Source organism: Halothiobacillus sp. (genome assembly GCF_028710545.1).
Classification (GTDB): Bacteria; Pseudomonadota; Gammaproteobacteria; order Halothiobacillales; family Halothiobacillaceae; genus Halothiobacillus.
Genome location: NZ_JAQTTX010000022.1, coordinates 1 through 44,834, shown reverse-complemented (window position 1 = coordinate 44,834; position 44,834 = coordinate 1). Strand labels below are relative to the sequence as shown.

43 protein-coding genes are annotated in these 44,834 nt (G+C 56.0%); 16 read left to right on the top strand and 27 right to left on the bottom strand.

Going from position 1 to position 44,834, the window contains the following annotated elements; translation table 11 throughout:
- Nucleotides 1-357 precede the first annotated feature (357 nt).
- Entirely contained in the window at nucleotides 358-1,164 is an 807-nt protein-coding gene (gene dapB, locus PHD44_RS06255; protein WP_300189311.1) for a 4-hydroxy-tetrahydrodipicolinate reductase, read from the bottom strand.
- Between the two features lie 181 nt (nucleotides 1,165-1,345).
- On the opposite strand from dapB, the gene PHD44_RS06250 reads away from it, so the two are divergent.
- Nucleotides 1,346-2,158, top strand: a complete 813-nt coding sequence (locus tag PHD44_RS06250) for a sulfurtransferase (protein ID WP_300189303.1) — start codon at nucleotides 1,346-1,348, stop codon at nucleotides 2,156-2,158.
- Nucleotides 2,159-2,254: 96 nt separating this feature from the next.
- Here PHD44_RS06250 and PHD44_RS06245 read toward each other — a convergent pair whose 3' ends face one another.
- From PHD44_RS06245 to orn, 8 genes are all read right to left on the bottom strand, one after another.
- Nucleotides 2,255-2,770: an NADH-quinone oxidoreductase subunit NuoB gene (locus tag PHD44_RS06245; protein WP_300189300.1), complete on the bottom strand. Its 516-nt coding sequence runs from the start codon at nucleotides 2,768-2,770 to the stop codon at nucleotides 2,255-2,257.
- Nucleotides 2,771-2,780: 10 nt separating this feature from the next.
- Nucleotides 2,781-4,367, bottom strand: coding sequence for an NADH-quinone oxidoreductase subunit C (locus PHD44_RS06240; RefSeq protein ID WP_300189297.1), 1,587 nt, complete (start codon nucleotides 4,365-4,367; stop codon nucleotides 2,781-2,783).
- Nucleotides 4,364-5,836, bottom strand: a complete 1,473-nt coding sequence (locus tag PHD44_RS06235) for a hydrogenase 4 subunit F (protein WP_300189293.1) — start codon at nucleotides 5,834-5,836, stop codon at nucleotides 4,364-4,366. Before PHD44_RS06235 ends, PHD44_RS06240 begins: the two co-directional genes overlap by 4 nt.
- A complete protein-coding gene (locus PHD44_RS06230) occupies nucleotides 5,833-6,519 on the bottom strand; it encodes a formate hydrogenlyase (protein WP_300189290.1) in 687 nt (228 codons plus the stop codon). The genes PHD44_RS06235 and PHD44_RS06230 overlap by 4 nt, the downstream gene beginning before the upstream one ends.
- Nucleotides 6,516-7,463, bottom strand: coding sequence for an NADH-quinone oxidoreductase subunit H (locus PHD44_RS06225; protein ID WP_300189287.1), 948 nt, complete (start codon nucleotides 7,461-7,463; stop codon nucleotides 6,516-6,518). The genes PHD44_RS06230 and PHD44_RS06225 overlap by 4 nt, the downstream gene beginning before the upstream one ends.
- Nucleotides 7,464-7,465: 2 nt before the next feature.
- Complete coding sequence (hyfB, locus tag PHD44_RS06220; RefSeq protein ID WP_300189284.1) at nucleotides 7,466-9,466, bottom strand: hydrogenase 4 subunit B; 2,001 nt, start codon at nucleotides 9,464-9,466, stop codon at nucleotides 7,466-7,468.
- Nucleotides 9,463-9,726, bottom strand: a complete 264-nt coding sequence (locus PHD44_RS06215; protein ID WP_300189282.1) for a helix-turn-helix transcriptional regulator — start codon at nucleotides 9,724-9,726, stop codon at nucleotides 9,463-9,465. The genes hyfB and PHD44_RS06215 overlap by 4 nt, the downstream gene beginning before the upstream one ends.
- A gap of 124 nt (nucleotides 9,727-9,850) precedes the next feature.
- Nucleotides 9,851-10,402 (bottom strand): oligoribonuclease, encoded by a 552-nt coding sequence (gene orn / locus PHD44_RS06210; protein WP_300189280.1) that lies wholly within the window; start codon nucleotides 10,400-10,402, stop codon nucleotides 9,851-9,853.
- A 189-nt stretch (nucleotides 10,403-10,591) separates the two neighbouring features.
- Here orn and mgtE point away from each other — a divergent pair, with 189 nt between their 5' ends.
- Nucleotides 10,592-12,037, top strand: coding sequence for a magnesium transporter (gene mgtE / locus PHD44_RS06205; protein WP_300189277.1), 1,446 nt, complete (start codon nucleotides 10,592-10,594; stop codon nucleotides 12,035-12,037).
- On the top strand, nucleotides 12,034-12,999 hold the full coding sequence (rsgA, locus tag PHD44_RS06200) for a ribosome small subunit-dependent GTPase A (RefSeq protein ID WP_300189275.1): 966 nt from the start codon (nucleotides 12,034-12,036) through the stop codon (nucleotides 12,997-12,999). Before mgtE ends, rsgA begins: the two co-directional genes overlap by 4 nt.
- A gap of 11 nt (nucleotides 13,000-13,010) precedes the next feature.
- Here the strand turns inward: rsgA and PHD44_RS06195 are convergent, their stop codons facing one another.
- Nucleotides 13,011-13,355, bottom strand: a complete 345-nt coding sequence (locus tag PHD44_RS06195) for a histidine triad nucleotide-binding protein (protein WP_300189273.1) — start codon at nucleotides 13,353-13,355, stop codon at nucleotides 13,011-13,013.
- 339 nt (nucleotides 13,356-13,694) lie between these two features.
- Here PHD44_RS06195 and PHD44_RS06190 point away from each other — a divergent pair, with 339 nt between their 5' ends.
- The gene (locus PHD44_RS06190) at nucleotides 13,695-14,117 is read left to right on the top strand and encodes a hypothetical protein (protein ID WP_300189271.1); all 423 of its coding nucleotides are present in this window, start codon (nucleotides 13,695-13,697) and stop codon (nucleotides 14,115-14,117) included.
- A gap of 109 nt (nucleotides 14,118-14,226) precedes the next feature.
- Here the strand turns inward: PHD44_RS06190 and PHD44_RS06185 are convergent, their stop codons facing one another.
- The 6 genes from PHD44_RS06185 to PHD44_RS06160 all read right to left on the bottom strand — a co-directional run bounded on the left by PHD44_RS06185 (nucleotide 14,227) and on the right by PHD44_RS06160 (nucleotide 20,138).
- Nucleotides 14,227-15,846 carry a LysM peptidoglycan-binding domain-containing protein gene (locus PHD44_RS06185; RefSeq protein ID WP_300189270.1) on the bottom strand — a complete coding sequence of 540 codons (1,620 nt, stop codon included), beginning with the start codon at nucleotides 15,844-15,846 and terminating at the stop codon, nucleotides 14,227-14,229.
- A gap of 3 nt (nucleotides 15,847-15,849) precedes the next feature.
- Nucleotides 15,850-16,650 (bottom strand): hydroxyacylglutathione hydrolase, encoded by an 801-nt coding sequence (gene gloB, locus PHD44_RS06180; protein ID WP_300189268.1) that lies wholly within the window; start codon nucleotides 16,648-16,650, stop codon nucleotides 15,850-15,852.
- 179 nt (nucleotides 16,651-16,829) lie between these two features.
- On the bottom strand, nucleotides 16,830-17,504 hold the full coding sequence (locus PHD44_RS06175; RefSeq protein WP_300189267.1) for a hypothetical protein: 675 nt from the start codon (nucleotides 17,502-17,504) through the stop codon (nucleotides 16,830-16,832).
- Between the two features lie 112 nt (nucleotides 17,505-17,616).
- Nucleotides 17,617-18,111 (bottom strand): ribosomal protein S18-alanine N-acetyltransferase, encoded by a 495-nt coding sequence (rimI, locus tag PHD44_RS06170; protein WP_300189266.1) that lies wholly within the window; start codon nucleotides 18,109-18,111, stop codon nucleotides 17,617-17,619.
- Nucleotides 18,108-18,533: a hypothetical protein gene (locus tag PHD44_RS06165; RefSeq protein WP_300189264.1), complete on the bottom strand. Its 426-nt coding sequence runs from the start codon at nucleotides 18,531-18,533 to the stop codon at nucleotides 18,108-18,110. The genes rimI and PHD44_RS06165 overlap by 4 nt, the downstream gene beginning before the upstream one ends.
- A gap of 24 nt (nucleotides 18,534-18,557) precedes the next feature.
- Nucleotides 18,558-20,138, bottom strand: a complete 1,581-nt coding sequence (locus tag PHD44_RS06160; RefSeq protein WP_300189262.1) for a 2-isopropylmalate synthase — start codon at nucleotides 20,136-20,138, stop codon at nucleotides 18,558-18,560.
- Between the two features lie 772 nt (nucleotides 20,139-20,910).
- On the opposite strand from PHD44_RS06160, the gene PHD44_RS06155 reads away from it, so the two are divergent.
- The 6 genes from PHD44_RS06155 to coaE are packed head-to-tail and all read left to right on the top strand — an operon-like array spanning nucleotide 20,911 to nucleotide 26,919.
- Nucleotides 20,911-21,810: a MerR family transcriptional regulator gene (locus PHD44_RS06155; RefSeq protein ID WP_367182009.1), complete on the top strand. Its 900-nt coding sequence runs from the start codon at nucleotides 20,911-20,913 to the stop codon at nucleotides 21,808-21,810.
- 59 nt (nucleotides 21,811-21,869) lie between these two features.
- Nucleotides 21,870-22,325 (top strand): PAS domain-containing protein, encoded by a 456-nt coding sequence (locus PHD44_RS06150; RefSeq protein WP_300189258.1) that lies wholly within the window; start codon nucleotides 21,870-21,872, stop codon nucleotides 22,323-22,325.
- A gap of 57 nt (nucleotides 22,326-22,382) precedes the next feature.
- Complete coding sequence (gene pilB, locus PHD44_RS06145) at nucleotides 22,383-24,080, top strand: type IV-A pilus assembly ATPase PilB (RefSeq protein WP_300189256.1); 1,698 nt, start codon at nucleotides 22,383-22,385, stop codon at nucleotides 24,078-24,080.
- Nucleotides 24,081-24,091: 11 nt separating this feature from the next.
- Entirely contained in the window at nucleotides 24,092-25,330 is a 1,239-nt protein-coding gene (locus tag PHD44_RS06140) for a type II secretion system F family protein (protein ID WP_300189255.1), read from the top strand.
- A 33-nt stretch (nucleotides 25,331-25,363) separates the two neighbouring features.
- Nucleotides 25,364-26,248, top strand: a complete 885-nt coding sequence (locus tag PHD44_RS06135) for an A24 family peptidase (protein WP_300189254.1) — start codon at nucleotides 25,364-25,366, stop codon at nucleotides 26,246-26,248.
- A gap of 41 nt (nucleotides 26,249-26,289) precedes the next feature.
- A complete protein-coding gene (gene coaE, locus PHD44_RS06130; protein WP_300189253.1) occupies nucleotides 26,290-26,919 on the top strand; it encodes a dephospho-CoA kinase in 630 nt (209 codons plus the stop codon).
- A 2-nt stretch (nucleotides 26,920-26,921) separates the two neighbouring features.
- Here coaE and PHD44_RS06125 read toward each other — a convergent pair whose 3' ends face one another.
- The 6 genes from PHD44_RS06125 to PHD44_RS06100 all read right to left on the bottom strand — a co-directional run bounded on the left by PHD44_RS06125 (nucleotide 26,922) and on the right by PHD44_RS06100 (nucleotide 32,752).
- Nucleotides 26,922-27,362 (bottom strand): hypothetical protein, encoded by a 441-nt coding sequence (locus PHD44_RS06125; protein ID WP_300189252.1) that lies wholly within the window; start codon nucleotides 27,360-27,362, stop codon nucleotides 26,922-26,924.
- Between the two features lie 22 nt (nucleotides 27,363-27,384).
- Nucleotides 27,385-27,681 (bottom strand): hypothetical protein, encoded by a 297-nt coding sequence (locus PHD44_RS06120; RefSeq protein WP_300189251.1) that lies wholly within the window; start codon nucleotides 27,679-27,681, stop codon nucleotides 27,385-27,387.
- Between the two features lie 102 nt (nucleotides 27,682-27,783).
- The gene (locus tag PHD44_RS06115; protein WP_300189250.1) at nucleotides 27,784-29,898 is read right to left on the bottom strand and encodes a bifunctional DedA family/phosphatase PAP2 family protein; all 2,115 of its coding nucleotides are present in this window, start codon (nucleotides 29,896-29,898) and stop codon (nucleotides 27,784-27,786) included.
- A 186-nt stretch (nucleotides 29,899-30,084) separates the two neighbouring features.
- Nucleotides 30,085-30,399: a PepSY domain-containing protein gene (locus PHD44_RS06110; protein ID WP_300189249.1), complete on the bottom strand. Its 315-nt coding sequence runs from the start codon at nucleotides 30,397-30,399 to the stop codon at nucleotides 30,085-30,087.
- Nucleotides 30,400-30,633: 234 nt separating this feature from the next.
- Nucleotides 30,634-32,085 carry a HAMP domain-containing sensor histidine kinase gene (locus PHD44_RS06105; protein WP_300189248.1) on the bottom strand — a complete coding sequence of 484 codons (1,452 nt, stop codon included), beginning with the start codon at nucleotides 32,083-32,085 and terminating at the stop codon, nucleotides 30,634-30,636.
- Nucleotides 32,072-32,752, bottom strand: coding sequence for a response regulator transcription factor (locus tag PHD44_RS06100; protein WP_298219815.1), 681 nt, complete (start codon nucleotides 32,750-32,752; stop codon nucleotides 32,072-32,074). Before PHD44_RS06100 ends, PHD44_RS06105 begins: the two co-directional genes overlap by 14 nt.
- 135 nt (nucleotides 32,753-32,887) lie before the next feature.
- Here PHD44_RS06100 and PHD44_RS06095 point away from each other — a divergent pair, with 135 nt between their 5' ends.
- From PHD44_RS06095 to PHD44_RS06070, 6 genes are all read left to right on the top strand, one after another.
- Nucleotides 32,888-34,246 (top strand): TolC family protein, encoded by a 1,359-nt coding sequence (locus PHD44_RS06095; RefSeq protein ID WP_300189247.1) that lies wholly within the window; start codon nucleotides 32,888-32,890, stop codon nucleotides 34,244-34,246.
- A 3-nt stretch (nucleotides 34,247-34,249) separates the two neighbouring features.
- The gene (locus tag PHD44_RS06090) at nucleotides 34,250-35,356 is read left to right on the top strand and encodes an efflux RND transporter periplasmic adaptor subunit (protein ID WP_300189246.1); all 1,107 of its coding nucleotides are present in this window, start codon (nucleotides 34,250-34,252) and stop codon (nucleotides 35,354-35,356) included.
- Nucleotides 35,353-38,400 (top strand): efflux RND transporter permease subunit, encoded by a 3,048-nt coding sequence (locus tag PHD44_RS06085; RefSeq protein ID WP_300189244.1) that lies wholly within the window; start codon nucleotides 35,353-35,355, stop codon nucleotides 38,398-38,400. Before PHD44_RS06090 ends, PHD44_RS06085 begins: the two co-directional genes overlap by 4 nt.
- A gap of 281 nt (nucleotides 38,401-38,681) precedes the next feature.
- Entirely contained in the window at nucleotides 38,682-39,038 is a 357-nt protein-coding gene (locus PHD44_RS06080; protein ID WP_300189242.1) for a PepSY domain-containing protein, read from the top strand.
- 246 nt (nucleotides 39,039-39,284) lie between these two features.
- Nucleotides 39,285-39,986 carry a cupin domain-containing protein gene (locus PHD44_RS06075; RefSeq protein WP_300189308.1) on the top strand — a complete coding sequence of 234 codons (702 nt, stop codon included), beginning with the start codon at nucleotides 39,285-39,287 and terminating at the stop codon, nucleotides 39,984-39,986.
- Between the two features lie 12 nt (nucleotides 39,987-39,998).
- The gene (locus PHD44_RS06070; protein WP_300189239.1) at nucleotides 39,999-40,607 is read left to right on the top strand and encodes a nitroreductase family protein; all 609 of its coding nucleotides are present in this window, start codon (nucleotides 39,999-40,001) and stop codon (nucleotides 40,605-40,607) included.
- Nucleotides 40,608-40,750: 143 nt separating this feature from the next.
- Here the strand turns inward: PHD44_RS06070 and rnhA are convergent, their stop codons facing one another.
- The 5 genes from rnhA to PHD44_RS06045 form a co-directional block, all read right to left on the bottom strand.
- On the bottom strand, nucleotides 40,751-41,224 hold the full coding sequence (rnhA, locus tag PHD44_RS06065; RefSeq protein WP_300189305.1) for a ribonuclease HI: 474 nt from the start codon (nucleotides 41,222-41,224) through the stop codon (nucleotides 40,751-40,753).
- 19 nt (nucleotides 41,225-41,243) lie between these two features.
- Nucleotides 41,244-42,077 (bottom strand): class I SAM-dependent methyltransferase, encoded by an 834-nt coding sequence (locus PHD44_RS06060; protein WP_300189238.1) that lies wholly within the window; start codon nucleotides 42,075-42,077, stop codon nucleotides 41,244-41,246.
- A 68-nt stretch (nucleotides 42,078-42,145) separates the two neighbouring features.
- Nucleotides 42,146-43,348 (bottom strand): MFS transporter, encoded by a 1,203-nt coding sequence (locus tag PHD44_RS06055; protein ID WP_300189235.1) that lies wholly within the window; start codon nucleotides 43,346-43,348, stop codon nucleotides 42,146-42,148.
- On the bottom strand, nucleotides 43,345-44,259 hold the full coding sequence (locus PHD44_RS06050) for a restriction endonuclease (protein ID WP_300189233.1): 915 nt from the start codon (nucleotides 44,257-44,259) through the stop codon (nucleotides 43,345-43,347). The genes PHD44_RS06055 and PHD44_RS06050 overlap by 4 nt, the downstream gene beginning before the upstream one ends.
- An 8-nt stretch (nucleotides 44,260-44,267) precedes the next feature.
- The coding region (locus PHD44_RS06045; protein ID WP_300189230.1) for a chorismate synthase at nucleotides 44,268-44,834 on the bottom strand (567 nt) is incomplete at its 5' end.

Here is a 44,834-nt window from a genome sequence, read left to right as displayed (position 1 = left end):
AACGTCAGCCGCCCAGTATTTTCGATTCAATCAGAGGTTCCCTAAGTAAATGCTGATTTATTCCATCCTTGGAATAAATCAGCGCGCTCATCGCGGTACACGCCCGCGATGGCGCTCACGAATCAAAAGACTTACGTCTTTGCTCGTGTTGGGGCATCCTGCCCCAAGCGGGAAGCACTGAATAAATCAGCGCTTCCCTAAGTAAATGCTGATTTAATCCATCCTTGGAATAAATCAGCTCGCTCATCGCGGTACACGCCCGCGATGGCTCTCACGAATCAAAGACTGACGTCTTTGTTCGTGTTGGGGCATCCTGCCCCAAGCGGGAAGCACTGAATAAATCAGCGCTTCCCTAACTTATTTCAGGCCCAGCACATCCTGCATGTCGTACAGCCCCGGCGGCTGATTCTTCAACCAGATCGCTGCACGTACGGCGCCCTGGGCAAAGGTCATCCGGCTGGATGCCTTGTGCGTCAGTTCGATTCGCTCGCCGATCCCGGCAAACAGCACCGTATGGTCGCCCACCACATCGCCCCCGCGTACCGTCGCGAACCCGATGGTTTGCGGATCCCGAGCACCCGTGTGTCCTTCACGACCGTAAACGGCCACTTGAGCCAGATCACGACCGTAGGCTTCGGCCACCGCCTCGCCCAGACGCAGAGCCGTACCGGAGGGTGCATCGACCTTGTGCCGATGATGCGCCTCGATGATTTCCACATCGTAGCTTTCACCGAGCAGACGGGCGGTTTGCGCCACCACTCCGAGCAGGACATTGACACCAATACTCATGTTTGGCGCGAAAACGAGCGGAATGTCCTTCCCGGCTTCCGCCAGCATGGCCTTTTGTTCGGCACTAAAGCCGGTCGTACCGATGACCATGGCCCGACGCTCTGCACGGCAAACCGCCAGATTGGCCAGCGTCGCCTCAATCGAAGTGAAGTCGATCAAAACATCAAAATAGGACGAAACACGGGAAAGATCATCGTCAATCGCACAGTTCAGAATGCCGATGCCCGCCAAGAGCCCGGCATCCTGCCCGATCAGCGGGCTACCCTGTCGAACCAGGGCCGCTCCCAGCGTCGCTTCCGGACTTTGCACCGTCGCTTCCACCAGGACGCGGCCCATCCGCCCGTTCACTCCCGCCACTGCAATTCTGCACGCCATACTTTCCACTCCTGAAATTCGATTCTCGATAATGACGGCAATCATACCGTGAATGCCTGCCGCCATGACGGCGACGAAATAACCCATCAGCAACTTCGTGATGCAATCGGGTGGCGAATGGATTATTGTTTAAGGCGATATAGATGCAAAACCATAACGATTATTAATCTACTGATAAAAAATGAAATTCATCGCCGCCAACGAGCTGAAACCCCGTTTTCAAAATGCCCCCAATCCTATCCTGATCGACATGAGCCAACCCGGTCAGCCACCTCTGGCCGAGGCACAGTGGGTCGACTTCAATCAGATCGTCCGCAATGAGGGCGATCGAGCCGGCCTGCTGCCAGATAACGACAATTTCAACCAGGCACTGATGCACACCGGCATAACGCCGGATTCGACGGTCTTTATCTTCGACGACTGCCAGGGCCTCGCCGCTTCCCGTCTGGCCTGGTCACTGGCGCTGTGCGGTCTTGAGGAAATTTACCTCATTGACGGTGGCCGTGAAGCCTTGCTGGCCGAGGGCTGGCCACTGGCAACCGCAACTGCCGCACACAAACCCGCAAGTGAACTGGCCTACGATTTCTCGGAACACCATTGCGACGCTCAAACCATCGCCGAACAACTGGGCAAACCGGACGGGTGGATCATCGTCGATGCGCGCAGTGAAGAAGAGTATCGCGGCACGGACAGACGATCCCGCAACGCCGGACACATTCCCGGCGCCATCCATTTTGACTGGCAATGGTTTTTCGATCCGGAAAAACCAGGGTTTTTACTACCCGATGACACCATTCGAGCGCGGCTGCAAGAAAAAGGCATTCCTGCTCTTCCCGAAGAAAAAGCAAAAACCCTTGTCGTCTATTGCCAGAGCCACCGCCGATCGAGCCTGATGTTCTGCGTGTTCAAGCACTTAGGCTTTGAGGATGTGCGCGGCTACCCCGGCGCTTGGTCCGATTGGGGCAACCGGGATGAGCTTCCCATTGAAATATAGTTTGGGAAGTATAGTTGGGGAAAAATAGCGGGCTTCAAAGACCGCCGCACATGATCGCGACTCCACGGTCCTGATCGTATGGCCCCGGCCATACGATTACTGGGGTTGTTCCTTGCGCATCAGGGTCAGAATGCCGCGCATGAGATCATTTGGTGTGGGCGGGCAACCGGGCAGATGCAGATCCACCGGAATGACCCGGCTGACGCCACCACAGGTCGCGTAATTGCTGCCGAATTCCCCACCGTTGCAGGCGCAGTCGCCGCTGGCGATTACGAAGCGCGGATTGGCCATGGCACGCCAGGTTCGCCGGAGCGCGGTTTCCATGTGCCGCGACACCGGGCCGGTGACCAGTAAGAGATCGGCATGCCGTGGCGAGGCGACGAAGTGAATGCCGAAACGCGCGATGTCGTAATAAGGATTGCCGAGTGCGTGTATTTCCAGTTCGCAGGCGTTGCAGGAACCGGTATCCACTTGACGAATCGCCAGGCTGCCACCCAATCGCTGATCGATGATTCGCTTGACCTCTTTGCCGAGTGCCTCGATCTCATCGGCCGCCGGTGGGGCTTCGGTGAGGGTGCCGGTCTGCCAGATTTTCCTGAGGATTTTTTGCATGTTTCTTGTCCTACAAATCCTGTCCGGAATAGCTGATGTTGACGGATTTATTGCAGACCGGGAAGTCCGGCACGATATTGCCCAAAACCAGATGTTCCAGCGCCGGCAAGCTGAACCAGCTCGGATCGCGCGGGAAAAAGCGCGCCACGCGGCCATCCTCGTCAAAACGCACAAAGCTTGTGATTTCGCCGCGCCAGCCTTCCACCACAGCCAACCCCTCACTCGAACGCACCGACTGCGGCCAGTCCACCGCGATTGGACCTGCCGGAAGCGACTGTATCAGCCGGTTTATCAGATTCAGCGAATCGCGGATCTCGTCCGCCCGAATCTGCAGCCTGGCTGCGACATCCCCTTGTGTCCTGCAGGGTGAATGCACCTCAAGCCCATCATAGGGCGCATAGCCATGATCGCGCCGGACATCAAAATCCTGACCACTGGCCTTGCCCACATACCCGGTCACACCCAGCATCTGCGCCAGTTCGGCGGTCAGAAACCCTGTGTCAACCAGTCGATCCTCCAGTGAGGAATGGTCGTCGATAATGGCCAGCAGATCGTCCAGCGCACGCGAGAGTGTGGAAAGTTGCGGTTTGATGATGCTTTCCCATTGCTCGGGGAGATCCCGGCAGACGCCACCGGGCACGATGACATCCATCAGCAGACGATGGCCGAAGATGGCCAGGTTGCCGCGCAGCCATTGTTCGCGCAGACGGCCAAATTGCTGATGCGCGAACGCAAAACCCACATCGTTGCAGATGCCACCGATATCGCCCAGATGATTGGCGATGCGCTCGCACTCGGCAAGCAGCGCGCGCAGATGCAAGGCTCTTGGCGGTACATCCACGCCGGCCGCGCGCTCCATGGCCATGCAGGCCGCCCAGGCGTGCGCCACGGTAGAGTCGCCGGACACGCGTCCCGCCAGTCGGGCCAGCCCGGAGGCATCACGACCCACGGCAATCTTTTCAATGCCCTTGTGCGTGTAACCCAGCCGCGCTTCCAGACGCAGTACCTGTTCGCCGACGGCCTGAAAACGAAAGTGCCCCGGCTCAATGATACCGGCATGAACCGGCCCGACGGGTATTTCGTAGACGCCGTTGCCCAAAATTCGCTCGAAAGGATAATCCACATCGGCGGGTGCCCGTTTGGGCGAATCTCCGCCAACGGGAAAATCCGAGCGAAGCGGATAAACATCTTCCGGCCAGGCGCAATGCCGGGTCCAGCGGCGCGCATCGGGATGATCCTGAAAATCGACGCCCAACAGGTCATGCAGATGGCGTTCCAGCCGGTCGGCTGCCGGGAAATACGGCGTGTGCGAAGCCAATACGGGGGCTTGCAATGGCACCTCGGTCATCAGCACCAGATAATCACCCTCATGGGCGAGCACGGCGTAAATTCTCACCTGTTCATCGACTGGATCGCCCCATAGACCAGCCCAGCGATAACCGGATGCGGACGCGACCCGTGCGGCCCGGCCCCAGTCTTCGGCATCGAGATGCAAACAATGCGCCGGCGCCAGCAGGATCGGATCACTGTGCAGGATGGCTACCCGCTCCTCTGCCAGAAGCGTGATAAATCCGGGCAACCAGTCAAAACGGTTCATAACAGGTGCGCCCCCGAGATCAGTTGCGTGGCCCGATCAAGCCATTGCGCCAAAAAAACGGGAATGGACAAACCGAGCCACAATACCAGCCCAAGATGCACGATGACGGGCAACATGTTGGCGTCCACCGGCTGCTGTCCTTCGGGCGCAGGCCCGTACACCATGGGATGAAGATGGCGGAACAAGCCGGCAAACGCAATCGCCAATCCTGTCACCAGAATCACCGTAAACCATGGCTGACTTTGCATCGTGGCGGTCAGCAACAGAAATTCACTGGTGAACACACCGAACGGCGGAAAACCGGCGATGGCCGCGACACCGATCAGCAAGCCCCAACCCACCGCTGGCTGGGTGCGAATCAGGCCACGAATATGATTGATGGACTGGGTTCCGGCAATGTGCGCAGCGTGGCCGACGGTGATGAAGATGGCTGATTTGGTTAGCGAATGCACCAACATGTGCAACAAGGCGCCGAAAGTGGCCAGTGGCCCGCCGAGGCCGAAGGCAAAGGTCATCAGGCCCATGTGCTCGATCGAGGAATAACTGAACATGCGCTTGATGTCACGCTGGCGGTGCAGGAACAGCGCTGCTACCAAAAATGATACCAAGCCGAATCCCATCAACAGATGACCGGCCAGATGTGGTGTTTGTGTCGTCGACAATGAGCCATCCACCAGCATCTTCAGCCGGACAATGGCATACAAGGCCACATTGAGCAGCAAGCCGGAGAGCATCGCGGACATGGGTGTCGGGCCCTCCGAATGCGCGTCGGGCAGCCATTGATGCATCGGTACCAGTCCTACCTTCGTGCCATAGCCCACCAGCAGGAATACGAAAGCCAGAGACATGATGTCCGGTTGCAATTGCGGCGCCACCGAATGCAACACACTCCAGTTCAATCCCGCCGCCGGATCGGGGATGACATGCTGTGCGGCAAAATACAGCAGCACGGTGCCGAACAGCGCCAGCGCAATGCCAACCCCGCAAAGAATGAAATACTTCCAGGCGGCCTCGATGGCCTCGGGCGTGCGGTATAAAGACACCAGCAACACCGTGGCCAGAGTGGCGCCCTCCACGGACACCCACAAAACGCCCAGGTTATCGGTGGACAAGGCCAGCAACATGGTGAACATGAATGCCTGAAACATTGCATGGTACAGCCGCATCCCGCGTGGACTGATCCGCCCGCTGTCACAGACATGCCGCATATAGGGGCGGGAAAAAATGGAGGCGGTAAAGCCGACAAAAGCGGTCAATACAATGAGAAAAATATTGAACGCGTCCACGCGAAATAAAGAATTGGCCACCACGCCCGCTTTGGCCACATCGAATGCCAGAACAATCGAAGCGATCAATGCGGCGGCACTCAGCAGCACATTCAGCCAACCGGCCCAGGATAGACGGCTGAACCAGGGCAGAAGCAGGGCGCCGACCAAAGGCGTGAGCACGGTCAATATCAGCGGGCTCATGGCTCGTCCCCCGTGCGTTCAGTGAGTCGATTCATGCGGTCCACGTCGAGCGAGTCGATGCCCTCGCGGATCTGGAAGAAGAACACACCAAACAGCACCATGGCCACCAGCACATCGAAGGCCACGCCCAATTCGACCACCAGCGGCATACCCGCCGTAGCCGATACCGCGGCCAAGAACAAACCGTTCTCCATGGACATGAAACCCAGCACCTGCGCCACCGCCTGGGTACGAACCACCATCATCAACAGGCCGATGAGCACGACCGCCAGACTCACGGCTACGATATTACGGGTGAACTGCATTTCCGCTTGCACCAGAGGCAATACAAGCCAATAGCTGAAGATGACCAACCCCAATGCGGCCATGATCACCAGGGCCGGATGAGATAAGGATTCCCGATGACGATCCAGTTCGAGCCGGCGCACCTGACGGTGCAGCATCCAGGGAATCAAGAGCGCCTTCAAGCCCAGTGTGAGTATGGCGGAGAAATAAAGATGACCATGACCATCGCTGGCGGCAACGAGTGCTGTCACCATGGCCACGAGAAAACCTTGCCACGCAAAGGCATGAATGGCCGCCACCAGCCGCACTTGCCCCAACAGCACGAAGGAGCTGAACATCACCGCCGCCGCGAGGACGATAATCAGTTGTTGCAGTAGCGACAACAGCGCCATGTTCATGAACCCACCTCCAGAATCACATGACTCATCAGACCCAGCAAAGCCAGCAGCAAGGCCAGATTGAGAAAAGCCGGAACCCGGAATAAGCGCATTTTTGCCAGCACCGTCTCACTCACCGCCAGCGCCACCCCCAACAAGGCGAGCTTGACCACAAGCAGCACAAAGGCCATGCCAAGCATATCGGGGCGGATGCTCTGAGCAATCCCCCAGGGCAGGAACACATTGACCAGCAGCGCCGCATACAGCAGCAACTTGAGTTGTGCCGCCCACTCCATCAACGCCAGATGACGGCCTGAATACTCCAGAATCATCGCTTCGTGAATCATGGTGAGTTCGAGGTGAGTGGAGGGATTATCCACCGGGATACGACCGGTTTCGGCGATCGCCACCAAGACCAGCGCGGCCAGAGCAAATAGATACGAGGGGCGCAGGAAAGGCTCACCGAGTAGTTGATATTCCACCACGCTGGCCAGATTGGTACTGTGCGCGGTCATGGCCAGGGTAAATACCGCCATCAGCATGGCAGGCTCGGCGAGCGCCGAGACAAACATCTCACGCGAAGCCCCCATGCCACCGAACGCCGTGCCAACATCCATACCCGCCAAGGCCAGAAAAAAACGGGCCAGACCCAGCAGACCGGCGATCACGATAACATCGGCCATGGCTGCGGTCGGCAGGTCCGTGCTGAGCAGCGGAATCGCCGCTGCCGCCAGCCAGGTGGCGACAAACACGATATAAGGAGCGGCACGAAACAACAGCGATGCCGTGTGCGCCATGCGCGCCTCTTTGGCAAACAGCTTGTACAGATCCCGGTAGGGCTGCCAGATCGGCGCCCCACGACGGTTCTGCAAACGGGCCTTGACCTTGTGTACCCAACCAACCAGCAACGGTGCCAGCGCCAGATACAATAAGGACTGAATCAATGCGAATCCCCAGGCAGCCATCGTCACACCACCAGCCATAACAACAGCAGTAAAGTAGCCAAGGTCCAGCCGAGATAGGTACGGATACTGCCGGATTGCAGACGCACCACCTGTCGCGACGACCATTCGACCCAGCGCGCGATCGGCGCGTACAACAAGCCCCAGGCCCGGTCAACCACTTGCAAATAATAACGCCGTCGGCCGTCCTGCTGCGTTTCAACCCCGTCACTGATCTGGAACAACAGCCCAAATATCCGTCGAATCGGCTGCACAAAGGCCGTGCCGGTGTACTGCATCGATGGCGTGGGCGGAGCATAGCCGCAATCCCAGGCATCGCCTAAACGCACCCGACGAGCGCCCCGCCCGACCAGCCATAAGCCAAGCACAAGGGCGACAAACAGGATCATGGCCACCAAAGGCGCGCCATAACTCGCTGTCTGCTGAGAAATGGGCGTCAGCCATAGCCAGCCATGTGCCGATACCTGTGACAGACCCTGCCCCAGCATTTCACGCGGCACGGCATTGATCAAATCGATAAAGAAAGTCGGCAGAACCCCGAGCAACAGGCATAAGAACGCCAGAATACCTTGACCGGCCCGCATACTGAGCGGCACCCTGCGCGCACGGCGCACGGCGCGACTGCGTGCCTGCCCCAGAAAAGCCACGCCATAAACCTTGACGAAGGTCGCGGCTACCAACGCGCCGGTAAGTGCCAGCAATGAGGCTACGATCGGCACGATGCTGCGCAACACCCCCCCTTCCAGTTGCCAGGCCTGCAGCGCGGCCTGAAAACTCAGCCACTCTGAAACAAAACCATTGAACGGCGGCAGTGCCGCAATGGAAATACTGCCCACGAGAAAGAAGAAGCCCGTCCAGGGCATGCGGCGCAGCAGCCCCCCCATTTTCTCCAGATCGCGTTCATTCGCGCTGTGCAAAATGGCGCCCGCCCCGAGAAACAGCAGCCCCTTGAACAGGGCATGATTGATGCAGTGATAAAGCGCCGCGACAAAAGCAAAGGTAGCGATAAGAGGATGACCTTCGGCGAGAAACAACAGCGCCAAACCCAGGCCGATAAAGATAATGCCGAGATTTTCCACGGAACTGTAGGCCAGCAGGCGCTTGAGATCATTCTGCATCAGCGCCAGCAACACACCGATGATCGCAGACAGGCTGCCGACGATCAGCACCGCGACACCCCACTGCCAGTGAACAGTACCGATCAGATCGAAGACAAACCGGATAAAACCATAAACCGCCACCTTGAGCATCACGCCGGACATGAGCGCTGAAATATGGGATGGCGCAACCGGATGGGCCTCTGGCAACCAGGCGTGTAACGGTACCAATCCGGCTTTCATGCCGAAACCGATAAAGGCCAGCACGAAAGCGACGCTGGCCCAACCGAAGGAAAGAGGCGCGCCGCGCATTGCTTCAAAAGTGAAACCGCCACCGAAGGAAGCCAGCACCCCGAAACCCAGCAGGATGCTCAGACCACCTATATGAGCCATGAGCAGATAAAGAAATGCCGCGCGCCGGTTGGCGGCGGAATCATGATGCCAGGCGACGAGAAAATAGCTCGACAGCGACATCAGTTCCCAGGCCACCATGAACATGAAGGCGTCATCGGCCAGAACCACCAGCATCATGCCCGCGAGGAACAGCCCGGTAAACCCGCCCAGCACGCGCAGTGAGTCCTTCCCTCCCTCAAAACCGCGCACATAACCGGGTGCGTAAATGCCGACGGCAAAACTCACCACACCGATAATGCTGAGGAAGAAGCCGGACAGGACATCCATGCGAACCTGCCAGGGTAACCACGGCAGGCCAAGCGGCAGTTGGGCGGTTGCCACCCCGCCATTGATCAGGGCGACCAAACCCGCTGCCAGTGCAACCAGACCCGAAAGGGTAAATAGTGGCATGGCCACACGCCGGCGGATGGTGGCGGGGAAAAAAGACACCAACGCGGACAAGAGCGACAGACCAATAGCGCCCTCTGCCAACTGCAAAGCAAGCGTGATGCTCATGGCATCGCTCCTTCGACCTGTTTCAGGCGCACACCACGACCGCCTGCGGTGCTCGTGGCGTTTTCGTTGATCAACACCACGCCCGCGCGTTCCAAGGCATCGACAACACGGGTCAGCGAATCCACATGACCACGCACTTGCCCGTTGCTGGCTTCCATGCGCTGGATGGTCGGCAACGACAGACCGGATGCCTCGGCCAGAGTACGCTGATCGATGCCGATCAGGGCACGGGCGGCGCGAATTTGAGCGGCTGTAATCATGTTAATAACTTCAATGTTTAATGATCAGACATCAGTTAAGGAGCATTATACCTCAGTATCGCGAAGCATTCCTAGAGAGGGTCTTCAGGTAAAACAGAACATTGTTATAAGGCAAGCGATAGACTCAAAGCCTGAAAAAATGCGAGCGGTAGTACAGCAACTCGGCGATTGAACCGCGAATGTCGTCCAGCGCCTGGTGGCTGGCGTTCTTCCTGAAACCCTGCATCATTTCCGGATTCCACCGTCGGGCCAGCTCCTTGACGGTCGACACGTCCAGATTACGGTAGTGGAAAAATTGTTCCAGTTGCGGCATCAAGCGCACCATGAAACGCCGATCCTGACAGATGCTGTTCCCGGCCATCGGCGATTTACCCGGCACGACCCATGCCTGCAAAAATTCCAAGGTTTGTAATTCCGCCTGGCGCATCGAAGTCGTGCTCGCCAGTACGCGTGCGATCAGGCCGCTTTCGCCGTGGGTGCGGCGATTCCACTCGTCCATTCTGTCGAGCGTGCTTTTCGGATGGTGGATGGCGATCACGGGCCCCTCCGCCAGAATATTCAGGTGCTTGTCCGTGACCAGCGTCGCCATTTCAATAATGGTATCCGTCATCGGATCAAGCCCGGTCATTTCAAGGTCGATCCAGATCAGGTTTTCGGTCGGTTCAGGCGTATTCATGGGCGTACTCGTGACTTCGTGGAACCGCAACAGCCTAACACGAAACCAAGGTTTCTCTGCGCCAAGAGGGGTGTTCCTTTATAATCGCGGCGGTCGCTTGTCACGTTTCTTTTCACCACGCGCACAATGGCGCCCTCGCCTTGTTTTGAGCGGGGCCAAAATTTCCAATCAACACCCAGGAAGCCCTTGATGACGGATGTGCTCGATCAGGAAAAACCTGCCGAAATTGCCACGCTGATTCGCGATATCCGCGAAATCATGGCGCGCAACCGGTTGGTTGAAAGCCTAGTCGATCGTTCGGATGAACCGAATCACGCGCTGGTCGAGCGCATCGTGCACAAGCAGAACCTGACGCGGCTGGCCCAGAAGCTGGAAAAACTCCATCCGGCCGATATCGCTCTGATTCTGGAGGCTTTGCCCAACGAGGATCGACTCGCGATCTGGGAACTCGTCCGTCCCGACCAGGACGGCGATGTACTGCTCGAAGTCTCGGACTCAGTGCGCGCCAGTCTGCTGGCGACCATGGACCGGGACGAGCTGATCAATGCGGCCAATTCGCTGGAAGCCGATGAACTGGCTGACCTCGCCCCCGATCTGCCCGATCACGTCCTGCAGGATGTGTTCACCGCCCTGCCGCTGGAGGAGCGGGAACAGCTCAAGTTCGCCCTGTCCTACGCCGAGGATACCGTCGGCGCATTGATGGATTTCGACCTTGTAACCGTGCGCGCCGATGTACGCATCGAAGTGATCCTGCGCTACCTGCGGCGCATGGAAGACCTGCCCGACCATACCGACAAACTTTTCGTGGTCGATCGCCTGGGCAAATTTCAGGGCGTGCTTTTCCTCAAGACCTTGCTTCTGAGCGATCCTGAACAGGAGGTTTCAGAGGTCATGGCACGCGATGTGGTGCGTTTTCACCCCGAAGACAAGGCACGGGAAACCGCGGATGCGTTCGAACGCTACGATCTGATCAGCGCACCGGTCATTGATGAACAAGACCGGCTGATTGGCCGCGTAACCGTCGATGCCGTGGTCGATTTCATTCGGGAAGCCAGCGATGAAGAGCGCTTGGCTCAGGTCGGTCTGCGTGAAGAGGAGGATATTTTCGCTCCCATCCTCAAAAGCGTGAAAAATCGCGCGCCGTGGCTGGCCATCAACCTGGTCACGGCCATGATTGCCTCCCGGGTGATCGGCCTGTTCGATGGTGCCATCGAACAGTTGGTTGCACTGGCCGCGCTGATGCCGATCGTCGCAGGGATGGGGGGAAATGTGGGGAATCAAACCATCACCATGATCGTCCGTGAATTGGCCTTCCGCAAACTGGATAACAGGGACATCCGCACCCTGTATAGCAAGGAACTACGTGTCGCCCTGATCAACGGGATCGTTTGGGGCGGCATTCTGGGCCTGATTACCTTCGCACTTTATCGAGACTCTGCGCTCTCGGCCGTCATGACAGCGGCCGTCAGCCTGAACTTCCTGACCGCCGCCTTTTTCGGTGTCACCATCCCCGTCACTCGGATGAGACTTGGCCGTGATCCCGCTCTGGGCAGCTCGGTATTGATCACGGCCATCACCGACTCCGGCGGGTTTTTTATCTTTCTGGGATTGGCCACGTTGTTCCTGCTCAAATGAAAATCAGACTGACCGACCGCCAAAAGAACCAGATCGCCAGCCGCCAGTCCGCACCGGACCAATCGCTGGAACAAGCCACCGTGATCACTCATCACGGCACCGAGCTCATCATCGAAAATGCGGAAGGCAAACTGCTACGCGCTACCGCACGCCGCACGCTGGGCGTGCTCACAACGGGCGACCGCGTGGGGTGGCGCACAGGGGAAGATGCCAGGGAAATCATCGAATTCGTCTATCCACGCAGCAACACACTGATTCGACCGGACACGCACGGCAAAGTGCGATTGATGGCGGCGAATATTGATCAGGTGCTGATCATCCTGGCCCCGACACCCTGGATGAACCCGAACGTGGTTGAACGCACCCTGGTAGCCGCCCTCGACCTGCCCGCCACCCCCATTATCGTATTGAACAAGGTCGATCTTCTGGCAACAACGCAAACCGAACACCGAAAGCTCATCGAGCAGACATTAGCCCTTTGGGCGGCGCAAGACATCGATATATTGCGCATCAGCACGAAAACCGGCGAAGGGATAGACGACCTGCTCGGCGTGCTGCACGACAAGATCTCCATGATGATCGGCTTATCCGGCGTGGGTAAAACATCCCTGGCCCGCAGCATCACCTCTCAGGCTGCCGCCGCTGCCGTCAACGAATTATCCAGCCACAGTCAGGAAGGTCAGCACACCACGCGACACAGCACCCTGTTTCGGCTCGATCACATGCAAGGCGGCCTGATTGACGCACCCGGCGTGCGAGATTTCGCCGTGGCAGCGCAAGACGCCCAAGCCATCGACCGCGCCTTTCCGGATATTCTGAAACTTGCCGAAGGCTGCCGGTTTTACAACTGCACCCACAGTCAAGAACCCAGCTGTGCCGTTCGGGCGGCAGTTGCGCATGGCCAACTGGACAGCCGGCGGTTTGAGAATTACCAATCGCTCAAGCGCGAGTGCCCCCAGTAATCAGCAAGCGATCAACCCGGCGGCCAGGTCATTTGTCGCCCGCCCAACAGATGCAGGTGCAGGTGATAGACCTCCTGCCCGCCATGATCCCGGCAATTGAATACCGTGCGATAACCTGCTTCTGCGATCCCTTCCTCGGCGGCCAGTTGCGCCGCAACGACAAACAACTCACCGATCAAAGGGGCGTCTTCCGCCTGTATATCATTCACGGTAGGAATGGGCTTTTTGGGAATAATCAGAATATGTACCGGTGCCTGGGGATTGATATCCCGGAAAGCCAGGACGCGATCATTTTCGAACACGATGTCGGCTGGAATTTCGCGGCGAATAATTTTTGAGAAAATCGTCTCACTCATGCAAAGCACCTAATAGCTCATGAACCGGGGCGATCAATGTAGGCCGCAACGGTAGCAAGCGTCAATGCAGTCGCTTTATGTTTGTTGTCGCCGTAGAGCAGGTACCCGCACATTTGGGCAATAGGTACCTAAAACAGAGTCACTTTGCTACAATCACGAGCGGTATTTTGGCAACACCAAGCAGGAGAATTAGAGTTTTCTTATCCTCCAATCAATAATTTCATTCTGAAACAGGGTGATAAAAGGGAACCGTTTGGGGTCAGAATCATCTAAAATCGCCAAACGCTTAGAAACAATCTGGCGTTCAGTTCGTGTGAAAAAAACAATTTAGGGGCATTCATGAAAAAAATTATCCTTGTAGCCGCTGTGGCGAGCATGATGACAGGCATCGCGCAAGCAGAAGACAAACCCAAGGCAGAAGTGATCGTCAACCCGAACGTTCAGTTTTTGGGACACACTGTACCGATGAACGGTTCTGACATTTTCGGCAAAATCAACATCATTCCGGTTGCCGTCGACAAAACCAAATTCATCGCGACCTTCAAGGGTAAAAACATTGCAGGCCCTCTGACTTTCTCCATCAACCAAGGCCGTTGCCGCGATGCAGCAACCAACAAGGTTAAATACCCACTGACCAACGTGGTTAACGGCAAGTCCGAGACCGTGGTTGACGTGAAAACCGCTTCGATCTTCGAAGGCGATGTTCTCTCATACACGCTGAAATCAGGCGACAAAGTCGTTTCCTGCGGCACCATCCAGTAACTCTGAATGAACCAACAAAAACCCCGCCATTGAGCGGGGTTTTTTATTGTCTTCATTTTATTGAAGCGGGTCTGTCTAAACGGCGCAGATTGGCCGAACGCATGACATTTCAGTTTCCAGCAATCATCAAAACCTGACCCGGTTTGAGTGGAGCCGAAGAATCAAGTCGGTTGGAAGCGACCAAATGCTGAACTGTCGTCGAAAACCGCCGGGCCACATTCCACAAGGTATCACCCTTCTGAACGACATAGTGTCCCGATGACTCGCCACTACTTTTCACTGGCTTGTTGTCCGCACGCAGATGTTCTTGTTTCGCAGCCACGATCAATTTCTGGCCCGGATGAATTGGATCCTTGGCCTTGAGGCCATTGATACGCTTCAAGTCCGCAAGGTCCATATCGAAACGGTGGGCCAATCCCCATAACGAATCCCCGCTTTGCACCGTATAAAGCTGGTCTGCGCCACTGGCCAACAGTTTCTTGCCGCGGCCCAAAGGAACAATGATCGTTTCTCCAGGGTGGGCATAGGCCGAACTCAAACGATTAACCTTGAGCAGCTCATCCACATCACAACCATAACGGTAGGCCAGCTTATGAAAATTATCGCCCCGGCGAAGAGTATAGCGACCCCAGTTCATGGCCGATTTCTCGGCTTCTTCCAGAGCGGTCGGCGTGAACTGTGACGCCAAACTCTTGGGCACCAGGAGGCTGGTCGTTTCCGGCCCGGTAATCAATTTATCGAAACCGGGATTCAGGTGAAAGAGCTCGTCATGCGACACGCCCGTCAGCGAAGCCAGTTTGTTCAGATTGACCGACTTATTCAGCGCGATTTCGGTCACCACAGACTGATTCGGGATCGGATAAGGGTGGAAGCCGTATTTCTCCGGATTACTGAAAATAATCACCAACGCATAAAGTCGCGCGGGGTAATCAGCCGTCTCCTTACTGATTCGGGTCAAATCCCAGAAATCGGTTGGCAGCCCTTTGGATTGGTTGTAGGCAATAGCATTCTGTAACGTGCCCTCACCACCATTATAGGAGGCGATAACAACGGGCCAATCGTCGTTGAACATGATCCGCAGACGCGTAAAATACTGCATTGCGGCATCGGTGGATGCCTTGATATCTCGCCTGCCGTCATACCAGACCGTTCGCCGCAACCCGAAATGGTCCCCCGTGCTCCGAACAAACTGCCAGATACCCGCTGCGTTACTGGATGAGACGGCGCCAGGACGATAAGCACTCTCAACAATCGGCAACAAGGCCAGTTCCAGCGGGAGATTATTGGCCTGCAAATCAGCCACGATCATATGCAGATAAGGCTTTGCACGTTCAGTAACACGCTCAAGGTAATCAATATGGCTGGAATAAAATGCCAGTTGTTGCTGAACCCGAGGGTTATTGGGAATCGGCAGGGTGAATCGAGCCGCGATGTAGTGCCAGAGGTTGCCATCATTCATCCAGGCCGCCTTCCGCGCACTTTGCTCTGGCGTGTTAATGGCGGGCAGGATGCTGTAATCCACGTCGTCAGAAGAAGAACCATCATCTACGGCACTGGACGCCATCGGCGCATTACCTGCTGTTTGCGGTAGATTGGCGCAACCGCTCAAAGCAAGCAAAGCAGGCAGGACGAGAAGGGTGAGAAAACGTAGCAAGACGCTTCGCTGCGGCCGTTCGGCGCGACGATACGCCAATCTTTTGCCCATGAAAATCGTAGCGGGATGGATCATTATTCAGTGATTCTGTGCGTGACGGGGGAGAAGCGGCAAATCATCAAACTCATCCTTCCAGCAACGTAGCGTCCAAAAGGCATCTGCATCGCTGAGCGATTCGCTTCCGGCATGTTTCAGAATCGCAGCACGTAAGGATGGTTCACGAATCCGCAGGAACGGGTTGATTTGTTTCTCCATGGACATCGAAGTTGGCACGCTCGGCAAGCCCGCCGCGCGCGCTTCTTTCACTTCGCGAATTCGTTCGACGATCGATTCATTGTTCGGTTCGGCGTAATGCGCAAATCGGAGGCTATCAGCGGTATATTCGTGCCCACAATAGATCATCGTAGCGTCCGGCAAGCTCGAAAGACGATCCAGACTCGCCAACATCTGTTCGGGAGAACCCTCGAACAAACGCCCGCAACCCGCTGAAAAAAGGGTATCGCCCACAAAGGCGGCCCCGTCAGAGATCAGGCTGATATGCCCCAGGGTATGACCGGGTGTATGCCAAGCCTGAAATCGACCAATGTGTGGCAAATCAAAGGTTTCAAGATCGGCCAATGGGTTTGTCACCCAGGTTTTGGCTTCAAGAGAGGGGCCATATACCGGCACGGGATAGCGGGCTTTCAACCCGGCGACACCCTGGCAATGATCGGCATGATGATGTGTCAGCATGATGGCCGAGAGGCTAAGATTGCGCTGCTCGATTTCTGCCAGAACCGGTGCGGCTTCACCCGGATCGACCACGGCACAATGCCCTTGATCACCTTCGATCAGCCAGACATAGTTATCGGACAGGACGGGAATTGCGTGAATCCGCACAGTATCGCTCCTCCAACGTGCCCCGAACCCTACGGCAACCGGTTACACCATCGTCATTAAAAACTGGTGACAGTGTACGAATATGACAACGGAGGTCAATCACCAATACCACGGGTCACGCCATTAACAGGCATTACTTGTCGTTTCAGGTCAAACAGAGGAGAACAACGGATTGAAATTTAACGACTCAATCCCTGCAGAATACCCTGAACATCGATCGATTGCGTGGGCAATGCAAGCAGGCTTGGTTCCGGAGATTTCTCGCTGATGGATTCAAGCCGATAAGCCTGACCGTAGCGCAACACACCCCATCCCTTGCGCAGAAATTCGATCATTCGGGCATCGCGCCCCTTGTTCGCAGCCACGGCCATATTTTGCAAAGCTCGTGTCAACTCAACCACTACCGGCGCATGGGATAGCACAGCGACATCAGTATGTGACTTTCCCTGCTGATCGACCCATACCACCCGATATTGCTCGCCTCGAATACCGGCGATGGTTTCCTGATGCCCGGTGGCCTCGAAACGGCTGACCGAACTGGCCATTTCATGATTGATCTGGTCAAGAACGCCAGCCCCCTGCCCCAAGGCCTGGGCGAGTTGGTCAGCACTCGCAACCGAGGCGACGACCGACAGGCCGCCGATCTGAGAGATCGCATACAGTGACCCCTGATGCAGCAGAATTTCCGCGGGTGGATGGGTCAGGTCCATGCGCAGGGCGCGGTCATTCAGCCAGACCAGTGTTGTTTGCTCGACTCGACCATTTTGCTCGGTCTGCAGCATGGCTTGCCCCGCCGCCTGCACGGGCGCAGCCAATAAAAAATACAGGCTCAATATTCCAAAAATGATTCGCATGACGACTCCTGCTGTTGTAACCCCTGAGTCCACGCAGAGGCGATGAGATGACATCACCATGAAGCGGCTGATGAAAGATGTAGCGCCGAAAATCCGTGGGAAAAAATGGGGGCTAATCCAGTGTCCGCGTCAGCACAAGTGCATCCTCGCGCCCGTCTTTGGCCGGGTAATAGGCTTTTCTGAGACCGACCTGCTCGAATCCGTGGGCGGAGTACAACTGCCTCGCTGCTGCGTTCCCCTCTCGAACCTCAAGCCAGAGGCTATCCACCTCGGCTTTTTTCGCTTGTTCGATCATGTATTCCAACAGCAATCGACCAATGCCTCGGCGCTGCCTTTTCGGGTCGACGCACAGATTCAACAGATGCCATTCATTGAGAATGGGCATCACCACACTGAAACCAAGTAATGTTGACCCATCATACGCGCCATCAAGGTAATAACCCGATCGAATGCAGTCCTTGAAAACGCGCTCGGACCACGGAAAGATATGCGCCGCCTGCTCAATCCGTTGCACGGCGGGCAAATCTTCTTCATCCAGGGAGAGTATGTGTGCAATGGGAGGGGGCACAGGTGAAACTACAGGACTCTGATCGATTTGCCCATTCATGCGTTCGAACCTACCAGCAAACGCCACAGAGCACGCTTGGCCTGTCCGCTCCGCCTGAGCTCTGCAAGCGACCAGGTCAGCCCGTTGCAATGAACCGAGGGTGGCTGTTCTTCCGATGCAGATTGATGTATCGCCGTCTTCCCCGAGGGAAGACAACGCGAGATGGCCGAAACCAGTTTTGAGAATTCGGCACCGTTTGCGGCAATGAAGCACAAACCCGCAACCGGCACCGGTTCGGCCCCGGAAACTTCTGCAACTTTCGGTGAATCCGCCAGAGGAATGCGCTGTTCCGCGGCTGGGGCATCGAATGAAGCAGCATCAGTTTCTAATGAAATAACCGGCTCGGACGAATGACCCGGCCATGGCGCTCGCAACACCCACTGCTCGATACCCAACCAGTGAAGTGCCGGGATGCTATCCATTCACGCGCTGCCGGGACAAAACGTTCACACGTCGCCCATTTGAGGGTGGGCGCGCTCTGCGGGCTTTTGCAGGCGGTCAAGCGCATTGAGATAGGCCTTGGCAGATGCAACGACGATGTCGGTATCGGCGCCCTGCCCTGTCACGATACGGCCTGCGCGTTCAAGACGCACATTTACCTCGCCCTGTGCATCGGTACCGCTGGTGATGTTGTTGACGGAATACAGTTGCAGATTCGCACCCGATTGCATCATGTTCTCGATGCACACGAATGCCGCATCGACTGGTCCGGCACCCTGTGCCGTAGCCGATTTCTCTTCGCCCGCCACGGAAATCACCAAGGTGGCCGTTGGCACTTCGCCGGTTTCCGAACAGACTTTCAGCGAAACAAGCTTGAGTTGCTCGACCTGATCTTCGTGCACTTCGGAAACAAGTGCCTGAATATCCTCGTCGAAAATTTCACGCTTCTTGTCGGCCAGATCCTTGAATCGCCGGAAGGCATCGTTCAATGCTTCTTCGCTGGCCAGATCGATACCGAGCTCGGTCAAGCGACTGCGGAAGGCGTTGCGACCGGACAACTTGCCCAAGGACAGTTTGTTGGTCGTCCAACCCACGTCTTCTGCACGCATGATTTCATAGGTTTCACGATGCTTGAGTACGCCGTCCTGATGGATACCGGATTCATGGGCAAAAGCGTTCGCGCCCACAATGGCCTTGTTCGGTTGCACTGGATAACCCGTGATGGTGGAGACCAGTTTGGAAATCGGCACAATCTGGGTGGCATCAATCCGAGTGTCGAGACCGAACACATCCTGGCGTGTGCGGACGGCCATCACCACTTCTTCAAGTGCGGCATTACCCGCCCGCTCGCCCAAGCCATTGATGGTGCATTCAACCTGACGCGCGCCAGCCAATACGGCGGAGAGCGAGTTGGCAACCGCCATGCCGAGATCATTATGACAATGCGTGGACCAGATCACGCGATCCGACCCGCGCGTACGGCGAATCAACTCAGCCATGCGTGCGCCCCATTCGCCGGGTGTGGAGTAACCCACGGTATCCGGTACGTTCAAGGTGGTGGCACCGGCTTCGATAGCCGCTTCAAAGATACGCACCAGAAAATCGATCTCGGAACGAACCGCATCCTCAGCGGAAAATTCCACATCGTCGGTGTACGTGCGGGCCAGCTTGACCGCTTTTACCGCATGCTCGACGACTTCATCCGGCGTCATGCGCAGCTTCTTCTCCATGTGGATGGGGCTGGTCGCAATGAAGGTATGGATACGCTTGCGGGCCGCAGGGGCAATGGCCTCACCGGCGCGACGCACATCCCGCTCGTTGGCACGGGCAAGAGAACATACGGTTGAGTTTTCGATGGTTTCTGCGATCGCGCGGATAGCCGCAAAATCACCTTCACTTGCGGCGGCAAAGCCGGCTTCGATCACATCGACACCCAGACGCTCCAGTTGCCGCGCGATACGGAGTTTGTCTTCACGGGTCATTGCGGCACCGGGGCTTTGTTCCCCATCACGCAAGGTCGTATCGAAAATAATCAAGGAGGAATTCGGTTTGTTTGCCACAGGGGTATTTTCTTTCGGCTGATTCATGATTCTACTGCGCCTCTATCGTGAACGTCTGCACGTTCTGATGACTTGAATTTATGGGTTAGGGCACGTTTGGCCACGTCTGGCTAAGAGCGTTATTTACTGCCGAACGGCAGTCGCAGGTCCGCTAGCTTGAACAGCAGAGCGCCAGACGCGCCAAAACTTCCCGCCGGAAAACCGCGAGAAATTGAGGCGCTTGCAGAAGAGGAAAAATTCATCACCATGGGGCAAAAATAGCCCGCAGAGGCAATAAGGTCAAGCAGACTGTATATGTCATAAACTGCTCGTCCTGAATCGACCACCAAATTCGACACATCGAACGCCCGTTGCAGAACTCAGAACAGGGCACTTCGAAAAACCTACTGAACGCAGAGCTGGCGACAGCCCGCGACCCGATTGCGGCGTTGGGCGGTGCTCGCTCCCTAACGCGTAGCTGGCGCAAGCCCGCCTATCTATCTGATATGTCTCGGTCGCTGCGCTCCGGCCGCCTTGCACTCGGGCCGCTAACGCGGAGCTGGCGTCAGCCCGTAACGGTTTTTCAAAGTACCCAACACATGATTTATCTGTAATAAAGCGGAACACGGAAATTCTGCTACAATTTTTCGATGCAAAACTTATACATAAAAGCCATGACAGGTATGACATGAGCAATCCCGATCCACAACAACCGGCATTCGAGCATTCAGCCGGTGGCACAACAACCACTGTTCGCGGCGAATCCTGCCCGGAAACATGCGAACCGGCCTGCGAGGATGGCTTGTTCCCTATTCGCGCCGTGTCCAACATCACGGGGGTGAACCCGATCACCCTGCGTGCATGGGAGCGTCGCTACAACCTCATTCGCCCGACCCGAACAGCAACGGGCCATCGTCTTTACAGCGCGGCCGATATTCAGGAGATTCAGCGCATCCTGGCATTATCCGCACAAGGTGTCGGTTTCACACAAATTGCCCAGATACTGGCGCGAGAATCTCGCTCGACCGCAAACCATCAAGTTCCAGCCGATCACTTGCCACTGGCTGCGCCCGAACTCAATTCAGAGCTCCTGACAGCGCCATCGGCACAGGGAAAAGGACTGATCGAAAGCCTGAAACAAGCCATCATTCATATGGATCCGCTGGCTCTGAGGCGCATCGAGCAACAGGCCATGATGTGGCTGCCCCCTGACCAGGTGATGCGCTCGATCCTCATTGAAGCCTATCGACAACTCGAACAACGCGAATCCTGGCCGGATCGTGATCTGGGCTTGCACTGGTTCGGTCACCATGTCCGTCAACGCCTCGAATGGTGGCTGCTGCAACAGGCCAAGAAACCTGCAGTTTCGCATCCACTGGTTTTGATAGACACCACAACAGATCATCGACCGCTTTACTCAAACGAATGCCAGTTGATCATGGCGCTTGCCGGAAAATGTACCGTGCAACTGATCACGGCCACGTTATCGGAACCCCAGCGCGCCCGATTGGTTAATCGATGGCAGGCGCAGCATTGGATTCGGCTACTCGAACCCTCCGAACCCCAACCGGACTGCCCGGGCGACCTGCTTTCAGGCTCAACCCGGCTGCATTGGTGTCAGATCATCTCAGATGAACAGGCATTATCCATCACGCCCAATGGCGTATGCCAAGGTGGCCTTACCCGCTGCCAGCGGTATCTTCTGGAACAGATTGCTTAGTGCCTGTTATCATCAAGGGTGATTAAGTCAAATGTTCACGCGAGAGGTGGCCTCAGGTCATGCTGGATTCAGAGTTACTTCAAAAAGCAGTGGAGGCGTCAAACGATGGAATCGTTATCGCGGAACAGGAAGGTGGCGATAACATTCTTATTTACGCCAATGCCGCCTTTGAACATCTCACGGGCTATCTTCGGGACGAAATCCTGTATCAGGACTGCCGGTTTCTGCAGGGGGATGATCGCGATCAGGCGTCCCTTTCGGAAATAAAATCAGCCATCAAGGAAGGCCGCCCGACCCGTGTCGTGGTGCGCAATTACCGCAAAGATGGCACGTTGTTTTGGAATGAACTCTCCATTACACCGATATTCAACGATAAAGATCAGTTAACTTACTTCATAGGAATCCAACACGACGTCTCTGAGCTGGTTCGGCTGCAAGAGGAAAACAATGAGCTCAAGGCCCAACTGGCGAAAATCAGCGCTACACGGTCACAAAATAGTGTGCCCACGGCTTGATTTTGAATATAGTATGGCTCGCTTGCCCTTAAACGGAATTATCGGTTACACCACGTTATGACTCCTCCTGCTATCACCGGCCTTCTGGCTGCCCTCGTAAAGACCTCAGTTATCGAACCGCAACGAGCGGCCGAGATTCTGGAGAAATCGCGCGCGAGCAAGGAACCCATTATTCAGACGCTGATCAATAACGGTGTTTCCTCTGCCAGGATTGCCCAAGCGGCATCAAAAAACTTCGGTCTACCTCAGATCGATCTGGATGCGTTCGACACCACCGATTTGCCCACATCCATCGTTCCCGCAAAGCTGCTTGAACAAGGCAATGCCCTTCCCCTGCGCAAGCGCGGACGTCGTTTGACGGTCGCCATGGCCGATCCATCGGATCTCGGCATTCTTGAGAACTATCGATTCACCACCAACCTGACGATCGACGTAGTTGTAGCGGAATTCCAGAAAATCACCCGTCTTCTGGAAGAAGCCAGCAGTAATGCCATGGCCAACCTCGCCAATCTTGATGATGATCTGGCCAATATCCAGATCGATGAAGGCGATATTGCCGGTGGTGACAACACGGGTGAAGACTCCCTTCAGGACGACATCGTCGTCAAGTTTGTAACCAAGGTGCTTACCGATGCCATCCGTCGCAAGGCTTCGGACATCCACATAGAACCTTATGAAAAGGTATTCCGAATTCGAGTCCGTATCGATGGCATACTGACTGAAATTCCCCCGCCCCCGCGTCAGCTGGCCGATCGTATCATTTCCCGCGTCAAGGTCATGAGTCGCATGGATATTTCCGAACGACGCGTGCCGCAGGATGGTCGGATCAAGCTCAAGCTTTCCGCCGGTCGCTCGATCGATTTCCGGGTCAACTCGTTGCCGACCCTGTTCGGCGAAAAGATTGTTCTGCGTATTCTCGACCCCACCAGCGCGCAACTCGGTATCGATTCGCTCGGCTATGAAGAAGACCAGAAACAACTCTACATGAAAGCGCTGGAGCGCCCCTATGGCATGATTCTGGTTACCGGCCCTACCGGTTCGGGTAAGACCGTGTCGCTGTACACAGGTCTTAATATCCTCAACACCATGGATCGGAATATTTCAACGGCGGAAGATCCTGCCGAGATCGTGGTACCCGGAATCAATCAGGTCAACGTCAACGCCCGCGTCGGTCTCACATTCGCCAGTGCACTGCGCGCCTTTCTGCGTCAGGATCCCGATGTCATCATGGTCGGCGAGATCCGGGATCTGGAAACAGCCGAAATCGCCATCAAAGCGGCACAAACAGGCCACTTGGTGTTGTCCACGCTGCATACAAACGACGCGCCCCAAACGCTTACCCGCTTGTTGAACATGGGTGTACCCGGTTACAACATCGCTTCATCGGTAAACCTGATCATTGCTCAGCGACTCGCACGACGGTTATGCAACAACTGTAAAAAGGTGGATCATGTGCCGGATGAAGAACTCGTGCGTGAAGGCTTCAACCCCGCCGATGTTCAGGCGGGCCTCAAGATTTTCAAAGCAGTCGGTTGCGATCAGTGCACCAACGGATACAAGGGTCGCGTCGGTATTTACCAGGTAATGCCTGTCTCTGAAGAAATGGGACGAATCATCATGCGAGGCGGCAATTCAATGGAACTGGCAGAGCAGGCGGCGAAAGAAGGGATTAATGACTTACGGCAATCCGGCATACGTAAAGTGAAAGCCGGTGTAACCAGCCTCGAAGAACTCAATCGGGTGACCAAGGATTAAGGGAGAGCACCATGGCCATTGCAGCGACAGCAAAAAAGAAACCAAAAGACGATAAAATCACCTTTGTTTACGATGCAAAAAACAAAGATGGCAAGATCGTCAAGGGTGAGATGACCGCCTACAACGAGATGGTTGTGCGCGCTGAAGTTAGGCGACTTGGCCTAACGATAGTCAAAGTCAAGAAAAAGCCCAAACCTCTTTTCAGCAACACAGCATCAATCAATGCCAAAGACATCGCGGTTTTGGCACGTCAGCTCGCCACGATGATGACTGCCGGCCTGCCCATCGTGCAGGCATTGGACATCATGGCCCAAAGTGCTGAAAAAGTAGCCATGAAGGAATTGATTTCCACCGTTAAAAATGACGTGGAAAGCGGTTTGACACTGGCCGATGCCATGGACAAACATCGCAAATATTTCGATGAACTGTTCGTAAACTTGGTCCGCGCGGGTGAAGATTCAGGCTCACTGGAGCTCGTTCTTGACCGCATCGCGGTCTACAAAGAGAAAAGCGAAAGCCTGAAAGGTAAAATCAAGAAAGCATTGTTTTATCCCATTGCCGTGGTGGTAGTTGCCTTTATCGTAACGGCGATTCTGCTGATATTCGTAATCCCACAGTTCAAGGAACTATTCGATGGGTTTGGTGCCAGTTTGCCGGCCTTCACCCTATTCGTCATTGGTCTTTCAGAGGCTTTTCAGAAACACTGGATATGGATTTTCGGCAGTATTGCTGTAGCCATCTTCCTGTTCGTTTACGTCAAACGTCGCTCGGATCGCTTCAACCATTTCCTTGACACGCTGATTTTAAAAGTCCCGATTTTTGGCCCATTAACCGAAAAGGCAGCCATCGCGCGTTTTGCGCGTACTCTGGGCACGATGTTCTCTGCCGGTGTACCATTGGTTGAAGCCATGGAACCGACAGCGGGATCGACCGGCAATGCCATCTTCAAGGACGCGGTCATGAACATGCGCGACATCATTGCGGCCGGTTCACCGCTCAAAGTGGCGATGCAGCAATCCAAGCTGTTCCCGGTGATGGTCGTGCAGATGGTCGCCATTGGCGAAGAAACCGGTGCTTTGGATACCATGCTCGGCAAGGTTGCCGACATGTATGAGGAAGAAGTCGACAATATGGTCGACGCCATGTCCAGCCTGCTTGAACCCATGATCATGGCATTCCTCGGCGTGGTTGTCGGTGGTCTGGTTATTGCCATGTATCTGCCGATCTTCAAACTGGGTTCTGTGGTTTAAATCACTCAACACCACTTCTGGAAAGGCACGATAATGATCAGCACATGGGTCGGTTTATTTAATGAGTCACCGATCCTGTGGTTGTCTGTTGCTTTAATACTTGGCCTGCTGGTCGGCAGCTTCCTCAATGTCGTTATATACCGCCTACCAGTCATGTTGGAGCAAGGTTGGCGGCGCGACTGCCAGGAACTGCTCGAAATTGCCCCGTCTTCGAACCCGGAAGTCTACAACCTGATCACGCCACGCTCGGCTTGTCCTCACTGCCATGCGCCAATCAAGGCATGGCAGAACATCCCGATCATCAGTTGGCTGTGGCTGCGCGGCAAGTGCGCGCATTGCCAGCATGGAATCAGTATCCAATATCCGCTGATCGAACTGACAAGTGGCCTGCTTACCCTCTTGGCCGCGTGGTATTTCGGCGTATCTGAGACGGCGGTTGCGGTTTGGTTTTTCAGTTGGATTTTGCTTGCCGCTGCCATTATCGACCTGAAAACAACCCTGCTACCGGATAACCTGACCCTGCCTCTGATGTGGCTGGGCATACTACTGGCCTTGACCGGGTTTGGCACGACAGTGACACTGGAGAACGCAGTACTCGGTGCGATGGCCGGCTACCTCGCGCTTTGGAGCATTTACTGGCTATTCAAGCTAATCACCGGACGCGAAGGCATGGGCTATGGTGATTTCAAGCTACTCGCCGCGCTCGGTGCATGGTTAGGCTGGCAACAACTGCCGATGGTCCTTCTGCTTTCTGCTGGCGTGGGCGCCGTTGTCGGCATCGGCATGATTCTGTTCCTCAAGCACGACAAGCGGATACCCATTCCCTTTGGCCCGTACTTGGCAGGCGCCGGTTTGCTTGCTTACTATTTTGGCGACACACTGTTCCAAATGGTTTTTGGCATGCCCGGTACGTACTAGTCGACAGGCTGCAAGACGGGAATTAATAGGTACTGCGTTTCATGGCCTTGTTTGTGGGATTAACCGGCGGCATTGCCTGCGGCAAATCAACCGTGGCCCGGTTTCTGTCTTCCCGGAATATTCCGGTCATTGATACCGACCTCATCAGCCGGGAGCTGGTTGAACCCGGTCAACCCTGCCTCGATGAGCTATACCGCCACTTTGGCCCACAAATCCTCAACGAGGACGGCCATCTCAATCGAAAGGCAATGCGGGAGAAAATCTTTTCTGATCCATCCGCTCGCGCTGTTCTTGAAACCATTTTGCATCCGCAAATCCGCCGACTGGCCAAAGAGCGTGCAGAGCAATCGGCCACGCAAGCGCCTTATGTTCTGGTTGTCGTTCCCCTGTTGGCCGACCCCAAGGTTCGACCCCACTATCAGTGGTTGGACTACGTCTTGGGTGTGCGGGCCACACCATCGATTCAAAAAGCCCGTTTGCTCGAACGTCCGGGCATCGACCCGGCATTGGCCGACCAGATGATCGCGGCACAAAGCTCGGATCGTGAACGTGACGCCGTCGTGAACGAATGGATCATAAACACAGGAGACTTAACGGCCTTGGCTCGTCAAGTCGACCGGTGTCATCACAAGCTCCTTGCGCTGGCAGCGGAACGGGCGCCTTCTGAATAGACTCAGCCCGATCCCGAACGAACCTGCTCAAAACGCAACCAGCGTTGCAACTGCCACCAAGCCGTATCCCCTATGCGGCGACGGGTTATCCATATCGGGAAATATCCTTCGTGGTGTTTCAGCACCAGACCAACAAGCTGGGGCCCCGTCCACAACCAGGTGACATCACCCTCCAGCAGTCGGCCCGTTCCATCAAGCCAACGAGCGCTCTGCCCGCTCAACGCCAAATGCCCCCTCCCGAAAAAGGCAAAAGGCTTCCACCTGGCCAAACGGTACAACAAAAGCCCTGACACCAAAGCCAGACCAAGCGATACAAGCAGCGGCAAATGCGCAGCGACACCGCACAGCCCTGCCGCTACGGCCGCCAGTCCATGCATTCCCCACCAGCAATACTCAAGCCATGCATCATGCTGTAACTCTGCCGACCAGGCTTCGCGATACATCCTGTTTCAACTATATCCGGAATTACCGAGGATAAACCGTGTCGGCACTCTGATATTTCTGCAGAAAAGCCTCCAAAAATTCGACAACTGCCTGCTCATTCTCAAGAAATGTCATCAGCTCTTCGTCATCACGATCTTCGGACTCGAGATCGTCCATACCGTGCTGCAGAATCAACATCCACATCACGTCCTCTTCGTCGGTGATGCCGTAATTGGCCAGCAGCCAATCATATTCCTGAGCTTCGCCATCGAATCCTTCCTCGCCCCAAACCACATCCATTCGTTCGAATATGGCATTGATCAACTCTACTTTATTCACTGGCAAATCCTCGTCCGAATAGTGTGGAGGATCATTATGCAACAGACATATGCAGTACGCGGTGGGCGCGTTTCGGATATTTTGCCCTCGTGCACGCACGACTTACCGACAACGAGAGTCGAAACGTGAAAAAACCAGATCGCCTCGGGTAAAAAACTCATCTTCGGTGAAGGTTTGCCCGATTTGAGGTGCAACCCACGGCAGACGTTTGGTCGAAACCAGACATCCTTGCATCTGAAAGTCCATCAGGGCTTGTTCACGGGCAGCATCAAGATCAGGTGACAGCCGCCGGGCCGGATACCAGTGCATCCCCCAATAGGCACGGACGATGCCCACCCACAATGTCTCCCCCGCCGCATTTCGATAGGACGTCTTCCAAAGTAGCAGTGACAGCATCTCAGTCTGTTTTGACGTCTGTATATGTCTGTTGTAAGCAAGCGTATACAACTCGTTGTTCCAGAAAAGAGGAACAGATGGTGCCTGCAGATCGTCGAGCCCTTCGCGAGCCAGTTTTAATAATGCCGATGCGCCGATCGGACTTGCCTGCGTCCATCCGTCGGTGTGCAACGCATCGCGCAGCCCTGCCTCATCCCCGACAAGCAACGCGACGGACAGTGGCTGCACCCGTGCTCCCAGCGTACCGCGAACATAATGCGGCAGATGAGTCTCAAGAAAGCTTTCCGCCTGTTGGGGCAATAACTGCGATATGGATGCTTCCGGAATCGGAACGGGTGGGGTTCGGGCAGGCGCCAGCAACACCCCTGAATACACCGCACCCACGAATACCAACGCCAAAGGCAACGCGAACGGCATGCTACGTGTTTGCGACTGCTCGATGCGAGTTCGTGTCCATTCAGCCCAAACAATGGCCACCAGCAACCAAAGCCCGCCAAGCAAGTAGCCCCCCAGCACATCGCTTGGGAAATGCACGCCAAGAACGATACGACTCAGCCCAATCGCCAAGGCCAGGAGCAGCCAGGCGAAAAAAATATTGACCCTCATGGGCCAGCTCGATATCTCCCGAAGCCAGATATAGGCCAGAAAGCCGAACAAACTGATCGAAATCAGAGCGTGCCCACTCGGGAAGGCGTAACTCGCCTCATGCACGGCGGCTTCAAGTGGGCGAGGGCGATGAAGTGCCCATTTGCCAGCAAAGGCAAACAAGGTGCTGCCACTCACCGAGATCAAAAGCGGCAGTAGGTAAAATCGTCGCCGCGACAACCACAGCCAAATGCTCGAAACCAGAAGAATGGCCACGACGACCTGCCAAACCCCGATATTGCTCACCCACATCGCAGCCGTCTCCCACGCGGGGGTGCGTAGCGCGACCATGACCTCGGCCACGCTGTGATCCAGGGCGACAATTGGGTCGGACACGATCAGATCTTCGACAAGGCCACCGAACAGCAGCAAAAGATAGAGGAATGCCACGCCGAACAGGGTAAGTGGAAGACCGGTGAACTGTTGACGGTTCAGGCGTGCTCCAAGAAACCCGAACAGACGCGGATGCGCCCGCACCCTGGCTACTAATTCCGGGTTCTCGCGTAGGGTCTTTGCCAGTGCATGTGATACAGAAACGACGGCAGCCCACCAGGCCGGGCCATTGCGTAGCATCCAGCGCCGCAGATACCAAAAAAGTAGAACCAAAATCGCAAGTAACGCCGCGCCCAATCCGGCCCGTGACATCCATTGCTGCGCCAGCGTCAGGGAACGCGCGAACACGTAGCCCGCGCCAACCCACTGCAGCCCCCAACCCAGGGCGCCGAGCAGATTCCAGATAAAAAACCAGCCACGCGACATGCCGACGGTGCCCGCCACAAAGGGCGCAACCTCTTTCAGACTGGGAATGAATCGTGCGAAAAAGACACTTTTCCCACCATGCTTTGAAAAAAATTCGTGCGCCTTCTCGATGTGCTCGCGGCGAAGCAACCAAAGCCCGTTTTCTGTCCAGCGACGCCCATAGCGTCGACCGAGCGTGTAATTGACGTTATCGCCCAGCGTCGCACCGGCCACGGCGAAAATAAACAGCCAGAGGAAACTCGGGCCTCCGCTGCCTGCGGACAAAGCCCCCAACAACAACAGCAAGGTAGATCCGGGCAGAAACAACCCGACAACCAGCACCGTTTCGACGAGCGCTGCCAAAAAGGCGATCCAGTAAATCCAGCCACTCAAGTGCTGGATAAAAGGCATCAAGGATTGCAACCACTGATCTAACACATTAATTTCCAGTATTCCTACGGCTTATATCGACGTAGTGGTGGAAGAATCTAATCTACGGTGAAGAAAGTCATATTGTGCTTCGATTACGCTCAGGCTTACCGAAGCAGATCAGAAAAAAATCCGGCCGCAACAGAGCTTCTGTTGAGAGCCGGATCATTTTTAACTCAAGACACGGTCCGAATGTTAATCGGGATGCGAACTTTCCTTGTCGTTTTCGAGCACAGAACCTGTCTGGGCATCGACGCCAACTTCATAGACAACCTTGTCTGTCCCTTTGATATCGAAAGAATACCGCAACCCGCTACCGCCCTTCTCTTTTTCCAGCTCCTCGTCAGCGATTGTCCCCGGGCGTGCTTTCAGGGCGATGCCCTGGGCTTCAGTCATGGTGATCTTTGCGTGCTTGGCGAGGTTTTCTCCGCTATAGGCCTGCGCGCCGACAATGCCCATCAGCGAAAGGCTGACGCCGGTGATGGTTGCGATGATATAACGTGATTTCATGATACGTACCTCATTGGTTTCAGGTGGTGATCAACGACTTCGTTGATACAGGATCACCTTAACAAGGGGCACTTATCCACAAGGTGACCGGAACATGAAGACTTGGTAATCCGATATCGGAACCGATAACGCTTACTTGAGGCCACCACAGGGATACGGTATCCAAATCAATCGCGCAAGCGATCGGAATGGAATAGCAGCCGGAAGGTACCGGAAGAATCTGCTGGGGATTTCCTACAATTCCGTCTGGCAAGGGAAAGTCAGCACGACCTTCAGGCCCGGATGATTATCTTGCAGTTCGACGGTACCGCCGTGTTCGTGCATGGCCGCGCGCACCAAGGCAAGCCCTAACCCACTGCCGGGCGAGCTGCGCGCCGTATCCAGCCGGACAAACCGTTCCAGCACGCGCAAACGGTCGGCAGGGTTGGGGATACCCGGCCCGTTATCTGCGATGGTGAGTGTGATGGTTTTATCCTGCTGGGCGAGTGTAACGGCTACTTTTGATCCAGCGGGGATGTGATTGAGGGCGTTTTCCAGCAAATTGACCACGATTTGGGTCAGCAGCCCTTGGCTGGCCAGGCGGGTAATGCCCGGTTGAATCTGTGCGCTGAGATGAATGCCTCGATCCTCCGCCGCCAACTGGTAAAAATCAACCAAATCGAGCAGAAGGCTGCTGAAATCTACCGTCGTAAATACTTCCCGTCGCACACCGGCTTCCGCCTGGGCGATGGCGATCAGGGTATTGAACAGTGCGAGGAGTTGATCGGCGTCGTCCATGGTTTGCTGCATCACCTCGCGGTACTCATCGGCGGGGCGATCATGGGTTAAGGATATTTCCAGTCGGTTGCGCAACCGGGTGAGCGGACTGCGTAAATCATGGGCAATGTTGTCGGTGACACTCCGCATCCCGGCCATGAGTTCGTCGATGCGATCGAGCATTTGATTGAGCCGGGCGGAAAGATCCGAGAACTCATCGCCTTTGCCTTCATCGGGAATGCGACGGGAAAATTCCCCGGCCATGATCTGCGTTGCGGTATGGGTGATGGTGTCGATGCGGCGCAACACGGCAAGCCCCATCCAGCCGCCGCCAGCCAAGGAAAACAAGGTGATGATGCCCAAGGCCCAGGTCAAAAGATAACCGGTGTGGTCGGTGAATCCTTCCTCTTCGATCATCGCTTGTCCAACCAAGAGACAGCGCCCATCTGGGAGCTGCGTACTCAGGGCGCGCACGCGGATGTCCGAATCTTCCGCCTGTCGGTTTTTCGGCACGATGTCGCTTTGGTCGCTGAATTCAGCCGGCTCGCCACAGGTCAAATCCTTGGGCCACCCCAAAAGGTTGCCCGCCAGAATATGCCGATTGGCATCAACCAAGAGATATAGGCGGCTGCTTTTATCGTTTTGCGAGACCCGCTCCCGAATTTGCCCGATCAGGCCCTCACTGCTGTCCTTACTATTACCCTCACCGATATCGCCGCGTAACTGGGTCAGTTCGTCCTGCAAATTCACATCGATTTGCCCGACGATATATTGAGTGGACAGCCAGTACACCCCGGCCAGAGATACGCCGACCACCACGCTGAACGCAATGGCGAATAACAAAGCCAGCCGGAAGACGCTGGTGCGCAACAGGCGCCGAAACCGCCGCCAGATCATGCCGGGCTGGCGGATAAGTTCAGACAGGCGCATCGCTGAGCACATAACCCGCACCGCGCACGGTGTGCAACAGCGGCGTATCGAAATCCCGATCAATTTTGCTGCGCAGCCTTGAAATATGCACATCGATCACATTGGTTTGCGGGTCGAAATGGTAGCCCCAGACCTGTTCGAGCAGCATGGTTCGCGTGACGACCTGTCCGGCGTGGCGCATCAAGTAATCCAGCAGTCGAAATTCACGCGGCTGCAACAGGATCGGTTGATCGCGACGCGTGACCTTATGCCGCACCCGATCAAGGACGAGATCGGCCACCGCCAGCGTATCGCTCGAATCGCGCGTTTGCATCCGTCGGGTGAGTGCCTCGATCCGGGCCAGCAATTCGGAGAACGCGTAGGGTTTGGTGAGGTAATCATCGCCACCGGCCTTGAGCCCGGTCACGCGGTCATCGACTTCCCCGCGCGCAGACAAGATAAGTACTGGCGTTGCCCTGCCCGCCGCGCGGTAGGCGGCGATCAGTGATAGGCCATCCAAGCCCGGCAACATGCGATCGACGATCAAGGCATCGTATTCGCCCGTCATGGCCAGATGCAGGCCATCGGTGCCGTTTTCCGCCCGATCCACCGAGTGTCCGCTTTCCTCAAGCCCCTTGGCGAGGTAGGCCGCCGCCTGCACATCATCTTCAACCAGTAGTAGTTTCATGCGCTTATTCTAAAACAGCCATGTGACCTGAAAGATGAAATTTTGGTCATGTGGCGTTCATTCGCTCCAAAGGCGTAAGCCATTATGATGTGGTCATTAAGGCTCATCCCCGTGCCTAAAAGTGAGAAGGGATTTATGTTTTTAGAATCACAATTGCCGAATCAGACAACGCATCGTTGGCTTGCCGCAGCGCGAGCGGGCACCTTGCTGATTTTGCTTGCCGCATTGGTTGGCTGCGCCCAGTATCAGCCGCTGCCAGATACGGCAGGAATGCCCATCTCACCCACGCCGCCCAAGCAGGCCTGGACACTCGATAGCGCCACGCTTTTTGCGTTAAGTCACAATCCACAGCTGATCGAAAGTAACACCCAACTGGCACTGGCGCGCCAACAGGCCGGTTTGGCAAATGTGCCGCCGCCGATGAGCCTGGGGTTATCGCTGGATCATCCCTGGCAACAAGGGCTGTTTAACGCCTTCAGCTTATCGGTGAGTCAGGATTTGAGTTTCTGGCTGAAACAGGCTCCGCGCAAACAAGCCATTCAGGCCCGTTTGCGCCAGGCGATTCTGAATCATCGCTGGCAGGCGTGGCAACTGGCCGCCGCCGTGCAGCAGCAATATCTGAATGTTTGGTATTTACAAAAACAGACGCGCTTGCTGCAGACCCAAATTCAATGGGTCGATCAGCGGATCACAGCGAATGCGGCGGCAGAAAAGGCGGGGCTGATCACTGCCGACACGCAAGCCTTGCTGTTGGCCAATGTGGCGCAGTGGCAGCAAATGGCGCACGCGGCCAATCTGCAACGGATTAAAGACAGCGCCCAATTGCGGCAACTTTTGGGGTTGCCCGCCGATACTGCACTGCGGCTGACCGAGCCACCACAACCTGCGCTTTCTCCTCAGATAATCAATGCATCATCCATTGACCAACGCCCCGATGTGCTGGCACTCAAAGCGGCCATCGATGAGAAGGATGCGCAGTATCGCCAAGCCCTGATCGATCAATTCCCCTCGATCAGCCTGGGGCTGACCCGCGCGCAAGATACCTCCAAGGTGCAGACCATTGGCGTTGGCGTCAATCTCGTGTTGCCTTCGTTCGATGGTAATCGCCACGCGATTTCGGTCGCGAAAACCAGCCGGAAACTGGCGGCAGAGCAATATCAAAATCGCTTGGTGCAAATCCGCAGTGACTTCGCGGCGCTACGGCAAAAACAAGCCGAACTGCAACGCGCACGCGAGGAGATTGAAGCGAACCTACCGGCGCTGCGCCGGCGGATGACGCAAGCCGAGCAAGCAATGGCACAGGGTTTGGTGAATGCCAATACCGTCGATACCTTGCGTCAAACCGTCGTCAATCAACGTCTGGCCTTGTTGCAGAACGCCGCAGAACGCCAACGCGCCGAGTATGCCCTGCCCGCGCTGGTGGGCATCGATCCTGCCGTTCTACCCGCATCGAACGCGGGCGCGAACCATTCACCGACACCCACGGAACACTGAACTATGTTTTCTTTATTAAATTACACCGCTTCGCGCTGGACGCTCATTGGCCTGCTGGCGCTCACGGCTCTGACTTCCGCGCATGCGGCCGACACCGTGCCAACCGAACCCGTGCAAATCCGCGTTCAACTCGTACCGCTCGTTGAAGGTCGGCTTCAAGCCACACCCCGATTTACCGGGCAGATTGCGCCCATCCCTTCGGCGGTTCGGGTGACAAGCTGCGCGTTCGAGGGGCAAGTTTCGCGCTTGTTCGTCCAGCCCGGCGCGACGGTCAGCAAAAACGCGCCCTTGCTTACAGTGCGCACCAGCGCCCAGACACGCCAGCAGGTGGCGCAAGCAAAAGCCAATCTGGCGTTTGCCCGCAAACATCTGGCCCAAATCAAAGTCATGCTCAAATCCCAACTGGCGACACAAGCGGACTGGGCGCAGGCAGAACAGGGCCTGGCCTTGGCCGAAGCGAACTGGCAGTCGCTGGTTGCCAGCGGTGCCACGCAGCCTGAACACACCTTGACCGCGTCGCGGGCGGGTGTGGTGCAGACCATTTCCGTGCAATTGGGCGGCGTATTTACGGCCAATCAACCCCTGTTGGCCACGGTGGATGCCGGGCAATGGGAAATCAAAGTCCCGGTGCCCGCCGCCGTGGCCCGGCAATTGACCATCGGTGATGGGGTGAAGGTGCAATCGATTTTTGGCAATCAACCGCCGCAGGCAACCCAAATCTCCGCCATTGATCCGATGGTTTTGCCGGGCAGCAATCGCCAACCGATTCATCTGCACCTGCCAAGCAATCAATCCACCGATACGCCAAATTGGGTACTGGGTGAGGCCGTCTCGGCGCAATTCACACTGCCGGGCCACACCGGGTTGATATTGCCGCATGCGGCCATTCAAACCGATACCAAAGGCCAACCGCGCATTTGGCTGGATCGTGCGCACAAGGCCGTGTCCGTGCCGGTGCGAGTCCTCGCGACGGTTGAAGCGAATAGCGTGGTCGAACCCATCGAATCGGGCGCCTTGAAGGCGGGTGACATGGTGGTTGCCACGGGTGCGCCGAATGTGGCGGCGGGCATGACATTGATTGCCGAACCGTCAACCGGGGCTCAGCCATGAGGTCTTATTCTGCGGTGGCCCACTTTGTATTGCGCCACCAACGCTCGTTGTTGTTTTTACTGTTGGTGCTGGTGGCTGGTGGCGCGTTCACTGCCATGACGCTGCCGGTAGCGCTGTTTCCGAGTTTGAGTTTTCCCCGGATTGTGGTCGCCGTCGATGCAGGTAACCGCGATGCAGCGCAAATGGTGCGCACAATCACCAAGCCGGTCGAACAAGCCCTGCGCTCGGTGCCCGGTGTTCAATCCGTCGCCAGTAACTCCAACCGGGGCAGTGCCGATCTGGATTTGCGCTTCGCCTGGGGCACCGACACGGCCCGTGCTGCGTTGCAAACCGCCGCCGCGATGAATTCGGTGTTACCCAGCTTGCCTGCAGGCACGGCCTTTCGCGTGCATCGGGAAAACCCGACCCGTTTTCCGGTGATTGCCTACAGTCTGACATCCGACAGCCAAAGTCAGACCGATCTGCGCACACTGGCGCAATACACGCTCGCCCCGCTGCTTTCCAGCATACCGGGCGTGCGGCAGGTTCAGATTCAGGGCGGTGCGCTGCCGGAATACCATGTGCTGCTGGACCCTGAACGATTAAAGGCATTGAACATCACCACGCAAGAAGTCGTCACGGCGCTGAACAGTGGCCAGGGACAACACGCGATTGGGCATATGCAAACCCCCAATCGGTTGGAACTGTTGCTCACCGATGGCCGTTTGCGCGATGCGGCCGAGATCGGGCAGGCGGTAATCAGGCATTCAGCGGCGGGCAATATCCGAGTAGCAGATATCGCGACTGTCGTGCATTCAACCGTGCCGAATTACCAACGCATCACCGCCGATGGCAAACCGGCCGTGCTCATGATGATCAAGCAGCAACTGGGCGGAAACACCGTAGCGATTGCCCATGCGGTGAGCGCGAGTTTGCAGGACAACGCAAAATTGATTCCACCCGGCGTGGTGCTGAAAAAATGGTACGACCAGAGCACCCTGATCATCGACTCGGCGCAATCCGTACGGGATGCCATCGTACTGGGTATCCTGTTTGCGATATTGATTCTGTTTTTATTCCTGAAAAATGGCCGCGTCACGTTGGTGGCCTTGCTTGTGGTGCCCGCCGTGATGGCCAGCACACTGATTTTGCTTAAATTATTCGGGCTGGATTTCAATATCATGACCTTGGGTGGCATGGCTGCGGCGGTGGGGCTCGTGATCGACGACATCATCGTAATGATCGAGTATCTGTTGCACCCAAAACACACCCTGCGTCACCCGCATTTATTGCATCCGCTGTCGGAATTCACCCGCCCGCTGGTTGGCTCATCGATGGCCACCATTATTATTTTCGCCCCGCTGGCCTTTCTCGATGGCGTGACCGGCGCGTTTTTCAAAGCCTTGTCCCTGACCATGGCGTCCAGCCTGATCTTGTCGTTCTTGTTCACCTGGTTGCTGGTGCCGATTTTGCTCAATCGCTTGAACATCAAGCCCAAGCCCCCGACTGATATGACTATGCCGCAGGAGAGCATGATGACGCGCACTTATCGGCGATTGTTGTTCCGCCTGTTGCGTACACCGATGTTGCTTTTGCCGGTGATCGTCGGTTTGGCTGCAATCGGTTGGGTAAGTCTCACGCACATCCCCACCGGCTTTATGCCGGAAATGAACGAGGGTGGTTTTGTGCTGGATTATCAAACCCGGCCCGGTCAATCCCTTACCGAAACCAACCGCGAGCTGATGCAGGTCGAAGCCTTGATTCGTGCCATGCCTGAGGTAAAAACGCTGACCCGTCGTACCGGTGCTCAACTCGGCGGCGGGCTTACCGAGGCCAATCAAGGGGATATATTCATCGAACTCAAATCACCCGCGCATCAACAAAAGGTAATGGACCGCATCGCCACGGAAATTGCCCATCAAGTGCCCGGCGTCACCGTGCAGGATCTGATCCAACCCATGGGGGATTTGATCGGTGATCTGACAGGTTCGCCCCGACCGGTCGTGATTCGCCTGTTCGGTCAAAGCCAACAGGAACTGCAAGCACTTGCGCCCAAGGTAGCGAAAGCCATCAGCGGCATCAACGGCATCAAAGAAGTACAAAACGGCCTCGTGATTGCCGGTGATACACTCGAATTTCATATCAATCGCAATAAAGCGGCTATTGCCGACATCACGCCGGGCGCCATCGTGCAGCAGATGGGCACTCTGCTCGGCGGAACCGTCGCCACCCGCCTTGCCGAAGGCGAGCAAGTCGTCGGTGTGCGCGTCATCACGCCCACGCACTTGCGCGCCACGCCGCAAAGCCTGGAAAACATGGAACTGACCAATACGGCGGGGCAGCCGGTTCGAGTGGGTGATGTGGGGCATTTTGTGTCCATAACCGGCACGCCGGAAATCACCCGCTATAACCAAAAACCGATGGTGGCTGTTTCGGCGCGGATCAGCGGACGCGGCTTCGGCGGCACCATTGCCGATGTCAAAAAAGCCCTGGCACAACCGGGCATCCTGCCGCAAGGCGTTTATTACGAGCTTTCTGGTTTGTATCAGCAGCAGCAAATCGCCTTTCATGGCCTGATGCTGGTATTTGCCACCGCCACCGCGCTGGTGTTTCTGGCCTTGCTTTTTTTATACGAACGCTTCGCCATCAGCCTCTCGATCATCAGCGCCCCGCTCATGGCCGTGGCCGGGGTGTTTTTCGGGCTGTGGGTGACCGGCCAAACGCTCAATATCACCTCGCTGATGGGGCTGACGATGATCATCGGCATCGTCACCGAAGTGGCCGTGTTCTACTTTTTCGAAGTCGGCCGCATCCGCAGCGGCCCATGGGGCGATCGTTTGATTGAAGCCGGTGTGCGCCGCCTGCGCCCGACCGTCATGACCAGCCTAGCTGCTATTTTGACCCTGCTGCCCCTGGCGCTTGGCATCGGGCAAGGCTCGGCCATGCAACAACCCTTGGCAATTGCCATCATCAGCGGCATGATCGTGCAGATTCCCCTGGCCTTGCTGGTGATGCCGGTTATTTATCGATTGATGATCCGGCAACGGTACGCGCTCAATCACTGACTGCTAGCAGACCTGTCGGACTTTAGGAATCGCAGCGAAAATCAAGCTGGGCGAGGGCAGATTTTGCCGCTTTTGCAGGGCAATAGCGGGTTCTATTGCTCAAAAAAGCGGTGAAATATGAGCCGTCCAGATGTATTTGCAGCCGATTTCCCTAAAGCCCGACAGGCTGCCAGTACATGAATAACAGTTAATCCCGCCGAAATCTCAGCGTAGGGTCGCTTCGATAATCTGGTTCCACTGATTCGATGGAATCAGATTCAACCCAAGCAGGAGATTATGCAATGAAAACCAACCTTCGTTTATCACGCGTTTTGACCGCCGCCGCTGTTCTTGCCCTCGGTGCCAGTACCGCCGCGGCCTATGCCAATAACAGCCCAGCCAAGGCGGATGCCAAAATCACCATGGAGCAGGCCAAGGCACAGGCATTGCAACTGCAAACCGGCACGATCAAGGACGCCGAACTGGAGCATGAACAGGGCGGCTCAGGCCTGCGCTATTCGTTCGACATTCAAACCCAACAAGGCGTGCATGAAGTGGGGATTGATGCGGTGACCGGTGCTGTCCTTGAAAACGGCATCGACCACGGCGATGCAAACCACAAAGACGACCACAAGGATGGTGAAACACAGGACGATTAATCTTATCGTGGGGCGCCTCGAAAGCTCTTCGATATGCCCATGCGCCCCACGGAAGGGGCGCCATTTCAATCGCTTGCACAATTGAAATGGCGTAAGTTCGCAGCAACCGCGTGTTGCGCTCAGGCCCCCAAATGCCGGTGTGCTGAATCCATTCCCACAGACATGCTTTTGATGAACTATCCTTCCTCGACACACTCCTTTTCAGATTACGCCGCCGAGAGTTTTTCGAGCATGCCCGAATTCCCGCTGACACCACTGCACACCGACCTGACCCAACGCGCGATGGTTGATACTGCGGCATTGCCGTGGGTTTCATCTCCGGAACCGACCGTTGAGCGCAAATTGATCGAACGCGCGGGCGGAGACGGCACGCGCGCCACCAGTCTGGTGAAGTTTGCCCCCGGCGCGCATTTTCCGGTACATACGCATCACGGCGGCGAGGAATTTCTGGTGCTCGACGGTACGTTTTGCGATGAGCAGGGCTGCTACGGCAAAGGCAGCTACGTGCTCAACCCACCCGGTTCAAGCCACGCCCCCTTCTCGCCCGAAGGCTGTACGATTTTCGTGAAGCTGCACCATTTGCCGCACGAGTCAAACCAGCACATTGTGGTGGATAGCCAGACAGCCCGATGGCTACCCGGTCTGGTGGACGGATTGGAAGTGTTGCCGCTTTCCGATATCGGCGGGGAACACACCGCGCTGGTGCGTTGGCAACCCAATACCCACTTCAAACCGCATCACCACTTCGGTGGTGAGGAGATATTCGTGCTCGAAGGCGAGTTCTGTGACGAAACCGGTCGCTACCCGGTGGGCTCATGGCTGCGCAGTCCGCACTGGAGCAAACACACGCCGTTCACCGACACGGGCTGCACGATTTTCGTCAAAACCGGTCATCTGCCCATCCCCGATTCCTGGTTTGCCCAGCATTCGATTCAACCAACCACTTGAAGGAGTGTCCTTATGCATATATTTGATGCCATCCGTAGCCGTCGTGCGGTGAAATACTTCGATCCGGAATTCAAATTATCCGAATCCGAGCAAACCGAACTACTTGATCTGACCATGCAATCACCCACTGCCTTCAACCTGCAACACTGGCGTTTTGTCGTGGTGGATGATGCGGCGACACGACAGGCCATTCGTGCCGTGGCCTGGGATCAGGCACAGGTAACGGACGCCTCCATGCTGATCATTCTGTGTGCCGACCTGAACAGTTGGGAAAAGAATGCCGCCCGGGTCTGGGCCAATGCACCCGATGCCGTTCGCGAGATGATGGTTCCCGCCATCGACGCCTACTACCGGGACAAACCGCAAACCCAGCGCGATGAAGCCATGCGCAGTTGCGGTATCGCAGGCCAGACCCTCATGCTTTCCGCACGAGCGATGGGGCTCGATAGCTGCCCGATGGATGGTTTCGATTTTGAAGCTGTGGCCAAGATCATTCAGTTGCCTGCAGACCACGAAATCGCATTCATGGTCGCCATTGGCAAGAAAACGCGCGATGTCTGGCCGAAACCCGGTCAACTGGGCATGCAGGAAGTCGTGATTCGCAACCGATTTCCAAAATAAGTAATCCTTGCAAACAGCCGATGGAATTGAAGGAACCTGTGAATGAAAAACACATAACAAGGACCTTGGGCACGCCGGTTATTCAGGTTTTTTGTCAGCCGCAGGGCAACCAAATCGGGCTTAAAACCAGTCGGCCGATGAATTTAACCCTTCGGTGTGCCCAGGTTGGCGAGTTGGTCGGCGCGTTCGTTTTCCGGATGTCCGGCGTGGCCTTTGATCCAGTGCCAGTGCATGTTGTGCCGTTGGGCGGCTTCATCGAGTCGTGCCCAGAGATCGGCATTTTTTACCGGCTGGCCGTCCGCGCGACGCCAGTTCTTTTTGCGCCAGTTGGGCAGCCATTCGAGCATGCCCTGGCGCACGTATTGTGAGTCGGTGGTCAAGTGGACGGTGCAGGGTCGCTTAAGCGCTTCGAGCGCGCTGATGGCGGCCAGCAATTCCATCCGGTTATTGGTGGTATGGGCCTCGCCGCCGCAGAGTTCACGCTCTGTCTTGCCATAACGCATCAAGGCACCCCAGCCACCGGGCCCCGGATTACCCTTGCAAGCACCATCGGTCCAGATATGAACGGTCTGCGTGGCAGCCTGTGAATCAGCATCTTGCAAGGCATCCTGTGCCATTGTTAATTGTGTGGTCATACTATTTCTTGAACAGGTTGATGGTTCGCCCGCTGGGCTGTTGTCTGGATGGGGGCGTCGTTTGGCAGGTTGTCTGATTGGCTACGGTTGCGCGGGTTTTGTTCGGAATCATTCGCGGCAGACGAAACGCGGGCCGGATGGCGGTCGGGGTACTCACGCGGCGCACGGCGTCGATCACGTAAAAACCCTGCATGAACCATAACCATTTGCCGCTCAAGGCGCGACACCGGGTCATTTTGTCATAAAACCGTGGCCGGGTCGTAGGGCACACGCCGCCTAAGTGTTCCACGCTCTGTACGTCGTAACCCAGCAGGCGCAACCAGTCGACCACGCGCCAGGCCGCGCGATGCTGCCCGGCAAGATACCCCGTCCGCATCATTTTTTCCCTGCCGAGCCAGGATTTTTGCCAATGCCAGAAACTCACGGGGTTCACGCCGACAATCATCACCCGCCCTTCCGGCCGGATGATCCGATCCAGTTCGCGCATGATCTCATGCGGCTCGCGTGTGCTTTCCAGCACATGCAGCGCAATCACCAGATCAGCTGACTCGGTTTCAATCGGCAGATAATCAAAATCGGCTTGCACGGCCATCAAGGGCGTTTCGGCCAACTCTTCACGTGTCGCAGCCACTTGCGTGCGCGCCCGAATACGCAGGCGCGGCTCACAGGGCAGCACGGCACCCACCATCACGGCGTGGTAACCGAAGGCATCGTCGGCCAATCGACCAAGACATGCAGCAAGGTCTTTTGCCAGCCGGGCGCCCATCGGGGTGTTGTACCAACGGGAAATCAGTTCGGTGGGGTGACGTGCGTGCACAAGGTCGTCGTTACGCATTGCCCGTCCTCTCAATAGTAATCACGTTCAACACAAATCCTCGGGGGCCAAGGCCGGTCGAAAACCGGTTACACCCCATCCGTGAGTACCTCGCCCGCTGCAAACGTCGGTGCGTCATCCATCAGCCGACGACAGGTGAACCACATTACCCCCGCCAGCACGGAAACGAAAGCCATCGACAAAAAGGCGCCGGTCGCGCCGACATGCGCCCATAAAAAACCCGCCAGCAATAACCCGACCGCCGCGCCGCCGCCATAACTCAAGCCGGAAAAAATCGCTTGTCCACGCGCCTGCATCGGGCCGGAAAACTGCTGATGCATCACCGTAATGCCCACCGCATGGGTCAGGCCGAAGCTCGCCGCATGCAGAAGTTGGGCCAGCAATAGCCAGAACAGCGAGTCAATCAACGTGCCGATCATCACCCAACGCAGCGCCATCAGGCCAATGGCCAACAGGAACAACGTGCTTAAGGCAAACCGAGCCAAAAAGCGCGGCAGCACGAAAAACAGCACAATTTCAGCCACCACGCCCAATGCCCACAGCAGGCCGATCACCCCGGCGGAATACCCCTTCGAATCGAGATAAATACTGAAAAAAGCATAGTAAACACCGTGCGCCACATTCACCAGAAACTGCATCGACAGAAATCCCAGCATCGGCGGCCGGCGCAGATGGCGCCAGAACGCCGGCCAGAATTGAGCCGAACGCACCGATGGGGCCTGCGTCGCCTTCGGTTCGGGCATCAACAGCAGCAGGATCAGCAGCCCGAGCAGAAAAAGCCACATGAATCCGGAAATCAATGCGGTCTTGTATTCGATAAAACCATTGAGGACCCACCCCAGACCCACCGAGGCGACAATGAATCCGATCGACCCCCACGCCCGAATCGCCGAATAAGCATGGCTGTCGTCGGCCACGAGGCGCAGCGTGAGCACATCCAATTGCGAGAGAATCGGCTGCCAGACCAGGCCGAACAGCAACAAGGCCACCAACCACCAGATAAAAGGCGCTGAAATCAGCGTTAATCCGATGATCGCGCTAAACAAGATAAGCGAAAAGAGTGCCGTGCTGCGCAAGGCCGGCATCAGACGATTACTGTGATCAACCCACCAGCCCAATAAAAGCGGCCCGAATATCTTGGCGAACATCACAGCCGCCAGCAACGCCCCGACTTGTTGCGCGTTAAAACCCTGCGCCAGCAGATACGGGCTGAAAAACGGCAGAAAAACCCCGAAGCCGAGGAAATAGACGAACAGAACGGTGCGCATCATTCTTCAAAGTAGTCTGAATCGAGTCTCTTGACCTCGTAGGTAGCCACTTTTGTGACTCCGACGCCGGTATCAATCATCAATCCCGCTAACTGCTTGCCATCGATGAGAACAATTCGAGTATCAATAAATGATGCATATTGAATGGCTTCAACACTGAAATTCGATGTCGTAAGAAAAATGCCTTTTTTTGCCCTTTGCCCCTGTAAAGCGCCCGCAAATTTTTGTATCTCTGGCCGACCAACCGTGCCTTCCCAGCGCTTGGCTTGCAGGTAAATTACATCAAGACCTAATCGATCCTCCTTGATAACGCCATCTATCCCACCATCACCGGATTTTCCAAGTGTTTGGCCGGCATCTTTCAGGGAACCGCCGTACCCCATTGAAACCAACAACTCCACTACTAATCGTTCAAAGAAGGCAGGAGAAGCGGATTTAATTTTAGAAATCAATTCCACTTCTATTTCTTGTCGGATCTTTTGATAGCCAAATTCGATTTGTTCGGAAGGCGTCATTTCATCCGTTTCAGACGAATCTGTGGTCAAACCCGAAACAGATTTTTCTGCCTTCGAGCCTGACTTGAAATGATTGTATTCATCAAACTGTTGCAAGTGCGCGATGTTTATTGGCCCCACAGTATTGGCAAGTGAATCAAGACCACGCTGCGTAATACGGTACTTAGCCCGCGAAGGCGACTCAATAAAACCCGCACCCTTTAAATGCGTTTTTGCCCAACCAATGCGATTATCAAAAAGTCGGGCAAAACCGCTTGGGAGCATTTCTGCCAACTCATCTTCCGAGAGCTGGAAATGTTGAGCCAAGTAATCATTGGTTTCCCGATTTCCATGCACCTTTCCATCGGCCAAGTGTTCGAGGAGTGGCCGCATAATGGATTGGAAATCAGGAATTGCCATGATTCAGATTAACTCTTCTGGGCCGGAATCACCGGCGTGCTGCTCTTCACACCACCGCATTGGCCGCGATGGCGCAGGGCGTGATCGAGCAGAGTAAGTGCCATCATGGCCTCGGCAATCGGTGTGGCGCGAATGCCGACACAGGGATCGTGGCGACCGGTCGTGATCACTTCCGCCGAGGCGCCGGTTACATCCACGCTCTGGCCGGGCAAACGGATGCTGGATGTCGGTTTGAGCGCGATGTGGGCCACGATGTCCTGCCCGCTGGAAATGCCGCCGAGAATGCCGCCCGCGTGGTTGCTCAAAAAACCTTCGGGGGTGATTTCATCACGGAACTCGGTTCCCCGCGCGGCCACGCAATCAAAACCAGAGCCGATTTCCACGCCTTTGACCGCATTGATGCTCATCAAGGCATGGGCCAGTTCGGCATCGAGCCGATCGAACACCGGCTCGCCCCAACCGGGTGGGCAGCCTTTAGCCACCACAGTCACCTTGGCCCCGACTGAATCGCCGGATTTGCGCAAACCATCCATAAAGGCTTCCAGTGCGGGGATTTGCGGTGCAGGGGGCCAGAA

Coding starts and splice junctions, on each gene's coding strand:
- PHD44_RS06050 (WP_300189233.1), bottom strand. CDS start 44,259: ATGGCAATTCCTGATTTCCAATCCATTATGCGGCCACTCCTCGAACAC.
- PHD44_RS06245 (WP_300189300.1), bottom strand. CDS start 2,770: ATGCAAAAAATCCTCAGGAAAATCTGGCAGACCGGCACCCTCACCGAA.
- orn (WP_300189280.1), bottom strand. CDS start 10,402: ATGAATACGCCTGAACCGACCGAAAACCTGATCTGGATCGACCTTGAA.
- PHD44_RS06235 (WP_300189293.1), bottom strand. CDS start 5,836: ATGAGCCCGCTGATATTGACCGTGCTCACGCCTTTGGTCGGCGCCCTG.
- PHD44_RS06150 (WP_300189258.1), top strand. CDS start 21,870: ATGCTGGATTCAGAGTTACTTCAAAAAGCAGTGGAGGCGTCAAACGAT.
- PHD44_RS06090 (WP_300189246.1), top strand. CDS start 34,250: ATGTTTTCTTTATTAAATTACACCGCTTCGCGCTGGACGCTCATTGGC.
- PHD44_RS06135 (WP_300189254.1), top strand. CDS start 25,364: ATGATCAGCACATGGGTCGGTTTATTTAATGAGTCACCGATCCTGTGG.
- PHD44_RS06085 (WP_300189244.1), top strand. CDS start 35,353: ATGAGGTCTTATTCTGCGGTGGCCCACTTTGTATTGCGCCACCAACGC.
- PHD44_RS06240 (WP_300189297.1), bottom strand. CDS start 4,367: ATGAACCGTTTTGACTGGTTGCCCGGATTTATCACGCTTCTGGCAGAG.
- PHD44_RS06215 (WP_300189282.1), bottom strand. CDS start 9,726: ATGATTACAGCCGCTCAAATTCGCGCCGCCCGTGCCCTGATCGGCATC.
- coaE (WP_300189253.1), top strand. CDS start 26,290: ATGGCCTTGTTTGTGGGATTAACCGGCGGCATTGCCTGCGGCAAATCA.
- PHD44_RS06080 (WP_300189242.1), top strand. CDS start 38,682: ATGAAAACCAACCTTCGTTTATCACGCGTTTTGACCGCCGCCGCTGTT.
- PHD44_RS06055 (WP_300189235.1), bottom strand. CDS start 43,348: ATGATGCGCACCGTTCTGTTCGTCTATTTCCTCGGCTTCGGGGTTTTT.
- PHD44_RS06060 (WP_300189238.1), bottom strand. CDS start 42,077: ATGCGTAACGACGACCTTGTGCACGCACGTCACCCCACCGAACTGATT.
- PHD44_RS06190 (WP_300189271.1), top strand. CDS start 13,695: ATGAAAAAAATTATCCTTGTAGCCGCTGTGGCGAGCATGATGACAGGC.
- PHD44_RS06185 (WP_300189270.1), bottom strand. CDS start 15,846: ATGATCCATCCCGCTACGATTTTCATGGGCAAAAGATTGGCGTATCGT.
- PHD44_RS06105 (WP_300189248.1), bottom strand. CDS start 32,085: ATGCGCCTGTCTGAACTTATCCGCCAGCCCGGCATGATCTGGCGGCGG.
- PHD44_RS06225 (WP_300189287.1), bottom strand. CDS start 7,463: ATGGCTGCCTGGGGATTCGCATTGATTCAGTCCTTATTGTATCTGGCG.
- PHD44_RS06165 (WP_300189264.1), bottom strand. CDS start 18,533: ATGGATAGCATCCCGGCACTTCACTGGTTGGGTATCGAGCAGTGGGTG.
- PHD44_RS06230 (WP_300189290.1), bottom strand. CDS start 6,519: ATGAACATGGCGCTGTTGTCGCTACTGCAACAACTGATTATCGTCCTC.
- PHD44_RS06110 (WP_300189249.1), bottom strand. CDS start 30,399: ATGAAATCACGTTATATCATCGCAACCATCACCGGCGTCAGCCTTTCG.
- PHD44_RS06175 (WP_300189267.1), bottom strand. CDS start 17,504: ATGCGAATCATTTTTGGAATATTGAGCCTGTATTTTTTATTGGCTGCG.
- rsgA (WP_300189275.1), top strand. CDS start 12,034: ATGAAAATCAGACTGACCGACCGCCAAAAGAACCAGATCGCCAGCCGC.
- PHD44_RS06140 (WP_300189255.1), top strand. CDS start 24,092: ATGGCCATTGCAGCGACAGCAAAAAAGAAACCAAAAGACGATAAAATC.
- PHD44_RS06250 (WP_300189303.1), top strand. CDS start 1,346: ATGAAATTCATCGCCGCCAACGAGCTGAAACCCCGTTTTCAAAATGCC.
- PHD44_RS06070 (WP_300189239.1), top strand. CDS start 39,999: ATGCATATATTTGATGCCATCCGTAGCCGTCGTGCGGTGAAATACTTC.
- rimI (WP_300189266.1), bottom strand. CDS start 18,111: ATGAATGGGCAAATCGATCAGAGTCCTGTAGTTTCACCTGTGCCCCCT.
- PHD44_RS06125 (WP_300189252.1), bottom strand. CDS start 27,362: ATGTATCGCGAAGCCTGGTCGGCAGAGTTACAGCATGATGCATGGCTT.
- mgtE (WP_300189277.1), top strand. CDS start 10,592: ATGACGGATGTGCTCGATCAGGAAAAACCTGCCGAAATTGCCACGCTG.
- PHD44_RS06095 (WP_300189247.1), top strand. CDS start 32,888: ATGTTTTTAGAATCACAATTGCCGAATCAGACAACGCATCGTTGGCTT.
- PHD44_RS06160 (WP_300189262.1), bottom strand. CDS start 20,138: ATGAATCAGCCGAAAGAAAATACCCCTGTGGCAAACAAACCGAATTCC.
- PHD44_RS06100 (WP_298219815.1), bottom strand. CDS start 32,752: ATGAAACTACTACTGGTTGAAGATGATGTGCAGGCGGCGGCCTACCTC.
- hyfB (WP_300189284.1), bottom strand. CDS start 9,466: ATGAGCATCACGCTTGCTTTGCAGTTGGCAGAGGGCGCTATTGGTCTG.
- rnhA (WP_300189305.1), bottom strand. CDS start 41,224: ATGGCACAGGATGCCTTGCAAGATGCTGATTCACAGGCTGCCACGCAG.
- pilB (WP_300189256.1), top strand. CDS start 22,383: ATGACTCCTCCTGCTATCACCGGCCTTCTGGCTGCCCTCGTAAAGACC.
- PHD44_RS06195 (WP_300189273.1), bottom strand. CDS start 13,355: ATGAGTGAGACGATTTTCTCAAAAATTATTCGCCGCGAAATTCCAGCC.
- dapB (WP_300189311.1), bottom strand. CDS start 1,164: ATGGCGTGCAGAATTGCAGTGGCGGGAGTGAACGGGCGGATGGGCCGC.